52 protein-coding genes and 1 pseudogene (2 of these 53 running past the window's edge) are annotated in these 57,520 nt (G+C 61.9%); 18 read left to right on the forward strand and 35 right to left on the reverse strand.

Annotated features, from left to right (window positions below; genetic code table 11):
- On the forward strand, positions 1-191 hold the 3' end of the coding sequence (gene trpS, locus BT122_RS04445; protein ID WP_032111843.1) for a tryptophan--tRNA ligase. Its footprint begins 859 nt before the window's first position; only the last 191 of its 1,050 coding nucleotides appear in the window; its start codon lies beyond the left edge, outside the window; it ends in the stop codon at positions 189-191.
- A gap of 31 nt (positions 192-222) precedes the next feature.
- On the opposite strand, the gene BT122_RS04450 is transcribed toward trpS, so the two are convergent.
- The 3 genes from BT122_RS04450 to BT122_RS04460 form a co-directional block, all read right to left on the reverse strand.
- Positions 223-786 (reverse strand): hypothetical protein, encoded by a 564-nt coding sequence (locus BT122_RS04450; RefSeq protein WP_072354769.1) that lies wholly within the window; start codon positions 784-786, stop codon positions 223-225.
- Positions 787-966: 180 nt separating this feature from the next.
- Entirely contained in the window at positions 967-1,962 is a 996-nt protein-coding gene (gene argF, locus BT122_RS04455) for an ornithine carbamoyltransferase (RefSeq protein WP_072354770.1), read from the reverse strand.
- 105 nt (positions 1,963-2,067) lie between these two features.
- Positions 2,068-3,318, reverse strand: a complete 1,251-nt coding sequence (locus BT122_RS04460; RefSeq protein WP_072354771.1) for an arginine deiminase — start codon at positions 3,316-3,318, stop codon at positions 2,068-2,070.
- Positions 3,319-3,466: 148 nt separating this feature from the next.
- Here BT122_RS04460 and ppk1 point away from each other — a divergent pair, with 148 nt between their 5' ends.
- The 6 genes from ppk1 (at position 3,467) to BT122_RS04490 (ending at position 10,390) form a co-directional block, all read left to right on the forward strand.
- Positions 3,467-6,220, forward strand: coding sequence for a polyphosphate kinase 1 (ppk1, locus tag BT122_RS04465; RefSeq protein ID WP_083432303.1), 2,754 nt, complete (start codon positions 3,467-3,469; stop codon positions 6,218-6,220).
- 15 nt (positions 6,221-6,235) lie between these two features.
- Complete coding sequence (gene rlmD, locus BT122_RS04470; RefSeq protein ID WP_072354772.1) at positions 6,236-7,558, forward strand: 23S rRNA (uracil(1939)-C(5))-methyltransferase RlmD; 1,323 nt, start codon at positions 6,236-6,238, stop codon at positions 7,556-7,558.
- Positions 7,559-7,634: 76 nt separating this feature from the next.
- Positions 7,635-8,051 carry a GNAT family N-acetyltransferase gene (locus tag BT122_RS04475; RefSeq protein ID WP_072354773.1) on the forward strand — a complete coding sequence of 139 codons (417 nt, stop codon included), beginning with the start codon at positions 7,635-7,637 and terminating at the stop codon, positions 8,049-8,051.
- Between the two features lie 395 nt (positions 8,052-8,446).
- Positions 8,447-8,632, forward strand: a complete 186-nt coding sequence (locus BT122_RS04480; protein ID WP_072354774.1) for a ferredoxin — start codon at positions 8,447-8,449, stop codon at positions 8,630-8,632.
- A gap of 141 nt (positions 8,633-8,773) precedes the next feature.
- The gene (locus BT122_RS04485; protein ID WP_072354775.1) at positions 8,774-9,397 is read left to right on the forward strand and encodes a Maf family protein; all 624 of its coding nucleotides are present in this window, start codon (positions 8,774-8,776) and stop codon (positions 9,395-9,397) included.
- An 18-nt stretch (positions 9,398-9,415) separates the two neighbouring features.
- Positions 9,416-10,390 (forward strand): P1 family peptidase, encoded by a 975-nt coding sequence (locus BT122_RS04490; RefSeq protein ID WP_072354776.1) that lies wholly within the window; start codon positions 9,416-9,418, stop codon positions 10,388-10,390.
- Positions 10,391-10,648: 258 nt separating this feature from the next.
- On the opposite strand, the gene BT122_RS04495 is transcribed toward BT122_RS04490, so the two are convergent.
- The 3 genes from BT122_RS04495 to glf form a co-directional block, all read right to left on the reverse strand.
- Positions 10,649-11,674 (reverse strand): aliphatic amidase, encoded by a 1,026-nt coding sequence (locus tag BT122_RS04495; protein WP_072354777.1) that lies wholly within the window; start codon positions 11,672-11,674, stop codon positions 10,649-10,651.
- 600 nt (positions 11,675-12,274) lie between these two features.
- Positions 12,275-13,309, reverse strand: a complete 1,035-nt coding sequence (locus tag BT122_RS04500) for a glycosyltransferase family 2 protein (RefSeq protein ID WP_072354778.1) — start codon at positions 13,307-13,309, stop codon at positions 12,275-12,277.
- 112 nt (positions 13,310-13,421) lie between these two features.
- A complete protein-coding gene (gene glf / locus BT122_RS04505) occupies positions 13,422-14,624 on the reverse strand; it encodes a UDP-galactopyranose mutase (RefSeq protein ID WP_059054556.1) in 1,203 nt (400 codons plus the stop codon).
- Positions 14,625-14,769: 145 nt separating this feature from the next.
- Between glf and pta the strand changes: the two genes are divergently transcribed.
- Positions 14,770-15,852, forward strand: a complete 1,083-nt coding sequence (pta, locus tag BT122_RS04510) for a phosphate acetyltransferase (protein WP_286130305.1) — start codon at positions 14,770-14,772, stop codon at positions 15,850-15,852.
- Between the two features lie 241 nt (positions 15,853-16,093).
- On the opposite strand, the gene BT122_RS04515 is transcribed toward pta, so the two are convergent.
- From BT122_RS04515 to pckA, 5 genes are all read right to left on the reverse strand, one after another.
- Entirely contained in the window at positions 16,094-17,191 is a 1,098-nt protein-coding gene (locus BT122_RS04515; protein ID WP_201783919.1) for an ABC transporter substrate-binding protein, read from the reverse strand.
- 13 nt (positions 17,192-17,204) lie between these two features.
- Entirely contained in the window at positions 17,205-18,143 is a 939-nt protein-coding gene (locus tag BT122_RS04520; protein WP_070807562.1) for an ABC transporter ATP-binding protein, read from the reverse strand.
- Position 18,144: 1 nt separating this feature from the next.
- The gene (locus tag BT122_RS04525; RefSeq protein WP_059054561.1) at positions 18,145-19,782 is read right to left on the reverse strand and encodes an ABC transporter permease; all 1,638 of its coding nucleotides are present in this window, start codon (positions 19,780-19,782) and stop codon (positions 18,145-18,147) included.
- Positions 19,779-21,002, reverse strand: a complete 1,224-nt coding sequence (locus BT122_RS04530; RefSeq protein ID WP_059054564.1) for a glycosyltransferase — start codon at positions 21,000-21,002, stop codon at positions 19,779-19,781. The genes BT122_RS04525 and BT122_RS04530 overlap by 4 nt, the downstream gene beginning before the upstream one ends.
- Before the next feature lie 666 nt (positions 21,003-21,668).
- Complete coding sequence (pckA, locus tag BT122_RS04535) at positions 21,669-23,270, reverse strand: phosphoenolpyruvate carboxykinase (ATP) (RefSeq protein WP_072354779.1); 1,602 nt, start codon at positions 23,268-23,270, stop codon at positions 21,669-21,671.
- 345 nt (positions 23,271-23,615) lie between these two features.
- Between pckA and BT122_RS04540 the strand changes: the two genes are divergently transcribed.
- Positions 23,616-24,500, forward strand: coding sequence for an aldose 1-epimerase family protein (locus BT122_RS04540; RefSeq protein ID WP_072354780.1), 885 nt, complete (start codon positions 23,616-23,618; stop codon positions 24,498-24,500).
- A gap of 103 nt (positions 24,501-24,603) precedes the next feature.
- On the opposite strand, the gene BT122_RS04545 is transcribed toward BT122_RS04540, so the two are convergent.
- From BT122_RS04545 to rnd, 7 genes are all read right to left on the reverse strand, one after another.
- Positions 24,604-25,785, reverse strand: a complete 1,182-nt coding sequence (locus tag BT122_RS04545; RefSeq protein ID WP_059054570.1) for an acetate/propionate family kinase — start codon at positions 25,783-25,785, stop codon at positions 24,604-24,606.
- A gap of 128 nt (positions 25,786-25,913) precedes the next feature.
- Complete coding sequence (locus BT122_RS04550; protein WP_235810776.1) at positions 25,914-26,333, reverse strand: C-GCAxxG-C-C family protein; 420 nt, start codon at positions 26,331-26,333, stop codon at positions 25,914-25,916.
- A 1-nt stretch (position 26,334) separates the two neighbouring features.
- On the reverse strand, positions 26,335-26,682 hold the full coding sequence (locus BT122_RS04555) for a histidine triad nucleotide-binding protein (protein WP_072354781.1): 348 nt from the start codon (positions 26,680-26,682) through the stop codon (positions 26,335-26,337).
- A 107-nt stretch (positions 26,683-26,789) separates the two neighbouring features.
- Positions 26,790-27,071, reverse strand: a complete 282-nt coding sequence (gene xseB / locus BT122_RS04560) for an exodeoxyribonuclease VII small subunit (RefSeq protein WP_072354782.1) — start codon at positions 27,069-27,071, stop codon at positions 26,790-26,792.
- Between the two features lie 61 nt (positions 27,072-27,132).
- Positions 27,133-28,491, reverse strand: a complete 1,359-nt coding sequence (xseA, locus tag BT122_RS04565) for an exodeoxyribonuclease VII large subunit (protein WP_072354783.1) — start codon at positions 28,489-28,491, stop codon at positions 27,133-27,135.
- A 3-nt stretch (positions 28,492-28,494) separates the two neighbouring features.
- On the reverse strand, positions 28,495-29,190 hold the full coding sequence (locus BT122_RS04570; protein WP_072354784.1) for a zinc metallopeptidase: 696 nt from the start codon (positions 29,188-29,190) through the stop codon (positions 28,495-28,497).
- A 135-nt stretch (positions 29,191-29,325) separates the two neighbouring features.
- Positions 29,326-30,456, reverse strand: a complete 1,131-nt coding sequence (gene rnd, locus BT122_RS04575) for a ribonuclease D (protein ID WP_072354785.1) — start codon at positions 30,454-30,456, stop codon at positions 29,326-29,328.
- Between the two features lie 133 nt (positions 30,457-30,589).
- On the opposite strand from rnd, the gene BT122_RS04580 reads away from it, so the two are divergent.
- Positions 30,590-31,564: a diacylglycerol/lipid kinase family protein gene (locus tag BT122_RS04580; RefSeq protein WP_072354786.1), complete on the forward strand. Its 975-nt coding sequence runs from the start codon at positions 30,590-30,592 to the stop codon at positions 31,562-31,564.
- 9 nt (positions 31,565-31,573) lie between these two features.
- Here BT122_RS04580 and BT122_RS04585 read toward each other — a convergent pair whose 3' ends face one another.
- Together BT122_RS04585 and BT122_RS04590 are read right to left on the reverse strand one after the other, a co-directional pair.
- The gene (locus BT122_RS04585; protein ID WP_072354787.1) at positions 31,574-32,644 is read right to left on the reverse strand and encodes a Gfo/Idh/MocA family protein; all 1,071 of its coding nucleotides are present in this window, start codon (positions 32,642-32,644) and stop codon (positions 31,574-31,576) included.
- A gap of 114 nt (positions 32,645-32,758) precedes the next feature.
- Positions 32,759-33,385: a TetR/AcrR family transcriptional regulator gene (locus tag BT122_RS04590; RefSeq protein ID WP_072354788.1), complete on the reverse strand. Its 627-nt coding sequence runs from the start codon at positions 33,383-33,385 to the stop codon at positions 32,759-32,761.
- Positions 33,386-33,499: 114 nt separating this feature from the next.
- Here BT122_RS04590 and BT122_RS04595 point away from each other — a divergent pair, with 114 nt between their 5' ends.
- The 8 genes from BT122_RS04595 to BT122_RS04625 all read left to right on the forward strand — a co-directional run bounded on the left by BT122_RS04595 (position 33,500) and on the right by BT122_RS04625 (position 38,556).
- Positions 33,500-34,000 carry an HD domain-containing protein gene (locus BT122_RS04595; RefSeq protein WP_201783920.1) on the forward strand — a complete coding sequence of 167 codons (501 nt, stop codon included), beginning with the start codon at positions 33,500-33,502 and terminating at the stop codon, positions 33,998-34,000.
- On the forward strand, positions 33,994-34,593 hold the full coding sequence (locus tag BT122_RS04600; protein WP_059054592.1) for a putative ABC transporter permease: 600 nt from the start codon (positions 33,994-33,996) through the stop codon (positions 34,591-34,593). Before BT122_RS04595 ends, BT122_RS04600 begins: the two co-directional genes overlap by 7 nt.
- 49 nt (positions 34,594-34,642) lie before the next feature.
- Complete coding sequence (locus BT122_RS04605) at positions 34,643-35,227, forward strand: acyl-[acyl-carrier-protein] thioesterase (protein WP_083432304.1); 585 nt, start codon at positions 34,643-34,645, stop codon at positions 35,225-35,227.
- Positions 35,172-35,366, forward strand: a complete 195-nt coding sequence (locus tag BT122_RS10840; RefSeq protein WP_143189973.1) for a hypothetical protein — start codon at positions 35,172-35,174, stop codon at positions 35,364-35,366. The genes BT122_RS04605 and BT122_RS10840 overlap by 56 nt, the downstream gene beginning before the upstream one ends.
- Positions 35,363-35,803 (forward strand): (deoxy)nucleoside triphosphate pyrophosphohydrolase, encoded by a 441-nt coding sequence (locus tag BT122_RS04610; RefSeq protein WP_059054596.1) that lies wholly within the window; start codon positions 35,363-35,365, stop codon positions 35,801-35,803. The genes BT122_RS10840 and BT122_RS04610 overlap by 4 nt, the downstream gene beginning before the upstream one ends.
- Before the next feature lie 41 nt (positions 35,804-35,844).
- Positions 35,845-36,693, forward strand: coding sequence for a thymidylate synthase (gene thyA, locus BT122_RS04615; RefSeq protein ID WP_072354789.1), 849 nt, complete (start codon positions 35,845-35,847; stop codon positions 36,691-36,693).
- A gap of 196 nt (positions 36,694-36,889) precedes the next feature.
- Positions 36,890-37,378, forward strand: coding sequence for a dihydrofolate reductase (locus BT122_RS04620; RefSeq protein WP_072354790.1), 489 nt, complete (start codon positions 36,890-36,892; stop codon positions 37,376-37,378).
- Positions 37,379-37,509: 131 nt separating this feature from the next.
- A complete protein-coding gene (locus BT122_RS04625) occupies positions 37,510-38,556 on the forward strand; it encodes a Fic family protein (protein WP_072354886.1) in 1,047 nt (348 codons plus the stop codon).
- A 29-nt stretch (positions 38,557-38,585) separates the two neighbouring features.
- Here the strand turns inward: BT122_RS04625 and BT122_RS04630 are convergent, their stop codons facing one another.
- The 15 genes and pseudogenes from BT122_RS04630 to BT122_RS04700 all read right to left on the reverse strand — a co-directional run.
- Positions 38,586-39,290: a hypothetical protein gene (locus tag BT122_RS04630; RefSeq protein ID WP_072354791.1), complete on the reverse strand. Its 705-nt coding sequence runs from the start codon at positions 39,288-39,290 to the stop codon at positions 38,586-38,588.
- A gap of 145 nt (positions 39,291-39,435) precedes the next feature.
- On the reverse strand, positions 39,436-40,209 hold the full coding sequence (locus tag BT122_RS04635; RefSeq protein WP_072354792.1) for an aminoglycoside phosphotransferase family protein: 774 nt from the start codon (positions 40,207-40,209) through the stop codon (positions 39,436-39,438).
- A gap of 31 nt (positions 40,210-40,240) precedes the next feature.
- Positions 40,241-42,931 (reverse strand): bifunctional acetaldehyde-CoA/alcohol dehydrogenase, encoded by a 2,691-nt coding sequence (adhE, locus tag BT122_RS04640; RefSeq protein ID WP_083432305.1) that lies wholly within the window; start codon positions 42,929-42,931, stop codon positions 40,241-40,243.
- 455 nt (positions 42,932-43,386) lie between these two features.
- The gene (locus tag BT122_RS04645; RefSeq protein ID WP_072354793.1) at positions 43,387-44,022 is read right to left on the reverse strand and encodes a PLP-dependent transferase; all 636 of its coding nucleotides are present in this window, start codon (positions 44,020-44,022) and stop codon (positions 43,387-43,389) included.
- Between the two features lie 84 nt (positions 44,023-44,106).
- Positions 44,107-45,870: a threonine--tRNA ligase gene (gene thrS, locus BT122_RS04650; protein ID WP_072354794.1), complete on the reverse strand. Its 1,764-nt coding sequence runs from the start codon at positions 45,868-45,870 to the stop codon at positions 44,107-44,109.
- Between the two features lie 487 nt (positions 45,871-46,357).
- On the reverse strand, positions 46,358-49,174 hold the full coding sequence (locus BT122_RS04655; protein WP_072354795.1) for an oxidoreductase: 2,817 nt from the start codon (positions 49,172-49,174) through the stop codon (positions 46,358-46,360).
- A gap of 181 nt (positions 49,175-49,355) precedes the next feature.
- A pseudogene (locus tag BT122_RS04660) lies at positions 49,356-49,715 on the reverse strand (DUF2252 family protein); the annotation flags it as partial.
- Positions 49,716-49,960: 245 nt separating this feature from the next.
- Complete coding sequence (locus tag BT122_RS04665) at positions 49,961-50,392, reverse strand: zinc ribbon domain-containing protein (RefSeq protein ID WP_072354797.1); 432 nt, start codon at positions 50,390-50,392, stop codon at positions 49,961-49,963.
- Positions 50,393-50,615: 223 nt separating this feature from the next.
- Positions 50,616-51,608 (reverse strand): 3-hydroxyacyl-CoA dehydrogenase, encoded by a 993-nt coding sequence (locus BT122_RS04670; RefSeq protein ID WP_072354798.1) that lies wholly within the window; start codon positions 51,606-51,608, stop codon positions 50,616-50,618.
- A 110-nt stretch (positions 51,609-51,718) separates the two neighbouring features.
- A complete protein-coding gene (locus tag BT122_RS04675; RefSeq protein ID WP_072354799.1) occupies positions 51,719-53,158 on the reverse strand; it encodes a bifunctional folylpolyglutamate synthase/dihydrofolate synthase in 1,440 nt (479 codons plus the stop codon).
- A gap of 60 nt (positions 53,159-53,218) precedes the next feature.
- Positions 53,219-54,079, reverse strand: coding sequence for a formate/nitrite transporter family protein (locus tag BT122_RS04680; RefSeq protein ID WP_072354800.1), 861 nt, complete (start codon positions 54,077-54,079; stop codon positions 53,219-53,221).
- An 86-nt stretch (positions 54,080-54,165) separates the two neighbouring features.
- Positions 54,166-54,810: a GTP cyclohydrolase I FolE gene (folE, locus tag BT122_RS04685; protein ID WP_083432306.1), complete on the reverse strand. Its 645-nt coding sequence runs from the start codon at positions 54,808-54,810 to the stop codon at positions 54,166-54,168.
- Positions 54,811-54,812: 2 nt separating this feature from the next.
- Positions 54,813-55,655, reverse strand: coding sequence for a bifunctional 5,10-methylenetetrahydrofolate dehydrogenase/5,10-methenyltetrahydrofolate cyclohydrolase (locus BT122_RS04690; protein WP_072354889.1), 843 nt, complete (start codon positions 55,653-55,655; stop codon positions 54,813-54,815).
- Positions 55,655-56,299: a cyclodeaminase/cyclohydrolase family protein gene (locus BT122_RS04695; protein WP_143189974.1), complete on the reverse strand. Its 645-nt coding sequence runs from the start codon at positions 56,297-56,299 to the stop codon at positions 55,655-55,657. Before BT122_RS04695 ends, BT122_RS04690 begins: the two co-directional genes overlap by 1 nt.
- Before the next feature lie 222 nt (positions 56,300-56,521).
- Positions 56,522-57,520 carry the 3' portion of a formate--tetrahydrofolate ligase gene (locus BT122_RS04700; RefSeq protein ID WP_072354801.1) on the reverse strand. It continues 669 nt past the right edge of the window, so 999 of the gene's 1,668 nt are visible here — the last part of the coding sequence; the start codon falls outside the window, past its right edge; the stop codon is at positions 56,522-56,524.

The following is a 57,520-nucleotide window of genomic DNA, read 5'->3' on the forward strand; positions in this document are numbered from 1 at the left end:
CGGGTCAGCTCAAGCGCTACACCACAGAAGTCGTGAACGAGTACTTTGCTCCCATCCGCGAGCGCCGCGAGAAGCTCGCCGGGGACCTCGACTACGTGAAGGACGTGCTCCACGACGGCAACCGACGCGCGAACGAGATTGCCCACCAGACCCTGAACGAGGTCCGCGAGGCCATGGGCATGGTGTACTAGGATCCAGCACAAAGAATTCTGGCAAGGCAAGCTACCTCGGAGTTCGCTCCGGGGTAGCTTTCATATGCGCAAGCACATAGGCAGGTGCGCACACGTAGAGACGGCCCCGCTCGTCCGCAAGGTTGCAGCAGCGCTTTGGCCGCTCGTTCATGCCCACGAATCGGTAGCGCTTGCCACGAACGAGCAGCTCGGTTCCAACGAGGGGTTCCACATGCGAGCGAGGAACCTCCGACACCTTGCGGACAGGCTCGCGGCGTATGGCGCGAACGTCGGTGCCATACGCCGCATTGACCCTGGCAGCAACCTCGCGGAAACGCCCCCCATGGTCAAAGCAGCCAGGAAGCGTGTGGATGAGCTCGTGGAAGAGGACGTCACGCACCTGAGCGTCAGTCTTGCACGCATCGACGGAGCATGAAATCTGGAAGAGCGGCTTCCGACCGCTGCGCAGCTTCTTGCAGCTGCCAATGCGCGAGTGGTTGTGCGTGAGCCTCACCGAGGGCAGGTACTCGCGCGGAGAGATCCCCATGCGCCGCAGGCAGAGGTCACAATCTGCGAGCAGAGCGTCAAACCTCTCCTGCGTCTCCATGTCCCCCACTAGTTGCCCTCCCGACGGCGTACTTTGCCCTTAAGAAGCGTGGTCCGCTGCATGCCACGATGTTGAAGCAGGCGGACGATAACGGAAGGTAGGGGTTGGGCTTTCCCTCGGAGGGCGTGTCCTTGATGTCCTTCGCCCTCCGAGGGAAAGACCAACCCCCCGCCCAACAGCTACGTCCGCTTACTTGAGCGTCGCGTACATCACGGCCTTTATCGTGTGCATGCGGTTCTCGGCCTCATCGAAGACGCGGGAGCGCGATCCCTCGAAGACCTCGTTGGTGACCTCCATCTCGGGCAGGCCGAACTTCTCGTAAATGTCCTCGCCAATGGTGGTGTGGCGGTCGTGGAAGCTGGGAAGGCAGTGCATGAAAATGGCGTCGGGAGCAGCCTTGGCCATCACGTCAGCGGTGACCTGGTAGGGCTTCAGGAGCTTGATGCGCTCAGCCCAGAGGCTGTCGGGCTCTCCCATGGAGACCCAGATGTCCGTGTAGATGACGGAGGCGTTGCGCGCACCCTCGTCCACGTCCTCGGTGAGGGTGATCGTGGAGCCGTTCTCTGCCGCGATTGCACGGCACTGCTCGACAAGCTCGGGTGCGGGCATCTGCTTCTCAGGACCGCACGCGCAGAAGTCAATGCCAAGCTTGGCACACACAACCATCAGCGAGTTGCCCACGTTGTTGCCCGCATCGCCCATGAAGGTGAGCTTGCGGCCAGAGAGGTCGTTGCCAAACTCCTCGCGCATGGTGAGGATGTCGGCGAGCATCTGCGTGGGGTGGAACTCGGTGGTGAGGCCGTTCCACACGGGAACTCCCGCGTAGTCCGCAAGCGTCTGGACAATGGACTGCGCGTAGCCACGGTACTCGATGCCGTCGAACATGCGGCCAAGCACGCGCGCGGTGTCCTCGATGGACTCCTTCTTGCCCATCTGGCTCGAGCCGGGGTCGAGGTAAGTCACGTTCATGCCCAGGTCGTGGCCGGCAACCTCGAAGCTGCAGCGCGTGCGCGTGGAGGTCTTCTCAAAGAGCAGGACGATGTTCTTGCCCTCGAGGTAGCGGTGCGGCTCGTGCGCGTGCTTCTTGGCCTTGAGGTCGGCGGAGAGGTCGAGGAGGTAGCGGATCTCCTCAGGCGTGAAATCGAGCAGCTTGAGGAAGTTGCGTCCAGAGAGGTTGACGGCCATGGATGGTCCTTTCTTCCCGTACGCGGGATGAGGGTGTGGTGCCCGCTGCGCTGGGCAGCAAGTCAAAGTCTAAACCCTCGTTGGCACGAGAAGTCAACCGCACGCCTACTTCACGGCATCCCTCCAGAACGCCATGCTCATGCAGTGCGGGCCGCCCCGTCCGCGCGAGAGCTCCGCCGAGGGAATCTCCAGAAGGTTTACGCCCGCGTGGTAGAGGATGTCGTTGGTTACGGCATTGCGCTGGTAGACCATCACGGTGCCGGGGCGAACCGCAAGGGTATTGGAGCCGTCGTTCCACTGCTCGCGCGCAGCGGCAATGGGATCGTCTCCCCCACACTTGATGAGGCGTACCGCAGGAAGCCCCAGGGCACCGGCAAGCATCTGGTCGAGCGTGCCTTCCATCTGCGAGATGCGCGTCTCTCCCTCGTGCGCACCGCGCGTGATTGAGAAGACCTTGAGCGTGCCGAGAATACCGGGGTGAACCGTAAAGGTGTCGACGTCCACCTGCGTGAACACGGTGTCGAGGTGCATGAACGAGCGCTTATGCGGAATCGAGAAGGCGTACACGGCACGCACCGGGGATTCCTCGCTCCAGAGGAGGTGCTTAGCGAGCCGGTCAATTGCTGCCGGCTGCGTACGCTCAGATATTCCCACGCCAATCACACTGGCACTCAGCACCAGGATGTCTCCGCCCTCGATGTGGTAGGGACTCGCCGGGTCGTACCAGATGGGTACATGCGAGTACTCGGGGTGATAGGTAAAGAGGTAGCGGCCAAAGAGAGACTCGCGGCGCCTCGTCGCCGAGCGCATGCGGTTGAGGCTCACGCCAGAACCAATGACCGAGAAGGTGTCGCGCGTGAAGTAGACGTTGGGGATAGGGTCCACAAGGATGGGGTTCTCGTCTCCTCCGCCCGCCTCCATCACGTCTGCAAGCGAGGCGTCCTTAACCGAGGCCAGGTCGACCTCATCGGCACGCACGCCGGTGATGGCCTTCTCGACAAGCTCGAGGGGGTCGTCGATGTCCTCCAGGCGCTGGCGCACGGCCTCGCGCACGCCGGGCCCGTCTATGCCGCACTCGGCCACATAGTCGCGAATGAACGACTCACGCGCCATGGGGTTTGCAGCCAGCGCCTCCGCCACGAGCTGATCGAGGTAGAGCACCTCGACACCTTCGTCACGAAGCATCTGGGCAAAGCGGTCGTGCTCTGCCTGGGCGGTCTCCAGAAACGGGATGTCATCAAAGAGGAGGCGGCCGATGTTGTCGGGCGAAAGGTTGAGAAGCTCGTCACCCGGGCGGTGGAGCATGACCTTGCGAAGCTCGCCAATCTCAGAGCAAATGTTGAGACCCGTTGTCATCGCATCCTCCGTAATGCTTTCGTAAGCATCTACCTACCTTCTAAACGATACCCCATGAGAGACGGCTAAGTCATTTTGACCCCTGCTAGAATCAAAGACCAGAACAATCAATCCATTCGCGCGGGAACGCGCACGGGGAGGAATGGTCATGCCAGACCAGCAGATTGCAACGTCAGGAGAGGCGGAACCCCAGAAGGCAAAGACACGTGGGAACGCCCTCGAGAAGGCCGCTGCGGAGTTTGCCGATGACGCAACCGAGAGGGACGAGACGGGCGCCCGCCGCAAGCGAGATTTCTCCTACACCCAGAATCGCGAGCTCAGCTGGCTGCGCTTTGACAGCCGCGTGCTCGACGAGGCGTTCGACGAGACGGTCCCCCTCTTCGAGCGCCTCAAGTTCTGCGCCATCTTTGGCTCCAACCTCGACGAGTGGTTCATGATCCGCATTGGCGGCCTCTCTGATCTTGCCTCCCTCAAGAACCAGCCGCGCGACAACAAGTCCAACAGGACGCCCGCCGAGCAGCTCGATGACATCTTTGCCGCCCTGCCGGCAGACGTGGCGCGCCAGCAAGAGGCGCTTGCGCTGGTCGAGAGCGAGCTTGCCACCCACGGCCTTGCCCGCGTGACGCCCGACGCGTATACGCCAGAGGACCGCACGGCCCTTTCCAAGTACTTTGATTCCCGTCTCGCACCCATCATTTCCCCCATGGTGGTCGACCCGCGCCACCCCTTCCCCAACCTGAGGAACGGCCGTCTCTTTGTGGCATGCACGTTGAACGGCCCCGACGAGACGGGCGTCCTGGGCATCATCGAGGTGCCCGCCTCCGAGTCCCGCGTGGTGGCCCTGCCCTCTGGCGCCAGGACCTTCCGCTACACCCTCATCGAGGATGTCATGCGCACCTTCCTCGACCGCAGCTTTGGCGACTACGTCCCCAAGAAGTCTGCCGTGCTGCGCGTCACACGCAATGCCGACATCGACCCCGATGGCGAGGGAGTCGAGGAGGAAGAGGACTACCGTCAGCATATGAAGAAGATCCTCAAGCTGCGCCAGCGCCTGCAGCCGGTGCGGCTCGAGGTCTCCGGCGAGCTTGGCCGCAAGTGGGAGGCGCTTGTCACGCAGGAGCTTGGCCTAGAGGAACGCCGCGTCTTCCACGTGGGCATGCCGCTTGACCTAGGCTACGTCTATGGCCTCGAGGCAAAGATCCCCGACTGGGCCCACGCCGACGTTGTCTTCCCGCCCTTCGAGCCCCAGCCCTCCCCCATGGTCGACCCAAAGCTCCCCATGCGCGGCCAGGTGGAGGACCACGACGTCCTTCTCACCTACCCGTACGAGAGCATGTCTCCGCTGCTCCGCCTTGTGCGCGAGGCCTCCTCGGACGACCAGTGCATCTCGATCAAGATCACGCTCTATCGTGTGGCAAAGAGCAGCCACCTGTGCGAGAGCCTCATCGCCGCCGCCGAGGCAGGCAAGGACGTCACCGTCCTCATGGAGCTGCGCGCTCGCTTTGACGAGGAGAACAACATTGCCTGGGCCGAGCGACTGGAGGACGCCGGCTGCACCGTGATCTACGGCTCCGAGGGCTTCAAGTGCCACTCGAAGATCTGCCAGATCACCTACCACGACAACGCCGGCATCAGCCGCATCACCTGCCTGGGAACCGGCAACTTCAACGAGAAGACCGCCAAGCTCTACTCGGACTTCATGCTCATGACGGCCAACCCCACCATTGGCGCGGACGGCAACACGTTCTTCCGCAACCTCTCGCTGGGCAACCTCCGCGGCTCCTACCAGCTGCTGGGAGTGGCTCCGGCAAGCCTCAAGCCGCTCGTGATGCGCGGCCTTGACCGCGAGATCGAGCGCGCACGTGCCAACCAGCCCGCGCAGGTCTTCCTCAAGATGAACTCCCTCACCGACCGCGACGTGATCGACAAGATCGCCGAGGCGTGCGAGGCCGGCGTGCGCGTGCTCATGATTGTGCGCGGCATCTGCTGCATCCGCGCCAACGTCCTCGGCAAGACCGACGGCCTTGTCGTGCGCCAGATCGTGGGACGATTCCTCGAGCACGCCCGCGTTTACGCCTTTGGCGCCGAGTCCGACACGATCTATCTCTCCAGCGCCGACATGATGACGAGAAACACCGAGCGCCGCGTTGAGATCGCCTATCCCGTGCTCGACCCCACCTGCCGTGCGCTGGTCACGACCTTCGTGAACCTCCAGCTTGCCGACAACGTGAAGGCGCGCCAGCTCACCACCGATGGCACCTGGGAGAAGGTCCCTCGCGAGAAGGACGAGCCCCCTATCAACAGCCAGGAGGTCCTGCTCGCGCTTGCCCGCGTTCGCGCGCACACCAAGCGCTCCGAGGCCGCCGCCCTCACCCCCTTCTCGCGCATCGAGAAGATCCCGCACGGCCTTGCGCAGGCACTCTCGTCGCTGCCGGCAACGGGCGGCTACAACCACCCGCATGTTGCCGAGAAGCTCGTTGCCTCGATTGACCCTACGTCCGAGGCCACCGCGCGCATCACCGAGCGCGAAGCGAAACGCGAGGAGGAGAAGCAGCGCGAGGAGCAGCACGCTGCGCAGGTAGCCGAGCGCGTGCTCACCGCTGCCGAGGACGCCGAAGTGGAAGAGGAGAGCCGTCCGGACGAGGAGAATGCTGGGGCCGAAGCGCCCGCGCCGCAGGAGGATTTGGAGCCGGAGGCAGCAGCCAAGGCCAAGACGGAAACGGAGGCGGAGCCCGCCACCGAATTGAAGGCGGACCCCGAACCCGCACCGGCACCCGCGCCCAAGCCTACCGCTACGTCCCCAGCGCCTGCACGGAAGAAGCGAAGCCGCATCGCCACAGCTTTCTCACTCATTGGCCGCGGTTTTGGCGTACTCTTTGGCGGACCGATGGACGAGGACTAGCGCAAGGACACATGCATGACGACAACGAGGCTCAAGATCGAGCGTATGGGCTACGGCCCCGAGGCGATTGCGCACGACGGTGACGGCAAAACCGTTTTCGTGACGGGTGGCGTGCCAGGTGACACGGTGGAGGCAGAGACCGATGCCGACGAGGCGCGCTTCTCCCGTGCGCATGTGACCAAGGTGCTCGAGGCCTCGCCAGACCGCGTGACACCGCCGTGCCCCTTTGTGGACGTCTGCGGCGGCTGCCCCTGGGCACATCTCTCCTACGAGGCGCAACTTGCTGCCAAGCGCTCCGGCGTCGTTGATGCTCTCGTGCGCCTGGGGGGCTTCCCGGCCGAGACTGCCGAGGCCCTCGTGGCACCCATCGTCGCCCCCGGCGACCCCTGGGGCTACCGCAACAAGATCGAGCTTGCCGTGGAGACCCAACGCGGGCGCGCCGTAGTAGGGATGCATGCGGCAGGGTCTGCCGGCGTGGTGAAGGTCCCCGCCTGCCCGCTTCTGGACACTAAGTTCAAGGGCGTCGTGAAGGCCGTGCAGGGGGCCATGAACTTCCTGGCGGGCTCTCGTGACCTGGGGCTTGAGCGCGTGGGCATTCGCGCTTCTCGGCGCACAAAGGAGCTCGAGGTGGCCCTCTGGGGCGCCCCTGGGCCCTTCCCGCGCCCGCAGGTGGCCAAGGTGCTGGGCGACGCCACAAAGGTGACATCCGTCGTGCGCGTCATGCAGAAGGGGCCGGCCAAGGCACGTCGCATCGCCGGCGTCGAGCGCCTCTCGGGCAAGGGCTCCTGGGGCGAGCTTGTGGGAAGCGAGTCCATGCGCGTCTCGGCGCCCTCGTTCTTCCAGGTGAACACCAGGGGAGCTGACAAGCTCGTGTCGCTGGTCATGGAGGGGCTCTCCCCTGCCGAGGACGAGGAGGCTATGGACCTCTACTGCGGGGCGGGAACCTTCACGCTGCCGCTTGCGCGCAAGTCCGGCTTTGTCTCGGCTGTCGAGTCCTACGGGCCAGCCGTGCGAGACCTGCGTCACAACCTGGACGCTGCAAACCTCACCAACGTCGACCCCATTGGCGGGGACGCCGGCATCGAGTTCCCCGACGTCGACGCGGACGTTATCGTGGTCGATCCGCCACGCGCGGGCCTTGCTGCCGACGTGGTGGCGCAGCTCTCCGACCAGCCGGCGCGCGCCATCGCCTACGTCTCCTGCGACCCCGCGACGCTTGCCCGCGACCTTGCGCGCTTCCGCGACGAGGGCGTGTTTAGGCCCGTAAGCGTGACGCCCGTGGACCTCTTCCCGCAGACCTTCCACGTGGAGAACGTGACCATCCTCCACAGGCAATGAGACAAAGGGAGTTTCCCTTTGTCTCATTGCAAGAGCACGCAGGTCGCGCAATAGGACCTAGGCAGGAGGATCTAGCTTGGAAATTCGCATGTATCACTCGCTTCCACAGGAGGCGGTTCTCGTCCGCACGAAGGTCTTCGTGGAGGAGCAGGGATTCCATAACGAGTTTGACGATGTCGACGACTCAGCGCTGCACTTTGTTGCCTTCGAGGACGGTGCGCCGATAGGGACCTGCCGCCTGTTCTTTTCGGATGAGCGGGGGTGCCTTGTGCTCGGAAGGCTTGCGGTGCTCAAAGCCGGCAGAGGCAAGGGCACTGGCCAGGCTCTCGTACGCGCGTGCGAGAGGTACGCCGCGGAAGACGACAAGCACCGCATCGAGCTGTTGGCGCAGGCGAGGATTCAGGGCTTCTACGAGAAGCTCGGCTTTCGCGCGCTCGACGAGAGGTGTGACGACGAGGGTTGTCCGCACGTCTGGATGAGAAAAGAGCTCTAGGGGCGCAGGCGCTTGATGAGACGGGCCTCCGGCGTCGATTTGGCGCCTGAAGGCCCGCTTTGGACGTGATTGCTGCACCGAAACGTGCCCTCCGGCGCCGTTTTGGCGCCCGAGCCGCGACGTCGTACGGAATCGCTGCGACAATGTTCCCTCCGGCGCCAGAATCTCGCCTAAGAGGGGATTTCGTTCTCCTCTCGGCGCACCGCCCACTCCAGCGTCAAATCCCCCTTCACAGCTAGGAATAAACCGCAGCTCAACGGCCCAATTCTGTGCCTCGCAGCTCTTTTTAGACCGTAGGCAGAATTACGTTGCGCACCGCTCCGGAAACGTGTAAAAAGATTAGGACCTTGGGTAAGGGGCCCAGGGACGAGAAGTTCAAGTGAGAGGAACGCAACATGAAGGCTTCTGTCAACGAGGATTGCATCGGCTGCGGTCTTTGCGAGGGCACCTGCCCCGACGTCTTCAGCATCGGTGACGACGGCGTCGCACACGCCATCGAGGACGACGTGCCCGAGGATGCCGAGGATAGCGCCCAGGAGGCGGCTGACAACTGCCCCGTCTCCGCCATCACCGTCGAGTAGCCCAGCACGGCTCATACGGCTCTGGCACAGGCGAGGGGGTCGCGCAAGCGGCCCCCTCGCTTTGTCTCTGCCTGGCATTGGCATCAGCGCGCTCAAGAACGACTATGCTACCAACGACCAAACCCTAGTGATTGGAAGCACATGTACCTGGCATCGCAATCCCCCAGACGGCGTCAGCTCCTCGAGGCAGCGGGCTTCTCGCTCACCATTGTGCCCGCAGATATAGACGAGACACGCCAAGCGGGCGAGACGCCCACGCATCTGGTGGAGCGACTTGCCTGTCAGAAGGCAGAGGCTACGCGCGCGTCGCTGGGAGGCAGGACTACCGAGAACGTGCTTCTCGCCGCCGACACCATTGTCTGGACCGAGGACGGCGACGTTCTGGGCAAGCCCACAGACGAGAAAACCGCCCGCGCTATGCTGCGAGAGCTCTCGGGTCGAGCGCATCACGTATCCACGGGCGTCTGCCTCATGCACCTTGACCCCACAGCAAAGGCGCTTGCAACCCGCTCCTTTGTCGAGACCACGCGCGTCTCGTTCTTTAACCTCACAGACGAGGAGATCTGTGCCTACGTTGCCTCTGGCGAGCCCATGGACAAGGCCGGCGCCTACGGCATCCAGGGTCGCGGCAGGCTGCTTGTGAGTGGCATTGAAGGCGACTGGGCAAACGTTGTAGGGCTGCCGGTTGCCCGCGTGGTGAGAGAACTTGAGGCGCTTCTCGGCAGACAGGACTTCGTTGCCCACTGCCTGGGTGCGCAGGACTAGCTGACGAGAGGAACAACCATGCCAAGCATCGAGAGCATTACGCAGATTCCCGGGATCTTTGCCGCACATGCGACCAACGCCGAAGCCGGAACGGGCTGCACGGTCATCGTGTGCCCCAAGGGCGCCACGGGTGGCGTCGACGTTCGTGGTGGGGCCCCGGCAACACGCGAGACTGACCTTCTCCGCCCTGAGGAGACCGTCCAGACCCTCAATGCCGTGGTTCTCTCGGGTGGGTCCGCATACGGCCTTGCAGCGTCCTGTGGCGTCGCAGAGGAGCTCGAGCGCCACGGCATTGGTCTGGACGTGGGAGTTGGCGTAGTGCCCATTGTCTCTGGCGCGTGCGTGTTCGACTTGGCATGTGGAGACCCGCACGTGCGACCCACGGCAGAGGACGGGGCCCAGGCCACACGCCTGGCACTTGCGGGGAACGGAGAGCCGCTTGCTCGCGGCAACGTGGGTGCAGGAACGGGCTGCACCGTTGGCAAGGTTGGAGGTCCCACGCGCGCCATGAAGAGCGGCCTTGGCGAGGACGTAGAGGGCGTGGGTGCCTTGGTCTGCGGCGCCGTGGCCGCCGTGAACGCCTGCGGAGACGTAGTCGACCCCGCAACCGGCGCGGCAATTGCAGGTCTTCGCACCAAGGACGGTGAGGCCCTTGCAAGCACGGAGGACGAGATCCTCTCGCTGGCAGCCCAGATGCCGCTCGAGCGTCGCACCAACACAACCATCTCGTGCGTGGTCACCAACGCGCGCCTCACCAAGCCGCAGGCCACGAAGGTGGCGCAGATGGCGGCAGACGCCTACGCCCACGCCATCAGGCCCACCCACACGACCAACGACGGCGACACCATCTTTGTGATGGCCACGGGCGAGGTCGAGGCACAGGTGGATGTGGTTGGGGTTCTCGCCACACGCGCCCTCGAGCGGGCGATAGCAGACGGGGCGAGAAGCGCCAACGCAGCGTATGGCCTTCCTGCTGCTCGAGACCTGGCGTAACTCCTGCGGCGACTGGCAAGCGCCGGGCAAGGCCCCTCAATGTGTGGGGTTTCCAGAAGTGGGGCAGCGCCTTGTCCCGAGCATGAAAGGACCGCCACCGTGAGCATCCTGTCCGTTCCCTGCCATCAGGGCGATGCACCAAAGCTCGAGGAAAAGCTTGCAGAGATTCTGCCAGCACCGGAGAGCTAGCGCAAAGAGCGGGGCTGCCCAGCTGGACAGTCCCGCTCACCATTTTTTCCTCTGCGCTATTCCTCCGTGCTATTCCTCGTGGGGAATGCCGGGAATCGGTGCCCACTTGACGCCCGGAAGCGTCCTGGTCATGCCCTCGACCTCTTTCTGGGTGCCTTCGGGGTCCTCGACCCACTTGCGGTAGAACTCGAACTGGCACTTCGACTCGCCGAAACGCTCTTCGCCCGAATTGATTGTGCCCGTATAGCCGCGGTGCAAGAGCTTGTAGAGATGGTTCTGAGACTGCCAGTTAGCACGGGCATCGCGAATGGCAGACACCGAGAGCTGTGCATACTGGTAGCTGTAGTCCTCTGCACCGGTCATGCCAAGGATGTGCCCATCAAAGCCGCAGATCGAGCTGTGGCCGAAGTAGGAATAGACCCCATCGAAGCCCGATGCATTGGCAACTGCCGCATAGACATTGTTGCACCATGCCATGACGGGGACGACATTGACCTCTTCCTGATTCGCCGGATACATGTAGCCCTGGCAGCGGATGACAAGCTCGGCACCGCGCATCGCACAGTCTCGCCAAATCTCAGGATAGTTGCCGTCATCACAGATGATGAGGGAAATCTTGAGGCCCTTGGGACCCTCGCTCACATAGGTGGAGTCTCCCGGATACCAGCCCTCGATTGGCGTCCAGGGAATCATCTTGCGGTACTTCTGGACAATCTCCCCCTTGTCATTGATCAGAATCAAGGTGTTGTAGGGGACCTTCTTCGGATGCTCTTCGTGGCGCTCGCCTGTCAGGGAGAAGACGCCCCAGACATGGTTCTCTATGCAGGCTTTCTTGAAAATCGCGACCTCGGGACCATCCACTGTGGTCGCATTCGCCATCATCTCGTCGAAATCGTACATGATCCCATGCGTGGAGTACTCGGGAAAGACCACGAGGTCGAGTCCGGGAAGCCCGGTCTTGAGCCCCTTGATATAAGAAGCGATATGCTCGCAGTTCTCGAGGATACCCGCCTGGTCATGAAGACGCGGCATCTTCCAGTTCACAACCGCAACGCCTACACAGTCCGCGCTTGAAGAGATGTCCCCGTGGTTCATAGCATGCCCCTTTCACATCAGCTTCCAGCTCATCCCTCAACTGGCTGAGCTCATTCTCGGAAGATGCAGTTATAGACAGGAGACACGGTCATTGAATCATGGTTGCGTCTTCTCTTCTGGCAGGTTTCAGAAGGCATTGCGGCTCGACAGCACTGGACCTGCCCACGTCCGGACTAGCCGGGCTGCCCTTTTGAAGTTCGACGGCCAATTGTCATCTATATGCGATGACCAGAAAACAGCAGCCGGCAGCCCGCGCTCTGGTCCACAGCCTCAGTGCCGACTCGTATAGTCTCCCAGATGCCGTCAAGGTAAGCTCGGCCTAAGGCGAGGCCTCAGAGCCCATAGTCAGGTCGTTCTCGCCCCTCGCAGAGAAGAGCTCCATTTCTTAAAAGCAATCCGCATTTGCCCTGTTGGCGTGTAGTCGTTTTAAGAAAAAGAGCTGTTCTCCGAAAAGGAAGGACCCCGAGCCAAGACCCGAAGCCTGACGCGCCAAGGGAATACGCATGCGCGGGACCCTGTTTGCTTCAGGAGTTCTTCGCGAAGCGTAACTCCAGAAGCAAACAGGGCCCCAAGCCCCCGTACGTCTCCCCTTGCGCGTCCCTAGTTGAATTTCACGTGCTTCTGGGCCACGCGATAGCCCCAGAGCGTGATGTCCTTGCCCACGAGGCCAGGCAGGTTGGTCGCGATGCCCACAACGCCATGACGCGCACGACGATACATCTTGGGATCGTAGGCTTTGAGGTCATCCCAGAGCTTCTGCAGCTGCTCCTCGGCATCGGGCCTATCGGACTTCTTCGAGAAGACCGAGCAGATGGCCATGATGATGGTGAAGTAGCTCATCATGTACTCGCGTAGCTTGCGCGGCTGGACGTCGTCGTAGAGGTGATAGGCCTCCCACATCACGCGAGCAACGCGCCAGTAGTGGTCAACGCGACTCGTGAGTACGGCGTCGTTCACGGACTGGTCCTCGCGCCCAATGAAGTAGCGATAGAGGTCCACATCAAGGTAGTAGAGGTTGTGGCACCTGGGGAACGGCACGTAGGCGTAGATGTTGTCCACGTAGAACGTGTGAGCCGGCATCTGGAGGTTGGCCGCGCGCAGCGTCTTGGTGCGGTACGTGAGCGCATGCATGAGCAGGTACTGCGTCTTCTTGAAGTGACCAATGTCGCTCCAGGTAAAGACGCGGCCCACCGGCAACACGTGACGGTAGTCGACCACGTTCTGGGTGCCGTCCTCGACGTGCTCGTAGACGTAGTTGGTGATCACGAGGTCAACGTTGTCGCCAAGCTCATCAAAGCGGCGGAGCGTGGTGAGAAGGCGCTGGAGTGCCTCTGCGTCGAACCAGTCGTCGGAGTCGATGTTCTTGAAGTACGCGCCCTGGGCTGCACCCACAGCAGCCATCACGGCCTTGCCGTGTCCGCCGTTCTCCTGGTGCACCGCGCGGATGATGTTAGGGTAGCGCTTTGCCCAGTCGTCAGCCTTCTGGGGCGTGTCGTCCTTGGTGGAGCCGTCATCCACAATCACGATCTCGACGTCCTCGGCATAGCCGGACCCCTCGAGGATGGAAGTGATGCACTTGTCCATGTAGGCCGCCGCGTTATAGCACGGGATGCCAAAGGTGATGGTCTTCTCCATGTGAGTTTGTCCTTGGTCGAGGGAGCGTGGCTGTGGTTGGCACGACAGACCAAACGGTCTTAAAGCGCGCGAGAAAAATGGGGCGGAGCGCTGTGCCCCGCTCCGAAGCGTGCTACTTGTGCACCTGAATGAGCTCGTCCGACAGGTTGAGCGCCGAGGCAACCACACCATCCATGTCGTAGTAGCGGTACTCCGCAAGGCGGCCAACACAGTGGAAGTTGAGAATGCCGGCAACACGCTCGCGGTAGCGGCGGTAGAGCTCGAGGTTGTCATCCTCCAGGATGGCATAGTACGGCGTCTGGCCGCTCTCGGGCACGTATGCCTTGGAGTACTCGCGCATGATGGTCGTGCGCCCAGGCGCCACCTGGCCGGTCATGTTCTTGAACTCGGTGATGCGCGTGAAGTCCTCGGAGGTGGTGTAGTTGACGGTGCCCACGGGCTGGAACTGGTCGATGGGGAGCGTCTCGAACTGCATGTCGAGCGTGCGGTACGGCAGCGCGCCCAAGTCAAGCCCAAAGAGCTCGTCAAGGGGACCGGAGTAGACAATCTCTCCGCCGTAGGGACGCCCGCAGATGAGGACATTCGAGGTGCTCACCTTAAGGATGTCACGCACGTCTACGCCGAGAAACACGGAAATCAGATCGTGGTTGAGCATGTTCTCAAAGAGCTTCGTGTAACCCTCGGCGGGCATGCCCTGGTACTTTGCCGTGGGGAAGTAGCGGTCGTCGTCACCAACAAAGACGGGCACGCGGCCAGTGATCGACGGGTCAATCTGGTCGGGAGTTTTGCCCCACTGCTTCATGGTGTAGTGGAGAAAGACGTTCTCATAGACGTAGTCGGCGACCTCGGAGAGCTCGGGGTCGTTCTTCTCGCGCAGCTCCATGATGGGGACCTTCTTGTTCTCACCGAAGGTCGCCACGAGCTTCTGGTAGAGCGCCTCTCCCCTCTCGTCACCAAACGCGAGCTTGAGCGAGGTGTGGTTGAAGGGAACCGGCATGAGCGTGCCGTGAATGTTGGCTAGGACCTTGTGCTGGTAGCCCGTCCACTCGGTGAAACGCGAGAGGTACTGGTTCACGCGGTCGTTCATGGTGTGGTAGATGTGCGGGCCGTACTTGTGCACCAGGATGCCGGCATCATCAACGTAGTCGTAGGCGTTTCCGCCAATGTGGTCGCGTCGCTCGATGACGGCGACCTTCATGCCGCACGCCTCTGCAAGGCGGCGGGCGCAGACCGCACCCGCGTAGCCCGCGCCCACGATGATGGCATCATATGCATCTGGGTTGAAGCCGGCAGGCAGTCCGTTTGCGATTCCCATGAAAGTCCTTCCCAAGCGCCCCGTGGGGCCCCGATACCTCGGACCGCGAAGCGCGGCCAAAAAGAATCGAGTGTGTGCGCAGGGCGCAACGCATCTCGATCTGGCTGTTGATTTTAACACTCGCTCCTATAATGGGTAACGACCCATGCGGCTGGCCGGGCACGGTCTCACAATCTACAGGCCAAGGCCCGCGAACGGACCGCACAAGGGGTATAAGCGGCACACCACAAGACAAGAGGGAGCAGCATCGATGAGTGAGTTTCTTGACCGCATGAAGACCGCCGCCAAGGCCGACAGGAAGAAGATCGTCCTTCCCGAGGGCGAGGATCCGCGCACCATTGCGGCCGCCCGCCAGATTGTGGACGAAGGCATCGCCGACCTTGTCATCCTTGGCGACCCTGCCAAGATCGACGTCCCCGGCGTCACCGTGATCGACCCGCGCACTGCTGAGAGGCACGACGAGTACGCTGCCGCCTTCGCCGAGCTGCGCAAGAAGAAGGGCGTCACGCTGCCCGAGGCCATGGAGCAGATGAACGACGCCACCTACTTTGGCACCATGATGGTCAAGATGGGCGACGCTGACGGCCTGGTCTCCGGCGCCTGCCACTCGACCGCCAACACGCTGCGACCCGCGCTCCAGATCCTGAAGACCGCCCCCGGAACCAAGCTCGTCTCGGCGTTCTTTATTATGTGCACCGACAAGGCAGAGTACGGCGAGAACGGCACGCTGCTCTTTGCTGACTGCGGCCTCAACATCAACCCCACGGCCGACGAGCTCTCCGAGATTGCCATCGCCTCCGCGGGCTCTTGGAAGAAGTACATGAGCTCCGAGCCCAAGGTCGCCATGCTCTCCTTCTCCACCATGGGCTCCGCCAAGGGCGACGTGCCCACCAAGGTCCAGGAGGCAACCGCCCTTGCGCACGAGAAGGCCCCCGAGCTCGCCGTCGACGGCGACCTGCAGCTTGACGCCGCCCTGGTGCCGAGCGTGGCCGAGCTCAAGGCTCCCGGTTCCACCGTTGCCGGTCACGCCAACGTGCTCGTGTTCCCCGACCTCGAGGCCGGAAACATCGGCTACAAGCTGGTCCAGCGCTTCGCCGGCGCCGAAGCCTACGGCCCGGTGCTCCAGGGCATCGCGAAGCCTGTCAACGACCTCTCGCGTGGCTGCTCCGCCGAGGACATCGTGGGCGTTGTTGCCATCACCGCCGTCCAGGCGCAGATGGCCGAGTAGGACATGTCTGTCGCTCGCCTAAAGAGCGCATAACCCTGCGGTTTTCTCGCCTAAAACCTCCCCCGCCCCTTCCGACCGTTCACCCTCACAGGTCAGAAGGGGCGGGGGTGCTCTTCATCTTGGTAGCTACACGACCGGTGCGCCATCCACGAGCTTTCGGTGCCCTACGGTCTCGTCGCTCGTTTTATGGGGCGCAAAAGCACACCGCGGGAACTGCCGGGAAGTCTGCCAAGGCAAAGGCCTACTTGCTGGAGACGACCTCCTTGCCGCTTGTGACCTCATCCCACCTGGCGAGCGTCGCATCGCGGTCGGACCCAAACCTGCTCAGATCCTCAGTCATGAGCTGCGATGGGTCAAAGTCAAGCTCGAGGCCGTCGATCGTAGGCAGCGCAAGCAGTATCGTTGACTTCTTGTCGATGTCAGCCAGAGCCCGGAGGTTCTCGTCAGACGAGAAGAACCACTGGATGAAGAGCTTGGCGTCCTCGGTGTCGTCCGCGTTGGCAAAGGCCGCAACCCCATCAGGAATGTAGGGCATGCCCTCCTCGGGGTAGACGATCTCGAGCGTACCGTCGGCCAGAATGTCATCGAGCGTATTGTCGATGTAGGTGATGCCAACAGCCGCCTCGCCTGCAGCCACGCGCGTGGAGGGGTCGCTGCCGCGCTTGGTGTAATATGGGATGTTCTCGTTAAGGGCCGTGAGGTACTCCCAGCCCTTGTCCTCTCCCATGGTCTGGAGGATGGCAGCAACGGCCGCGTAGTTCGTGCCCGAGACCGCAGGCGAGGACATCATGATCTCGCCCTTGTAGTCGGAACTCGCAAGGTCCGCCCAAGACGCTGGCTTCTCGGCGCCAATCTCGTCAAGGATGTCATTGTTCACGATGAAGCCGACGATGGTGGCACCCTTGGAGAACCAGTAGTTGTCCTCAGACTTGAAGCCTTCGGCAAACTCGGAGGCACGGTCGAAATCGACCCTCTCGAGAAGGCCGGAGTCAGCCGCGCTCATGAACGAGTCGATTCCGCCTCCAAACCAGAGGTCCGCCGCTGGCTTGCCCCCCTCGGCCTTGAGCTTGGAGAGAACCTCACCCGAAGACATCGAGATGTACTCGACGGGAGCACCCACCTCGGAGGTGAACTTATCAAAGAGCGCCTTGTAGCTCTCGCTCGTGCAGAGGACCTTGAGCGTCTTCCCCGAGGTGGACGTAAGCCCCTCGGTTGACGTGTCGGCCTTGTCCGGCTCGGCGGACCCTCCCCCGTTGCCCTGAGAACAGCCCGCAAGGCCAAGGAGGCTCGCCGCCCCGGCAATGCGAATGAATCCCCTTCTCGAAACGATGTTACTCACCTTGTCTCCCTCTCTATACGTCGATGGTCTGGTCTATGACAAAAGGCACTGTCGCACCCCTTGCGTAGCGTTGGTTTGCAGGAGCGCGAACGTACACGCGCGATTCCCCCACAAGCAGCTCATAGCGCCAATAGCCGCCAAGGTAGGTGGCATCCCCGACGACGCCCAGGACCCCGCCTTCCTTGCCAAGGGTCACCGCCTCGTCTCGGAAGAATCGCGTTCCGCCTGGCACGTCAAGTTCGTTTACGTGGCCGAGAAACCTTGCGCAGTAAAGGTCGGCGGGATGGTCGTATGCCTCGCGCGGGGTAGCCACTTGGAGGATCTTGCCATTGCGCATGATCGCCAACCTGTCCGCGAAGGACATGGCCTCCTCACGATCGTGTGTGACGAAGACCATCGTCACGCCGAACCGACGCTGGATTTGGCGTACCTCCTCGCGCATTCGGATGCGGAGGTTGGCGTCGAGGTTGCTAAACGGCTCGTCGAGAAGAAGCACCTTGGGCCCCAGAACGAGTGCCCTCGCAAGCGCGACACGCTGTTGTTGGCCACCCGATATGTCCTGGACACGGCTGGACGCGCATTCGGAAAGCCCTACGGCCTCGAGCATCTCCATCGCCCGTTGCTTGGCCTCGGCGCGCGTTGCGCCAGAAAAACGCACGCCATAGCCAACGTTTTCCACCACGCTCATGTGGGGGAAGAGCGCGTAGGACTGAAACACCGTTGCCGTTGGACGAATTTCGGGCGACATTCCGGTCACGTCCTGCCCATCGATGACCACCCTGCCGCCATCCGGAGCGAGAAACCCCCCAACCAGGCGGAGCGTCGTTGTCTTCCCGCAGCCGGATGCCCCGAGAAGGCACATGACTTCGCCCTTCTCGACGCTGAGGCAAAGGTCATCGATGACCTCGTGACTCCCAAAGGACTTGGAGAGGTGGGAAAGCTCAAGAAACATGCTAGCTCCTACGCTTGACGAGAAGGCGTCCGAAGGCCGCGCACACAAGGGACGTGATGGCCACCAGCGCGAGCGAGATCATGGCGGCTTCGCCGTACTTTCCGCCGGAGAGAGCATCGAATAGCTCGAATATCGCCGTCTTGTGGCCAGGGACTATGAGGAAGAGGACGGCTGCATAGGCCATCATTGAGCCCGTGAAGCCGTTGATGAGGCTCACGCCAAAGGCCGAGCGAAGGTTGGGGGCGAGGACGCCCCAAAGAACCGAGGTATCTGGTGCGCCCAGGTCCTTCGCCGCCATGTCAAGCTCGGGGGGCACCTGGGCAAGGGCGGCCGTGAAGGCCCTCGTTGAGATGGCGATCTCCTTGGCGGTAAGGACAGCAACGATGATCGTGGACGTTCCCACAAGCTCAAGCGGCGGACGGTTGAATGCAAGGATGTAGCCCAAGCCAAGGCAGATGCCTGGGATCGTATAGGGAAGCGAAGTCAGGAAGTCGAGCAGAAAGCTTCCGGCAACACGGCGCCTGTGCACGAAGTAGGCGGCGAGAAGCCCGATCAACGTTGATGCGCCAGCGCTAAGCAGGGCATAGAGGATGCTTCGGCCGATTGCGTCGACGTTGTACTCCATGAGGTGAGTGAGGTTGTCCAAGGTGAGCGGCGCAGACCACCCCATGCCCTTGGTGAACGCGGCATGGACTATCGTCGCGTAGACGGCCACGATGGCAGACGAGAATGCCGCCGTCACAACGTGGGCGAAGACCCCGAGCGCGCCCCGAAGTCTGAAGCCCGCCTCGTCGTCGGCCGGCCGGACGGACGCCCCCAAGGACTTAGACGCCACATCGAGGGTCGACCCAAGCCGACGGTATGCGATGAAGGCGACAAAGGAGGCAGCAAAGAGCACGAGGTTCAGCACGGCCGCCGCACCAAGGTCAGAGTAGCCAACGACGCGCACGTAAATCTGGGTAGAGATGGTCTCGAACTTGCCACCGATGACCACGGGCGTGGCGTAGTCGGCAATCGAGCGCACGAACGTGAGCAGCAGGCACACCGCGACGCCCGGCCTCAGGAGCGGAAGGATGATGTCCGCGAACACGCGACGCATGGGCGCGCCAAGGTCAAGCGCAGCGCTCACGGCGCTCTTGTCAACGCGTTCGAGCACGCTGTCAAGCAGGATGACGTTGATGCCGGTGAAGAAGAGCGCCTCCATGAAGACTATGCCCTGCCAGCCATACGGGCTCACGGAAAGGCCAAGGAGCCCGTGTGTCACGAGCCCCCTTCGGCCAAAGAGCTCGATGTAGGCAAGAGACGCCACAAAAGGAGGAGAGGCCAGGCTCAGCGTGACAAGCCCCGTCACCAAGCTCGCCCAGCCTCGCCGGCCAAACGTAACGACAAGGGCGACTGCCAGCGCAATGGCACACGAGAGAAGGCTTACCAGCACGGCAACGAAGACGCTGTTGAGTATGGCCCCAGAGTTCTGGGTAAGAACCTCGAGCATGTTGGGCGCAGAGCCGGAAAAGGGCAGTGCCTGCCAGACAAACGACCCTATGGGCCAGACAACGAACACGGCGCAAAAGGCGGCAAGGACAAAAAGAAGGGCAAAGTCCAGGGCACTTCCGCACCTACGGCGAATAGTGCTTCTCACGCTATGTCTGCCTCCCTCAGGCACATGAGCATGCGCGAGACGACCTTGTCCCATGACGCATGGGTCACGTCAAAGCTTGGCTGCGGCGTCACCAATGAGTGGACGATGGCATCCGCGAGACGCCTCTCGAACGCCGGCAGACTGCCTGGGTCTGGCGTATCCACATCGAGCATGGCAGGAGGCTCAACCCATTGGATGGGGTTTCCGGGGAGAACGTCCCCCATACCCTCCCTCACACCGGGAAGCGCCGTCATGACGACCTTGTCGCCGCAGGCCAAGGCCTCGATGCCCACAAGGGGCAGCCCCTCGTAGAAAGAGGGCAGCACAAATACGTCGCTCGAACGATAGATTCTCACAAGCTCCTCAGTGGGGACGCGACCCGCCATTCTCACCGGCCAGGCAGTGGCAGCCCCAACCTTCGCAGCTATGCGACGGTAGTCCTGGGAGGCGGGGTCATGGCCGCCTACCAGCACGAGCTCCAGGCTCCTCCCGCCGATTGCGGCTGGGGAGATGAGGTCCATCGCAGAGAGGAGCGATTCCACGCCCTTCTTAAAGCTGACCTTGCCCACGAAGCAAATCCTGCCAGCCTGCCGGGGGACGCGCGGACCTTCCTGGTTGAAGACGCAGGAATTGTAGCCCGTTCCTGTCACATGGACTCGCAAGGGATCAATCCCGTAGACGCGCACGACCTCCTCGGCTTGAGCGCGATGGAGGCAGAACACCGCATCCGCGCACCGCATGGCAGAGATGATGCGTGGACGCTCGAGGTCGTGGGTCGCCATCTGCCTAAGGTCGGTCGAATGGCATATCACGGCAACGGGGATTCCCTTGATTTGCTCGCGCACAATTGAGGAAAGCAGATACAGGTGATGGCAGAGCACGACATCGGGGGCAAAATCCGCAAGGGCGCGCTCGAGTGCAGCAAGGAACGCGGCCTCGAACCGTGTTTCCATGGCAGGGGTGAGGTCGCGGTAGCGCGTGGCGGAATAGGGCATCTCATCTGACATGCCGCACACATGGAACGGCAGCTCCGGGGTCATAAACCGCACGGGAAACACGGCCGTCTGCCCCGGTAGCGCAGACGTTTGGTCGCCATCGTCAATGCCGCAGATCACGGCCGTCTCGTAGCCCAGCTCAACCTGCGAGGCCACGGTCTGCGCGAGGAAGGTGCCACTGCCTGTGCCATCCGGCTTCTGAGCGCTGACATTGAGGATTCTCAAGGATGGTACCTTCCAAAACCACGAAATGCCCTGGCCGTGAGGGCATCTAACATACTTACTTTATGTAAGCCTAACAAATTATTAGTCGTTATACAAGCTTGAGGATAACCCCTATTCGAAAGCGCCCAGGCACAAGCGATTGAACAGCAGGTGAGGATTCGTGGCTGCGGACTTCACCCAATAGCGGACAGCGTCCTAATTGCACTCATTCTGGGTAAGAGCATGTCCTGGGGCACCGAAGTGCCACCGCTATCTGCCGAAATGCCCCTCGGACGAGAGCATGACACCGAAAGGTGGGTCCCGACGTCTTTCCCCGCAAGACGCGCCCATCGGCGCAAAAGATGGAGCCGGAGCGAGGTACTTGTCCGCCATTGCCCTTCTCGTCCGATACACATTCGTGAACGAATCTGTGACGCGCCCAGGTCGATACACATTCGGGTGACGAATGTGTATCGACCTCCCAACCCTCCCCTGGGATGGGATTCGTTTACCGGGCAACGGGATTCCATTTCCGGATGGCAATAGCCCGCGCTGTCGTAATTGCGTGCATGAAATGCCCTCCGGCGTCGAACTGGCGCAGGAGGGCACTCTTCGGAGCAATTTTTTCACGAGGAAGGGCAATCAGGCGTCAGTGCAGAGACGTCAGGGCGTAAAGGCGAGACCCCCTTACTTCCCCAGCGGCCGCGGACCGGCGGCACGAACCTCGGAAGTCATCGACTGCAGGCGCTTCTCGGCGTTCTCAACGAACATCTGCGCGAGCTTCTCGGCAGTGGCGTCGTAGGCGTCCTTGTCCGCCCATGTGCTGCGCGGGTTAAGCAACTCGTCGGGCACGCCGGGACAGCTCGTGGGCACGTCGAGGTTGAAGCGCTCGTCGTGCACGAACTCGGAGTCGTCGATGATGCCGGACTGCGCGGCTTCAACCATCTTGCGCGTGTACTTGAGCTTGATGCGGCTGCCGGTGCCGTAAGAGCCGCCGGACCAACCGGTGTTGATGAGGTAGACACGCGTACCGTTGTGCTCGATCTTCTCGCCGAGCATCTTTGCGTAGACCATGGGGTCAAGCGGCATGAACGGCTCGCCAAAAAGCGAGGAGAATGTAGGCGTGGGCTCCTTGATGCCGCGCTCGGTGCCGGCGACCTTGGAGGTGAAGCCGGTCATGAAGTGGTACATGGCGGCATTCTCGTCCAGCTTGGAGATGGGGGGAAGCACGCCAAAGGCGTCTGCCGTGAGGAAAATCACAACGTCGGGCGTACGCTTAGCGCGGCCCTTGACCACGGCGTTGTCAATGAACTCGACCGGGTACGCAACGCGGCCGTTCTCGGTGAGCGAGTCGTCGTCGTAGTCTGCCACGCGACTGTTGGGGTCGAGCACAACGTTCTCGCAAAGCGAGCCAAAGCGGATGGCGTGCCAGATCTGGGGCTCGGTCTCCTCGGAGATGCGGATGGTCTTGGCGTAGCAGCCGCCCTCAATGTTGAAGACGGAATCCTTGGCCCAGCCGTGCTCGTCGTCGCCAATGAGCAGGCGTCCCTCGGCGGCAGATAGCGTGGTCTTGCCGGTGCCGGAGAGGCCAAAGAAGACCGTGGTGCCGTGCGACTGCGGGTTCATGTTGCAGGAGCAGTGCATGGTGAGCACGTTCTCCTCAACGGGAAGCAGGTAATTCATGACCGAGAAGATAGACTTCTTGATCTCGCCAGAGTACTGGGTGCCGGCGATGAGAACCACACGCTCCTTGAAGTTGATGATGACGGCAGCCTCGGAGTGGGTGTGGTGCACTGCCGGGTCGAGCTTGAGGCCAGGGCACGCCATGACCACGAAGTCTGCGCGGCCGTAGTTGGCGAGCTCCTCCTCCGTGGGGCGCACGAGCATCTGGTGCGCAAAGAGCGCCTGGCTGGCAAGCTCAGTCAGGACCAGGATTTTGCGAGAGTAGCGCCTGTCGGCACCAGCGATGCCGTGGACCATGAAGATGCGGCGCTCAGAGAGATACGAGATGACCTCGTCGTGGACAAGCTGGTAGTCCTCCTCGGAGAAGGGCACGTTCACGTTACCCCAAGCGATCTTGTCGTGGACGTCAGGGGTATCCACGATGAAGCGATCCTTAGGCGAGCGGCCCGTGTACTTGCCCGTGGTGACCGCGAGCGCACCCGTGCTGGTGAGAATGCCCTCGCCGCGCGAGACGGCCTTCTCAATCAGGCGAGCAGGCGACGGGTCTATCGCCGTCCTGTCATCGGTGTGGTGAATCCCATACTGCTCAAGTTCCTCAACTACCATGCAGACCTCCTAGGTGCAGCTTACGTGCGCCGAACAAAGACAAGCATGCGAGCGGTGGCGCAAAACGGGCGCTCACCGTGTGGGATTGGCAGGAGCCCAGAAGTTAGCTCCGGGAACCGCGCCCCGAGGGTTGATTCTACCCGTACCTTTGGTGGAGTGACTATTTGTTAACAATCGCGGCACCTTGTCGAATCCTTGATGAACTTCTGCCCCTTCTGGCCGGATATGTCGAAATGATCCCGTCAGGGGGTGGGCACTGTCCAATTTTGGGAATAGACAGAGCAGGCACCTGAGGTGCTCCGGCCAGGCACCCGCCTGGGACGTAAGCGACGTTTGGGGGAAGAGATGTCGATCACGACCACAATACGCAAGGGCGCACTCGAGGCCTCGATAGACTCACAAGGCGCGCAGCTCATGAGCCTCAAGCTCAATGGCAATGAATACCTCTGGCAGGGAGACGAGAAGTTCTGGCCGAGAAGGGCACCCATCCTCTTCCCCATCGTGGGTTGCCTGCGCAACAACTTCGCCAAGAGTGCTGCCGGTGAGGTTCGCCTTGGTCGCCATGGCCTGGCAAGAAACTACGAGCACCGCATCGTCGAGAAGACCGAAGACTCCGTGACTTTCGAACTTGAGAGTACGCCAGAGACCCTGCGCGCCTACCCCTACGCCTTCCGGCTCAACATGACCTATGCGGTCGACGGGGAGCGCATGATCCAGCGCTTTACCGTCACCAACACCGGCGACGAGATCATGCCCTTCACACTTGGTGGCCACCCAGCGTTCAACGTGCCAGCACCAGACACCGACGGTGAGTTGTTCGATGACTACGAGCTGCGCTTCACGCGCCCCTGGACTGCCGTCTCCCCCAGCATCGACACAAACGGCCTCTGCGACTTTGACAAGACCAACACGCTCTTCGAGGATGCAGACGCGCTGCCCCTCTCGCACGAGCTCTTCGACAAGTACCTCACCCTCACGTTCCAGGACGTTCCCGGGCGCACAGTCACGCTCTTGGGCACCAAGAGCGGCCACGGCGTCGAGCTTGACTTCGACGACTTCCCCTACCTTGGCGTGTGGTCGGCGCCCGGCGCGCCCTTTGTTGCCATCGAGCCTTGGCGCGGCGTTGCCACCTGTCACGACGAGTCGGACATCTTCGAGGAGAAGCGCGGCATGGAGTCGCTCGACCTGGGCGAGAAGGTCTCCTACGAGTTCTCGGTGTCGCCGTTCTAGGAGCGCGACGGTTCCGTGCGTCACCGCAAACAGCACCGCAAAAAAGGCCGCCTGGGAACCAGTCCCAGGCGGCCTTCTCGTTGCACCAATACGTTAAGCGGCACTACTTAGAGAGTAGCTCCTCGACATCGAGGGCAATCATGTACTCCTCGTTGGTGGGGACGACAAGGACCTTCACCTTGGAGTCCGGCGTGGAGATGACGCGCGGCTCGTCGGAGCGGACCTCGTTGGCCTTCTCGTCGATCTTGACGCCCAGCCACTCGAGCTCCTTGGCCACACCCAGACGCATCTCGGCGGAGTTCTCGCCAATACCCGCGGAGAAAGCCATGGTGTCAAAGCCGTGCATGGACTGCGCCATCTCGGCGATGAGCTGAGAGGTGCGGTAGTAGAACATGTCGAGCGCCATCTGGCAGTTCTTGTCGCCCTTCTCGGCACCAGCCTCGATGTCGCGGGAGTCGGAGGAAACGCCGGAGAGCGCAAGCAGGCCGGACTGCTTGTTCATCATGGTGTCGACCTCGTCGATGGTGTAGCCGCCCTCGCGCACAAGGTAGCAGACGGTGGCAGGGTCGATGGTGCCACAGCGGGTTCCCATGATGAGGCCGTCGAGCGGCGTGAGGCCCATGGTGGTGTCCATGTCGTGCCCATCCTGGATGGCGGCAAGAGAGGCGCCGGAGCCAAGGTGGCAGGAGACGAGCTTGTGAACGTCACCGTTGAGGAACTGGCTGGTGGTGCGCCAGATGTAGCGGTGAGAAGTGCCATGCGCGCCGTACTTGCGGATATGCAGCTTGTCCACGACGTCGCGCGGGAGGGCGTAGCGCCATGCCTTCTCGGGGATGTTGTAGTGGAACGAGGTGTCGGCCACGATCACGTTGCCGATGGAGGGGAACATCTCGCGGCAGATCTGGATGACGTCCGCCTCGGCGTAGTTGTGCAGCGGCGCAAGCGGCGCGACCTCTCGGACCCAGCCCAGGGTCTCGTCGGTCACGACCTTCGACTCGGGGAAGTACCAGCCGCCCTGAACGACGCGGTGGCCAATGCCCTCGATCTTTGCGGTGTCAAAGCCTGCCTCGTCAAGAATCTGGAAGACGTACTTCACGGCAGTCTTGTGGTCGGGCAGGGCCACCTCGAGCTTCTTCTTCTCGCCGCCGCGCTCCTCGTGGCCAACAAATGACCCATCGATGCCGATGCGCTCGCAGTTGCCCTTTGCGTAGACCTCGCGAGTCTTGGTGTCGAGCAACTGGTACTTAAGAGACGAGCTGCCGGCGTTGATGACAAGAACGTTCATGAATCTCCTCTCGAAGGGTGCGATGCCCCAAATGCACACGCAACAAGGGCCATGATAGCGCCGCGCGGGCTCGTTGCCACCCAAATGGCAGCGAACCCGCGCGGAAGGCGCAGAAAACCCTGTGACGTTTAGGCGACTTTGCCCGAGAAGAGCGTCTTCTCAACCAGGTCGCAGGCTATCTCGATGCAGCGCGGGCAGGGGGTGAGAACAACACCCGTCTCGCGGCCCTTGAGGTCATGGCACGCCGTGGCACCGGCCTCACGCCCGAACTCCGCCACCATCTGGCGGGAGAGCGCGTAGGTCGAACCCTTGCTCGTGGGGTGTGCGAGGTCACCCGTGCTGTTGACAAGGCCAGCCAGCATGCAAGCGCCTGACAGCGCGCCGCAGGTGCCCTCCATGCCTCCCATGCCAAGTCCCAAGCCCTCGCACGCCCTGAAGAGCGTGGTCTCGTCCATGCCTACCAGGTCTGCATAGGTGCAGACGACGGCCTGCGCGCAGTTGTAGCCCCGGGCGTGACGCTCGGCGGCAAGCTCGCTTCTGGGCTCCACGCTACTTCCCCTCCCCTGCGGTGGGATCGAGCTTCCGGCCGCCAAGCACATGGACGTGCAGGTGGTGCACGGACTGGCCGCCGTCGTCGCCGGTATTGGTGATGCAGCGGAAACCGGTCTTGTCAATGCCCGTCTGCTCCGCGACGACCTTCACCGCGTGCGCAATGGCGGCAAGCGTCTCGGCGGGAACGTTGTCGGTGATGTTCTCGTAGTGCTTCTTGGGAACCACGAGCACGTGAGTGGGCGTGAGCGGGTTGATATCGGGGAAGGCGACCACAAGATCATCCTCGTACAGGAAGTTGGTGGGAATCTCGCCGTTCGCGATCTTGCAGAAGAGGCAGTCTGACATTTCTTACTCCTTATCTCGTCCCATGTGTGCGGGATTTTTATACCAGGTAACGGAATCCCACTAGGTAACGGAATCCCACTGCCGGGTAAATCAATCCCGTCGTGAGTCTACTCGTCAAGATAGGCCGTGGAGGGCGCCGCAGTGGTATCGGTAACGGGGGCGTCCTCGTCGGTGGCGTCGAGAAGCACGCGCACCTTCTGCTCTGCGTTGGCAAGGCGCTCGCGCAGGCTCTTCAGGAGCTCCACACCCCTGCTGTAGCGCTCAAGCGACTCCTCGAGCTCAAGGTCGCCCGCCTCGAGCGAGCGCACGATCTGCTCAAGCTCGACGGAGGCCTCCTTGAAGCTGAGATCCTCAACCTTCCTCGTGTCCTTGGTGGCGTCGTCTGCCATCTTTGTCTCCCTTCCTCGCGGCAAAGCCGCGTGTTCGCGTTGAATCGTGTGCCGAGAAGCCCTATGACGCAGTCTCGCCCACGCTGGTCACCGTAGCCCCAAGTTCCCCCTGGCCAAGGAGGATGGAGATGCTCTCACCCACTTCTACCTGGGACGTGCTAGAAAGCACGTGTCCCTCGGCGTCGCGGGCAAGGGCATAGCCACGTCCCAAGACCTTGAGCGGAGAAAGAGCGTCAAGCGTTGCCGCATGGCGTGCCACGGACGTCTGGTACGGGCGCAAAAGACCTCTGCCCGCAACGGACAGCCGGTGCGCATCGCTCTCGACGCGCTCGCAAGACCGCGCAAGCGACTTGGGGATTGCGGCATGCAGTCTCTCCTCGGTGAGGTCAAGCGTACGAGCACGGTCCTCCAACGTGGCCATGGGGTCGGTGAGGCAGCGCCGTGACGCAAGAGAGTCCACATAGACCGAGAGGCGAGAGAGGCTCGCTTCCATGGAACGCGCAGCCCTCTCGCCAAGGGCGTCCACGGCGTTTGTGTCTGCGTGCAGCGTTGCAGCCATGGCGTTGCCCAGGCGAACGCCGCGCTGGTTGATGAGGGTCTCAATCTCGTTCATGGCAGGCGCCACAGACTCCGCCGCCGCCGTGGGCGTGGAACAGCGCCTGTCAGAGACCATGTCGCAGATCGACGTGTCCGGCTCATGGCCAATGCCCGTGATCACGGGAACGGGGCAGGCCGCAACGGCGCGGGCGAGCTGCTCGTCGTTGAAGCACATGAGGTCCTCGAAGGAGCCACCGCCGCGCACCAGCAGGATTGCGTCCGGCCGCGAGGCGGCGGCAACCTCAAGCGCGCGGATGATGGTTGCCGGAGCATGCTTTCCCTGCACGGCACAACCGACGGCATCTATCTGGACCAGCGGATTTCTTCTCCGCAACGTGCGTTTGACGTCCTCAATCACGCTACCGGAAAGCGACGTGACAACGCAGACGCGCGTGCAGAAGGCAGGGATGTGCCGCTTGCGGGCGGGGTCCAAGAGCCCCTCGCGCTCCAGCTTGCGCGCAAGCTCCGCAACCTGCTGGCGGAGAAGCCCCTCCCCCGCCACCGTGATGTGCTTGGCGACAAACGAGAGCTTGCCCGTGTTCTGGTAGACGTCGAAGGCGCCCGACATCTGGATCTGAAGGCCATCGCGAAGCTGCGTGCCCGAGGTCTCGACAAAGTCGCGGTAGACGCCGCGCCAGGCGATGGTAGACATGGATGCAGTGGCATCCTTGACCTCGAAGTAGCAGTGCCCCGAGCGGGCATTGGGCCCACGAAAGCCGCTCACCTCACCCATGACCACCAGCGTGGGAATCTGAGCAACCTGGCCCTTTGCCACCTGAACCGCCTCGGTCACCGAGAGCGGCTCCTCCTTGGTGCCCGCCATGGGCTAATCCCTCCTATCGGTGCGGCCCATGAGGTAGAGCAGCTGCACCACCGAGACGAGCGCCGCGGCAACGTAGGTGAGCGCCGCTGCCGTGAGCACCTCCTTGGCACCCTGGCGGTCTATCCCCTGGCCGTGCGTCTCGAGGAACTGCACGGCGCGCCTCGAGGCGTTAATCTCTACCGGAAGCGTGACCAGCTGGAAGATGACCGAGAAGGCAAAAAGCACGATGGCAATGCGCACGAGGCCCACGGCGTTCATGAAGACGCCGGCGAGAAACACCAGCATCCAGACGTTCTGCGAGAAGTTGACCACCGGCACGAGTGCCGTACGCACGCGCATGGGGGCATAGTCCTTGGCGCGCTGCACGGCATGACCCGCCTCGTGGCAGGCCACGGCAACGGAGGCAACGGAGCCGCCACGCATGTTCTCCTCGGAGAGGTGCAGGTTGTTGTCACGGGGGTCGTAGTAATCCGTGAGGTGCCCGGCAACCGAGGTGATCCCCACGCTCGATGCGCCACCCTCGTTGAGCATCTGGCGCGCAACGTCTGCGCCGGTGCCGTCAAAGGATGCGTCGACCTTGGACCAGCGCTCGTACTTTCGCTTGATGTAGGACTGGGTGATTAGACCCAAGAAGAGAGAGAGAATCACGATGCCGTAGTAGGCAAAATCGATCCCGTACCCATAGTAGTAATAGCCCATATAGGAAGCTCCAATCATTGGGGGCCGTGGGGCATATGTACCCAAGGCCGTCCGGCACCAACGATGATACAGAAGCCGCACGACACAAATAGCATGCGCAAGAAAGGCCTGATGCCGGTTCCTCTCGTCCCCGCCCTAGATGACCTCGATGCGACCATCGCGCACCGTAAGGCCAACGGAGCCCTCGAGCAGGCTCTCGAGCTGCTTGCCGGCCAGCTCGTGTCGCCAGCCGGTCGCAAGACGCGACTTAGAGCGGTCCTGCGCGAACTCCACCAGGTCATCCCTTGTGGCTATGAGCTGCGTGGCGATGCCGGACTTCTCAGAGACAATCCTCACCAGCGCAACCATGAGGTCCACCACGCTCTCCACCTCGGCGGAGGGATGGGCGTGGCGCTCCGGCTGTGGGCAGGCGGAACCGGGAACCTCCTCGCCGGCGTGGACGGCGTCGAGAAGGTCGCGCTCGTCCCTCTCGCTAAGCTGGTCGGTGCCGCGAATCTTGCGCAGCCGGTCGCGGCTGCGCGGCGCCCTCTTGCAGACCTCAACCACCACCTCGTCCGAGAGAACCCACTTGCGGGGCACGTCATGGCTTGCCGCCGTCTGCTCGCGCCACGCGCAGACCTCGCGCGCGATGGCAAGCTGCCGGCGCGTGAGGGAGCTCGAGCGCTTGAGTCTGAGATAGGCCTCTCGAGGGTCCCTGTGCATGTGGGAAGGGTCGGTCACCTCCGCCATCTCGGGCTGGACCCAGGCCAGACGGTCCTTCTCGACGAGCTGCTCCATCATGCGGTCGTAGATGGCAGGCAGATAGCGCACGTCATCCTCGGCGTAGGTGAGCTGCTCTGGGTCGAGCGGGCGGCGCGACCAATCCGTGAGGGACTCTGCCTTGGGAAGCCTCACGCCTGCGTAGGCCTCAACCAGCGAAGCGTAGCTCACCTGCTGGCGCATGCCCAGAAACGCGGCAGCGACCTGCGTGTCGAAGACCGAAGCGCAGGTCACGCCCATGCCGTCGAGAATGACCTCGAGGTCCTGCCCACAGGCGTGGAAGACCTTAGTGACCCGCTCGTCTGAAAAGATGTGCGCCAAGGGCGAGAGGTCCTCGATCAGGATGGGATCGATAGCACCAATCTCTGTGGGCGTACCAACCTGCACGAGGCAGAGCTTGGGATAGTAGGTCCTCTCGCGGAGGAACTCCGTGTCCACGGCAATGACGGGCTCGTTGCCAATTCGCTCGCAGAAGGCACTCAGTTCATCGCTTGTGGATATGTACACTCGACTCTCCCAGCTCAAAGGTGTTAGCCAAAGGCCCCAGCGTTGGGCTACCATGTGCATGTGGCCCGGCGGGGGGCCGGCGCCCGGAACATGATACATGCTATCCCTTGTTGGGGGACCGGGGAGGACCATCATGCGCAGCGTCATCATTCACAACCCCATGTCGGGGTTTGGCTCGGATGCCATATTCGAGTTCGAGCGGGCCCTCGTCCACGCTGGCGACGAGTGCACGTTCCGCGCGCTCGCACCGGACTTCGTTGCCGAGGAGGCTGTGGCAGACGCCGAAGACTTTGACGTCTGCGTGCTCTCCGGTGGTGACGGCTCCGTGACGGGGCTGCTCTACGCCTTGCGCAACCGCAACGTGCCCGTCTGCGTGTTTCCCTCGGGCACGGCGAACCTGCTCTTTGCGAACATTGGCAACGCGCCCGAGCCGGCAGCGCTGGCCCGGGCGTGCCGCGTTGGCCACACTGCCTGCATCGACCTCGGAGAGATCTCCTGGGAAGACGAGCAGGGCACCCAGCACGTGAAGGGCTTTGGGCTCATGTCTGGCACAGGCTTTGACGCCCAGCTCATGGAGGCGGCACTGCCCAACAAGGCCGCCATGGGACAGGCCGCCTACTTCGCCGCGGCATTCGCCAACCCACGGCCTACTGTCGAGGAGTTCACCATCATCGTGGACGGCCAAAAGTACCACCGTCGCGGTATCTCCTGCATGGTGGCAGACAATGCCATGATCCAGGGTGACATTCAGATTGTGCCTGACTGCCGCATGGACGACGGGCTTCTCGACGTTATTGTCATCGAGACGCAGGACGCAGCCCAGGTGCTGCGTCCTCTCTTCTCAGGCATTGTTGACAAGACGGGCAAGTCGATAGGCCGTCCGCACCTTGAAGCCTTCCGCGGCCATGAGATCACGGTGCACACCGAGGAACCCGTACCGCTCGAGGTCGATGGTGATGTAGTGAGCTCCGGCGTCACCGAGTACCACGCCAGGGTCCTTCCCGGGGTGTGCAACCTTGTGGTTGACAGCATGAGCTCGTACCAGCCAAGCTCGGACGCACCCGCCCGCTTTGCAGATGCTGACGAGATTGCGTTCCCCAAGGAGTAGCGCCCGCGCCTAGCCCTCGTCATCTGCCGGGAAGCGGACACCCGCCTGCGCGCGAACCTTGTCCATCACCTCGAGCGACGCCAGCGTGACGTCTGCCCACATATTCGCGTGCTCAATCGCCACGGCATCGCCGCTTGCCGCCTCGCAGAAGTCCGCCAGCTCGCAGACCATGTCGTTCTCGGGGTTCTCAACTCGCACCGTGCGCTCGGTGCCGCCCACGGTCCCCCATGTCATTCCACGGTCAACGTGCTCGACTATGCGGAGGTCATGCGGCTTAGTGATGTCCTGATAAATAAGGGTCCCCCGCTCGCCTTCCACCTGGCAGGGTGCCAGGTCATCCGAGACCTTGCCAAACGAGAGCGTCACGACCTTGTCGCCATAGCCAAGGAGAATGGCACCGGCAAGGTCCACCTTGCGGTACGGGGAATCGGCAGGCTCGCCAGGCACCTCGGTCAGCACCAGCGAAGCATTCACCGAAGTTGGGCGCTCGAAGAGTGCCATAGCGGGTTCCACGCAGTAGACGCCAATGTCCATGAGGCTGCCGCCGGAGAGTCGAGGGTCAAAGACATTGAGGCGCTCGCCCGCCCTTAGGCGCGAAATGCGCGACGTGACCTTAGAGAAGCCCATCTGGGCGAGACGCACGTCACCAAGCTGCGGAAGCGTCTCCACAACGGCCCGAAATCCCGGCGTGTGGATGGATCGCATTGCCTCCATGGCAACAACGCCCTGCTCGGAAGCCGCGTCGAACACGCGCTTGGCCTCGCGAGCATTGGAGGCGAAGGTCTTCTCGACAAGCACGTGCTTGCCGGCACGCACCAAGGCAAGCGCCTGAGGTGCGTGAGCTGCATTAGGGGAGCTGATGTAGACGGCATCGACGTCGGGGCAGGCGCACAGCTCATCGAGAGAATCGAAGGCAAGCTCTCCCCCATGCTCGTGCGCAAATGCACGGGCACGCGAGATGTCGCGCGAGTAGGCCCCCGCGTAGGAGGCACCCTCAAAGCCGGCAAGCGCATCGAGAAAGCGCTGGGCTATCCCGCTTGTGCCAATGGTTGCGATGCGTACCTTCTGCCCCTGGGTCATGGGACGCCCCTTTCGCCTGCCACCGCTCGGCGCGATCGCACCGCACAAGACAGCGCGACACGCATCTGATACAAGAGATTCTAGAGCAGAGAAGGCCGGGCGTTGGCGGAGGAGCTATGCGCAGTTAGTATCTCCGGTTGGAGTCATAGCCATAGAGCGCACGGCACCCAGGCACGAGCGCACCGACTGTATGACAGTCTGCGAAAGCTCATCCTCACTCATAGAACGCTCTCCAAATAGCCAACTTGCCAACAGCGAAACGATGCCACCAGAGGCAAAGTCGACGGCGCATGAAACTCGAGACGAGAGGGATGTGGAGAGCTGCGAGGATACGGCCGAGAGTCCGCCCAGGTGCCCGGAGAGCTCGCGCCTGAGACGCTCGGAGAGAAGCGTGCGGGCAGGCGTACGGGCGAGCGCGCCAAACGCCGTGGCACCGTCGGAAGCCAGGCCCTTGAGCTGGGAAAGCACCTTCGAGAGCCCGGCAGGGGTGCTCACGTCGCCGGACTTGACGATGCCCGAGACCTCGCTCACAGCATCGTTCTCTATCTCCTGAAGAACAGCGCGCACGCTTGGGTAGTGAGCATAGAAGGTCTTCTTGTTGATGAGAGCACGCTCGGCAACGTCCTTTGCGGTGATGTCCTGTGTGGGCTTCTCGGAGAGCAGCGAAACCACGGCGGCTCGTATGGCTGCCTGCGAGCGCTTTACGCGAAGGTCGATGTGTACCGTGGGCTGGGTGCCCATCTCACTCACTCCTCAAGAACGACGTGATGTTTACCATGCCCGTCATTTACTTCCCATAGTATACTTATTTCCAATATTGGAAATAAGTCGATTCTCCGGATTAGGGAGCCACGCGTGAATTCTACCCCAGATGAAATTCGTCAACGCTACGAGGAGCTGGCGGCGCCCACGCTTGCAGCCCCTCGCGTGGCGCTCATGGCAGGCTACGTGCAGCACGGCCAGACCACCACACTCGAGCACGTTGCTGCCGTAGCCTACCTAAGCCTGGCTCTGGTGAGAAAGCTTGACATCCGCTGCAACGAACGCGCGCTGGTGCGCGGGGCGCTACTCCACGACTACTATCTCTACGACTGGCATGACCACAACGCCGCTCCCGACGCGTGGCACGGTTTCACGCACCCACGCCATGCGCTGAGAAACGCCGAGGCAGACTTTCCCGACCTTACCCCGCTCGAACGAGACATCATCGCTCACCACATGTTCCCGCTCGTGCCCTCTCCCCCACGTCACGTGGAAGCCCTTGTGGTCTCGCTTGTCGACAAGGCCTGCTCGACGGTCGAGGTCTTCGCGCAACGCCCCTGGGCCACCACATCTGAGGGAGGTACCGCATGCTAGAACGCATCGTGGCGGTAATTGCCGCGCTCGCAACCATGAACGCGCCGGACCTTACGCCATGGGGCATCTCGATTCTCATGCTCTCGATGACAACGATATCCGTGGGAGGGTGGGTCTGGGAGACCGTGTACTGCTCGATTGTGGAGAGGCGCCCCGTGCGGCGCGGCTTTCTCTTTGGACCCGCATGCCCCATCTACGGCACCGGCGCAGTTGCTGTCTACGTTCTTCTCGGGCACCTGGAGAGCCCGCTGGCCGTGTTTGTTGCGGGTTCCATCCTTGCAACAGCCATCGAGTATGCCACGGGACACGTACTTGAGGAGCGCTTTGGGAGGCGCTGGTGGGACTACACGGGCTGGCCACTCAACTACCGTGGGATTGTTTGCCCCATAGCCTCGGCGGTCTTTGGCATCTTCTCGGTGCTGGTGGTCTTTGTCATCGAGCCACAGCTCATTGCCTTCTTCTCGTCGTGGGGAGAGTTCGCGTGCGAGGCAACCGCCACCACGTGCGCGCTGACCTTTGCAGCTGACACGGCTCTTTCTGTGATGGCACAGGACGCGGGCGCCGGCAGGCGGAGAATAACGCTTCGTCGCTAACCCGGATTGCTGTAAGGTGAGGGGGTTTACCTACCTTACCGGAGGCAGCATGTACTCATTCGACAGCAGGGTACGCTACAGCGAGTGCGACGAGAAGGGCGTGCTCGCCCTCGTCCCCATGATGAACTACCTTCAGGACTGCTCCACCTTCCAGTGCGAGGAGGTGGGTAGGGGCCTCAAAGAGCTCAATCGCGACCACCTTGGCTGGTTTGTGACCTCCTGGCTCATCCAGATCGACTCGCTCCCCCACTTCTGCGACACCATCACGACAAGCACCTGGTGCTATGCCATGAAGCGCCTACAGGCCGAACGCTGCTTCGAGATTCGCGGGGCAGACGGTACCACGCACGTGCGCGCAGACTCTCAGTGGTACATGTACGACTTCTCGCAGGAGCGCGTCATCAGCATCCCGCAGAGCGAGTCGGTCTTCCTTCAGGGAGACGAACGCCCGGCGGACCTGCCGCAGATCTCGCGCCACCTGAAGCCCCAGGGCGAGGGCACCGCAACCTCCCCCATCGTGATAACCGAGCAACACCTGGACACCAACCGTCACGTGAACAACGCGGAGTACGTGCGCTTTGCCCCTTCTCGCAGCCGGCGAGCTGGGGCACGCCATCGACCTTGTGCGCCTTGAGGTGCAGTACCGCACCATGGCACTCCTCGGCGACACCTTGACCCCCGTGGTCTATGGCGACGGCAACGACATCACCGTGAGCATCAACGGCGATGACGGCAAGGCCCGAGCCATCGTGAGGATGGAGGGCCGCGCATGACGGAGGAGACCGAGGTCGCGCTTCCCACGGTCCACGTGGCGGCAGCGATCATCCAGCGAGACGGGCTTATCCTGGCAGCTCGGCGCGCGCACGGCATGGACGGCTGGGAGTTTCCCGGCGGCAAGGTGGAGCCCAGCGAGACGAGCGAGGAGGCCTGCCGTCGAGAGATCACGGAGGAGCTTGGCTGCAAGCTTCAGGTGATGTGGCTTCTCGACACGCTGGCCTATGACTACCCTGAGTTCCACCTGGTCATGGACTGCTTCGTGTGCACGCTGGCACCGGGAGCAGAGCCCGTCGCAAAGCCCGGTGAGCACAAGGAGCTGCGGTGGCTTGGGCGCGACGGGCTTCTCGGCGTGGACTGGCTTCCGGCAGACAAAGGGCTCATCCAGACGCTGGGGACTGCCTGGGACCAGATAATTGAATCGGAGCCCCTGTAGGAAGACGAGCCCACACGCCACCACGCACGGGAGGGAGACCCATGAGCAAGGCAGACGACATCTTTGTCGACATGTGCACCGATATTCTTGAGAACGGCACCACCACCGAGGGCCAGAAGGTTCGTCCGCACTGGGAGGACGGCACGCCGGCCTACACCATCAAGCGCTTTGGCGTGTGCAATCGCTACGACCTGCGAGAGGAGTTCCCGGCCATCACGCTGAGGCGCACGGCGCTCAAGAGCTGCATGGACGAGGCCCTCTGGATCTACCAGCGCAAGTCCAACAACGTCCACGACCTCCACAGCCACATCTGGGACGAGTGGGCAGACGAGACGGGCTCCATTGGCAAGGCGTACGGCTACCAGGTGGGCAAGGTCTCCCACTACGCCGACGGCGACTATGACCAGATGGACCGCGTCCTCAAGGACCTGCGCGAGAACCCCTACTCACGCCGCATCATGACCAACCTCTACACGTTCTCGGACCTCTCCGAGATGCACCTGTATCCCTGTGCCTATAACGCCATCTACAACGTGACGCAGGAGCCTGGCGAGAGCCGACCCACGCTCAACATGCTCCTTGTCCAGCGCAGCCAGGACGTGCTTGCGGCAAACAACTGGAACGTGTGCCAATACGCCATCCTGCTCATGATGGTGGCGCAGGTCTCCAACATGAACGCGGGCGAGCTTGTGCACATGATCGCCGATGCCCACATCTACGACCGCCACGTGCCCATTATCCGCGAGCTTATCTCCCGCCCGCGCCACACGGCGCCCAAGGTAAGCCTCAACCCTGAGGTCACGGACTTCTACCAGTTCACGACCGATGACCTTATCGTCGAGGACTACGAGTGCGGCCCACAGGTCAAGAACATCCCAATCGCCATCTAGCTGCTGCCCCTATCCCGCCGACCCTGCTGGTTCCGCCGCCCCTGCTGGTTCCGCCGGCCCCTCGTTCTTTATCGGAATTTGAGAATTGATCTTCTCGCCAACTGGGCAAATGCAGGGGCGTTTTCTCAGAAACCGATAAAGAACGGGGAAAGGAAGATGGGGCGGGAACAACTGGGATGGGAAATTGGAGGTCTCAATGAACGCAATCGTTGCTGTGTGCCGTGACTGGGGCATTGGCTACCAGGGCTCGCTTCTTGTCCACAGCAAGGTCGACATGCACCGCTTTGTGGAGCTGACCATGGGTGGCACCGTTGTCATGGGGAGAAAGACCCTCGAGAGCTTCCCCGGGGGTCCGCTCAAGGGGAGGAGGAACGTCGTGGTCACGCACGACCCCGCGGCGCTGCCAGAGGGCGTCGTTGGCGTTGACTCCCCCGCCGCGGCGCTGAAGGCTGTTGCGGCAGATGACCCCAACAGGGTGTGGCTGATTGGCGGCGAGTCCATCTACCGGGCGCTTCTCGGCCAGTGCACGCGCATCTACGTGACCAAGTTCGACGTCGAGAAACCTGCCGATGCTTTCTTTCCCAACCTGGACGATGACCCCGCGTGGCGCGTCGAGCACGAGGAGGACGCCGGCGTCACCGCAAAGGGCACGCACTTCTCGTTTTTCACGTATGTGAGGGCATAGCTGTATCTTCGTGGCATGAGCTAGAGAAAAAGTTAAACGAAGCCTCCAATTTTTCTTTACTTATGAACCAAGTTATAATCGTCAAAATTGTCAATATGGCGAAGATACTCTCCTGTGTGACGAGGATACTCATGGCTCAATTCGAATACAAAAGACATCTCGAATCCCTCATGACTCCGGAAGTTATGGCTGCCGTGGGGGACGTGAGGGAGCACCGTGGGAGACAAACGCTCTACGAGAGCACGCATCCAGAAGCTCTTGAGAGTCTCGTAGAAGTTGCGAAAATCCAGAGCACTGCCACCTCAAACAGAATCGAGAACATCTCGACATCGGACAAAAGACTTCGAGAGCTGATGCTTGAGAAGGCGGAGCCTCAAAACAGGAACGAACAGGAGATTGCCGGTTATCGCTACGTATTGGACATCATTCATGAGAGCCATGATGATATCCCTATCACTCCGAACGTCATTCTACAGCTCCACCGAGACCTCTACAGATATGAGGGGGCATCCTTCGCAGGCCATTGGAAGGATGCAGACAATGTCATTGCCGAACAGCTCGAAGATGGTACTTTCGTTACAAGGTTTAAGCCAACGAGTGCTTTAGCTACACCAGATGCTATCTCCAGAATCTGCGAGGAGTACGGAAAACAGATTCAGGAGGGGACTTTCGAACCGCTTCTCGTTTCTCTGCTATTCGTCTTTGACTTTGTGAGCATCCACCCATTCAATGATGGAAATGGTCGCATGAGCAGGCTGCTCACGTTGCTCCTGCTATACAAAAGCGGTTACATGATTGGGAAGTACGTCTCAATTGAGAAAGAAATAGAACGTACCAAAGAAACTTACTATGAGGTACTGGCAGAAAGCTCTGCGGGCTGGCAAGACGGAGAGAATGAGTACAAGCCCTTTGTAACCTACATGCTTGGGGTTCTGACGGCATGCTACAAGGAACTCGATAGGCGCTATGCCGCCATTGCTGGAGGGGGCAGCAATGAAGACACGCTTCGTTCGTACTTCGATCATCTTATGGGGACGGCAACAAAGGCGCAAATCATGGATGCAAATCCGGCAATAAGCAAACGCACAATCGAGCGCATTCTTAGGAAACTCCAAGACGAAGGCGTCGTTGAGAAGATTGGTGCTGCAAGGTCAACCGCCTATCGCAGAGTACGGTAACGCTAAGAGGTATGCCAATTCTGTCTGTCTCATTGAGCTGCTTGAGCTGCAGCCTCCTCGGCGGTGCGGATATCGGTACCGCCATAGAGCGCTGCGTAGAACTCATCCGGAAGCGGGGTGTCGATGGCCCAGGTGCCGTCATCGCCCTTGGTGAGCGTCAGCGTGGCGTCAGTCGTGGCACACGTGGCATCATCGGCATCGAGGCACTGGTAGAGGAAGTCAAAGAGCTTGTCCACAAGTGCGGTGCGCCCGCCGGAGTCAAGCGTGGATTGCATCTCGTCCGTGAGCATCCAAGACTCGAAGTCTGACGCGGCGTTGGTAATGGCGTCCGAGAGCGTTGCGTTGGTAATGCTCACCGTAGCTGTGGCGGTCTTGCCGTCGTCGGCCACACTCACGTCTCCCACCTGGTACGAGAAGTGCGTAAGCAGGTGCTGGTGGTACTCCTCCGACTCAACCCCAAACTCGTCGAGCTTGGTGACGGTCGCGTCGTCGCCAAACTGGGGGTCTGGCACGCCATCGTCCTTGGGCTTCTCGTCGTCTTTCTTGTCGTCCTCGTCCTTAGGGTGGGCGAGGGCATCGTAGCCGCCCATGAACTGTGTCACGGTCTCCGTGACCTTCTCGGTATCGCTCTTGCAGGCAGAAAGTGAGAAGGCAACGACCACGGCAAGGACAAGGACACCCAGGCACGAGAGCGCCTGAGCACGCTGATGGCGACGACGAGACGAGAAACGCATGGATAACTCCTTGCGATGCACGAGCGGGATCTTCCTGAAAGTAACCAAACAAGTTTAGACGAAACAGGCCTCTCCTGCACAGAAAGAGGCACCCGGCTTGCACCGGGTGCCTCGGTCAAACGGAATGGCGAGAAGGTCAAAGGGCCTACTCGTAGTCGCTGGCCATGTCGATCCAGCCCTTGAGGAACTCCTCATTGCCCTTGCGGCCGCGGGAGAGCTCTGCGGCGGCAACGACGGGCAGCCAGTACATGATCTTCTGCTTGGGGACATCGGCAGACTTGGAGTAGACGTCGAGGTATTTGTCGGCAGCCTCGGGGAACTCAAGCTTGAGCAGCATGTAGGTCATGGCTGCGTCCGCCTCGGGCAGGCCCACCGTAACATGGGTCCAGTCGCAGATGAACGGCTCGCCCTCCCCGACCACGATATTCGTGGGGTTGAAGTCCCCGTGGCAGATCGCCGTGCCGCGCTTCATGCGGTCCGCACGCATCTGAAGGTCATAGCGTGCGGAGGGGTCCATACCCTTGACGCGGGAGATCATGCGGACGAGCTTGTCACCCTGCGCCGTGAGAGCCTTGGGCGCGGGAGTGTTCTGAACCTTGATCTGCAGGTCCACGAAGAACTTGAGGAGCTCGTCGAACTTGGGCGTGCCCTTGGCCTCGTCCATCATCTCGTGGAGGGTCTTGCCGGGGACGTACTTCATCGCGAGCGCCCAGGAGCCATCCTCGACCTGCGAGACCTCGAGCACCTGCGGCGTGTTGAGCCCCTCAGCCTGCTCCATGCGGGCAAGGTTCAGGGCCTCGCGGAATACGTCGACGGCGGGCTTCGTGGGGACGAAGACCTTCACCGTGCGGTCTCCGTCGTGATAGACGACCTTGTTGTGCCTGCGGACAATCTCGACCTTATCATCGGAAAGCTTCATGCTTCCTCCTATCAAGCGTGACCTCTGGACGTTACTCTTCTGCGGACTCCGCCTGACCGGCGTGGTCGGTCTTCTCGATCTCGCGGATTTCCAGGCCCTCGTCCTCGTAGGACGTGGCGGGACGGCCGTAGTAGGCGTCCAGGTACAGGCTCCTGATCTCGGCCACGAGCGGGTAACGGGGGTTGGCGCCGGTGCACTGGTCGTTGAAGGCGTTGAGGCTCATCTCGTCCAGGGTGTCGAGGAAGTACTTCTCGTCCACGCCGTACTCGGCGATGGTCTTCTTGACGCCGATGAAGTCCTTGAGCTTCTCGATGCCGTCCATGAAGCGCTCGAACACCACGTCGTCGGAATCGGCGGCAGTGCCAAAGCCGCAGAAGCGGCCCATCTCGGCATAGCGGGCCTTTGCGTGGGGATACTCGTACTGGGAGAACGTGCCCATGCGGGTCGGGCGCTCGGCGGCGTTGTAGCGCGCCACGCGAGTAAGGATGACGGCGTTGGCCCAGCCGTGCGGGATGTGGTGATAGGCACCCAGCTTGTGGGCCATGGAGTGGTTGAGGCCGAGGAAGGCGTTGGCGAACGCCATGCCGGCGAGGCAGGAGGCGTTGGCCATGTGGTCGCGGGCCTCGACGTTCGTGGGCTCGGAGTAGGCCGTGGGCAGCCAGTCAAAGACGAGCTTCGCGGCCTTGAGGGCGATGGCGTCCGTGTAGTCGGATGCCATGATCGAGACGTAGGCCTCCATCGCGTGGGTGAGGACGTCGATGCCGGAGGCGGAGGTGAGGCCCTTGGGCTGCGTCATCATGTTGTCGGTGTCCACGATGGACATGGTGGGCATGAGCTCGTAGTCCGTGATGGGCCACTTGATGCCGGTGTTCGCGTCCGTGATGATGGCGAAGGGGGTGACCTCAGAGCCGGTACCCGAGGACGTGGGGATGGCGACGAACTTTGCCTTCTGGCCCATGGGCTTGAAGCGGTAGACGCGCTTGCGGATGTCCATGAAGTCGACGGCCATGTCGTCGAACTTCTCCTCCGGGTGCTCGTACATGGTCCACATGATCTTGCCGGCGTCCATTGCGGAGCCACCGCCGATGGCAATGATCACGTCGGGGTTGAAGGCGCGGAGAAGCTCCTCGCCCTTCTCGGCATCCTGGAGCTTGGGGTCAGGCGAGATGGACCAGAAGCTGGAGTGGGTGATGCCCATCTCGTCCAGCGGGCCCTCAATCTTCTTGGTGAAGCCGGAGGTGTAGAGGAAGGAGTCCGTGACGATGAAGGCGCGCTTGCAGCCGTAGACCTCCTTGAGCTCGCGGAGAGCGACGGGCATGCAGCCCTTCTTGAAGTAGACCTTCTCGGGAGTCCTGAACCAAAGCATGTTCTCGCGCCTCTCTGCGACCGACTTGATGTTGAGCAGCTGGTGGATGTCGAGGTTGCCGGAGAAGGAATTGCCGCCCCAGGAGCCGCAGCCGAGCGTAAGCGACGGAGCAAGCTCGAAGTTGTAGATGTCGCCAATGCCGCCGAGAGAGGCCGGGGTGTTGATCAGGATACGGCAGGTCTTCATGGCCTCGGAGTGCTTGTCGACCTTCTCGGTCTCACGGGTGTCGATGAAGAGCGAGGAGGTGTGGCCGTAGCCGCCGTCAGCGATGAGACGGGACGCCTTGGCGAGGGCATCATCGAAGTCCGTAGCGCGGTACATACCGAGGATGGTGGTCAGCTTCTCGTGCGCCCAGGGGTTGGAGGGCTCGACGGACTCGGTCTCGCCAATGAGGATCTTGGTCCAGGCGGGAACCTCGATGCCTGCAGCCTCCGCGATTCTGGTGGCAGGCTGGCCAACCATCTTGGCGTTGACGCCACCGTTCACGATAACGGTGTTGCCGACCTTGTCGGCCTCCTCGTCGTTGAGGAAGTAGGCGCCGCGCTTCTGGAACTCAGCCTTGACCGCGTCATACACGCCGTCGAGAACGATTACGTTCTGCTCGGTAGCACAGATCATGCCGTTGTCGAAGGTCTTGGAATGCATGATGGAGTTGACGGCCTCGATGACGTCTGCGGTGTCGTCGATGATGGCGGGGTTGTTGCCCGGGCCAACGCCCAGGGCAGGGGTGCCGGAGCTGTATGCGGCGTTGACCATGCCGGGGCCGCCCGTCGCGAGGATGATGTCGGCCTCCTGCATGAGCGTGTTGGTAAGCTCGATGGAGGGTGTGTCGATCCAGTCGATGATGCCCTTGGGGCAGCCCGCGGCCTCGGCGGCGTCACGGACGACGCGTGCGGCCTCCGCCGTGCACTTCTTGGCACGCGGGTGCGGGGAGATGATGATGGCGTTCCTCGTCTTGAGGCAGATGAGCGTCTTGAAGATGGCCGTCGACGTGGGGTTGGTGGTGGGGATGACAGCAGCCACGACACCGAGGGGCTCGGCAATCTTCTTCATGCCAAAGGCACGGTCGTCCTCGATGACGCCGCAGGTCTTGGTGTCCTTGTACTTGTTGTAGACAAACTCGGCGGCGTAGTGGTTCTTGACGACCTTGTCCTCCATCACGCCGTAGCCGGTCTCCTCGTAGGCCATCTGGGCGAGAGGAATGCGGGCCTTGTTCGCTGCAATGGCGGCAGCATAAAAGATCTTGTCCACCTGCTCCTGCGTGAACTTTGCGAACTCCGCCTGGGCTTCGCGCATCGTCTTCAGATGCGCCTCCAGCGTCTCCACGCTATCGATGACCGAAGCATTCTGTGCCATGTTACCTCCATATCCCCGGTCGGCAGACCTTGAGGGCCAGCCGAACTTAACAGCAGACCGAACAAGAGAGCGAGGCAGTACCGGTGAAGCGCAGCGCCCAGGGGACATGGTTGCCCGCGTGGGCTGCCGGAGACGCCAGGAAACTACCCTGGTGCCATTCGACGGCATAATCATACCGCTTACGGTCAATTGTGCATATAGAAGAACGCTTCGTTTATCGGCATGTTTCTAAACGTGTGTTTGGGGCACGGGAAATCCGGCACTGGAGCTGAGAAAGATTGCCTTGCGGCGAGAAATTGGCGCCGGAGTGGCGACTTTGTGCGAGGTTGCTGCGCAAACGAGCCCTCGGGCGCCAAAACGACGCCGGAGCAGCGGCTTCGTGCGGGGTTGCTTCCAAAACGCCCTTTCGGGCACCAAATTCTCGCCGAAAGTAGCATTCCTGCAGCTAGAAGCGCTTACGACAGGCGCTCGCGAAGCCGCTGCTCCAGCCGGGCCACTTGCGCCATGGGGTCATCTGGGGTGCAGGTGATGCGGCGCCACGAGCCCTCCCCCACCAGCCGCACGTCGACCAGCGGGCCAAAACCGTTCTCAAGTGTGCGAGAAGCAATCTCATACGAGGGGTCCGAGCGCAGCCCTGGGTACGCGACGCGCTCGACGCGCGGATGGCATACGAGGTAGCTCGCCACCACCTGTGCCGCATCGGAAGACGCACGCCACATGCGGGTGCGCTGCTCGAGCAGCTCCAACTCTGGGTCTCCGGCCTCGCGACCCGCCGAGAGGAGCCCGCGTGCCGCATCCGCAATGCCCTGCTCACCTCTCGCTACCCATACCAGCATTTCGCCCTCATCAGCAGCAGGCGCAAAGGCAACGTCTGCACCAAGCCTCACGGCAGCGCAAGCCGCTCCTACAAGCGAGAGGTCACAGGCTACAGCCATGCCCTGCTCGTGTGCAGCGGCAGCAAGGCCCCGTACGTCCGCACATGCTACGGGCACGCCTACCAGCGGCTCGATGGGCGCTGAGAAGCCCTTGGCCAGGGCCCCCTCAAGCTCATCCTTGGACACAACCCGCAGAACGCTGCCTCGCTTGGCCATAACTACTCCCAACAAGAAAGCGGCGGGACAGCCAGCCGAGGCCGCCCCGCCGCACACATGAGACAAAGGGACTGTCCCTTTGTCTCATCGACGCTCGCGAATCTCCTTGGTGACGTCGGCGATGAACTCGTCGAGGTCGCGCTGGACGGTCTCGTTCGAACGATCACGCACAGAGATGTTGCCGGCCTCGGCCTCCTTCTCGCCAAGAATCAGCATGTAGGGCACGCGATCGATAGAGCGGGCCTCGCGGATCTTGTAGCCGATCTTCTCGTCACGCTCGTCAACCTTCACGCGCACGCCGGCGTCGCGAAGCTTCTGCGCAACCTCATCGGCATAGTCGCGGGTCTTCTCCGAGACGGGAAGCACCTTGACCTGGCAGGGCGAGAGCCACGTGGGGAACTTGCCCGCGTACTGCTCGATGAGCATGCCGATGAAGCGCTCGAACGAGCCAAAGCCCGCGCGGTGAATCATGATGGGCTGCTTCTTGGAGCCGTCCTTGTCGGTGTACTCGAGCTGGAAGTTGTGCGGGAGCTGGAAGTCGAGCTGGATGGTGCCGCACTGCCACTCGCGCCCAAGGCAGTCCTGCAGGTGGAAGTCGATCTTGGGGCCGTAGAAGGCACCGTCGCCGGGGTTGAGCTTGTAGTCGACGTGCATGGCCTCAAGGGCGTCCTTCAGGCCCTGCTCGGCGCGCTCCCAGTCCTCGTCAGAACCCATGGAGTTCTCGGGACGTGTAGAAAGCTCGACGCGATACGGGAAGCCAAACTGCGCGTAGTAGGCAGTGATGAGGTGCGCGACGTCCGTGACCTGCTCGGTAATCTGATCCGGACGAATGAAGAGGTGCGCGTCGTCCTGCTGGAACTCGCGGACGCGGAACAGGCCGTGCAGGGCGCCCTTGAGCTCGTGGCGGTGGTCGATGCCGGCCTCGGCAAGCTTCAGGGGCAGGTCACGGTAGCTGCGCGGCTTGCTCTTGTAGATGAGGCAGGCGCCCGGGCAGTTCATCGGCTTGATCGCGTAGTCCTCGTCGTCGATCTTGGTGGTGTACATGTTCTCTTTGTAGTGGTCCCAGTGGCCCGAGGTCTCCCACAGGCTGCGGGACAGAATGATCGGCGTCTGGACCTGGTCGTAGCCGTACTTGTCCTGCATCTCCTGCCAGTACTGCATGAGGGAGTTGCGGATGCGCATGCCGTTGGGCAGCCAGAACGGGAAACCGGGGCCGGCCTCGTTCATCATGAAGATCTCCATCTCCTGGCCGATCTTCCTGTGGTCGCGCTTCTCCGCCTCCTCGCGCATGTGCTCCCACTGGGCAAGCTCGTCCTTGCTGCGGAAGGCGACGCCATTGATGCGGGTGAGCATCTTGTTGTCCTTGTCGCCCTTCCAGTACGCGCCAGAGACACCGGTGAGCTTGAAGGCCTTGAGCGCCTTGGTGTAGAGGATGTGGGGGCCAACGCACATGTCGACGTACTCGCCCTGCTTGTAGAAGGTGATGCGGGCATCCTCGGGAAGGTCGCCGATGTGCTCTACCTTGTACTTCTCGCCACGCTCCTGCATGTGGGCAATGGCCTCGGCGCGGGGCAGCTCGTAGGTCTCAAACTTGAGGTTCTCCTTGCAGATCTTGGCCATCTCAGCCTCAATCTTGGGGAAGTCCTCCTCGGAGATCTTGGTGCCCTCGGGCAGGTCGATGTCGTAGTAGAAGCCGTTCTCGGTTGCGGGGCCAAAGGCGAAGTCCGCCTCGGGGTACAGGCGCTTGATGGCCTGGGCCATGATGTGCGCCGCGGAGTGGCGCACGACGTGCAGCTCCTGGTCCTCGGGGCACTCGTCCACGTGACCGTCGTTGTAGAGAACCTTCATGAGAAACCTCTTCCTTGGGGTAGCTCCCCAAATTCTGACTGCAAGGTGACGTTGCGGGCCAAACCCGGCACCGCGGCGCATAACGGCGACTGTCACATGGCACGAGGCCAGGTGAGGGACAGCCGCCTAGATAGTCACCGTAGTCGTTACACGCGTGGCGAGAAATGCGTGGATGCAGCAAGCATCCGTGGCCTGACGGAACATGTGCACGTCGCTCGTGTGGCGCATACCCTAATGACTCCCCCGCGCATTCACTGGCACTTCTGCGGGCGCACGCGACGCCGCCGCTCGATTGCGAGCAGAGTCACCTACGCTGCCTGCGGTTACGCAGACAGTTGACACTTTACACCAGAGAGGCGTTGCCACAGGGAAGAAATACCACATGCACAAAGGAAGGTGTGGGTGTAAGCCCACATGCATGGCGCCCGCCTTCCCTTTCAGAAGACGGGCGCCGCAGCGCAACCAACGCCAAAATGCAGCACAAAAGCTAGACGCGACTAACTTCACCAAGGGTGGTACGGTCGTACCAGCCGGCAAAGACGTAGGGGAAGAACTCACCCGCATCGACGTCTGCCAGCTTCTTCTCGCCTAGAACCGTCAGGTCAAGCTCGGAGTAAGCGCAGCCGAGCACAGAGAGCACGGGAAGCTCTCCCCATGGGTCATCGGGACTCGACTCCATCTTGATGCTGGTAACGTAGCCAGGCTCCCACTTGTGATAGTCATACTGAACGAGCGCCGCGTTGATGGCACCGCCGGTCAGCTGCGCTCCGCCCTGCGGGAGTGCCGGACGGTCGAAGTGGTAGTAGAACCCACAACCCTTGGTGGTCTTTCCGGCAGCCGGGGACTGGAAAATCAGATGGCAGAGGGGGCTGTTGTACTCGCCAAGGTCTGCCTCCACGTGTACCAGCCGGTAACCGCGGCGCGCAAGGTCAACGCAGAGCGCCGAGCCTTCCTTGCGAATCGAGAACTGGGCGCCAAGCTTCTTGGGCATGGATCCGTTGTCACGCCCAAGCTGCGTTGCCATCTCGGCACCGTTGCCGCCCAAGAGCAGCGACATCGTGTACTGTCCAAGCTGGTCGCCAAGGTAGCAGTACACGCCGAGAATTGCCTCGTAGTAGTCATCGGTAAACGACGGCCGCAGGATGTGATTCACGGAGAGCGTCACCACGGGCATTGAGAAGGGCTTGAGCGGTGCAGGCAGGATGCGCTCGATGGCAGAAGGGTCGGTGGTGTAGGCGAGATACAAGCCACGCTGGTCAGACATTACGGACGGTGCGCCAAACTTTTGGAGGTCTGCGGAGTCCATGCAAAAGCTCGAGCGAGCGGCGCGCGCCGAGAATAGACCGCGGGCAGCCTCGTAACCACCACGTGTAGCAGGCGCGATGTTCCCGTCGCGCACAGCGGAACCAACAAGGCAAACACCGACGCCGCGCTTACGCAGACCCTCGGCAAGCTCCTTTGCAGGCCGGTTCCCCAGCGAAAGCACCACAAGGTCCGCCTCGACCTTGGAGCGCCCTCCATCGGCAACGCTCTCGACAGCAATGCCATCGGACCCAACCTCAACGAGCTTCTCGCCCAGCTTGAGCTCAACCTGCTGTGCGCGCAGGCGTCCCATCAGGTCAACGAGGTTGGTCTGGTTTGTACCCGGAGCCGGCGTGGCCACCATATCGACGACCGTAACGGAAGCCGCACCCTTATCAGCAATGTACTCGGCGGTCTCAAGGCCCGTCATACCGGCACCCACAACCACTACGCGCTTGCCCTCATAGCTCTCGCGTGACAGGGCATCGGGCACGCATATCACGTTCTTGCCACCAATCCCTGGAATCGACCCAGGGACAAGGGGATCTCCACCCGTGGCGCAGATGACTGCGTCTGGGCCAAATGCCATCACTGATTCCACCGTAGCCTCCACGCCAAGGCGCACGTCCACGCCCAGCTTGGGAAGCATTGTCTCGTAGTACTGCGGGACAAAGTCCATCTTCTCCTTGCGTGGCGGGCGCTCGGCGAGAAGAACCTGGCCGCCAAGGCGATCGCCCTTTTCAAGCAGCGTCACCTTGCAGCCGCGTCGCGCCGCGGTCTCCGCCGCCTGGCAGCCACCGGGGCCGCCACCAATCACAACAACGTGATGATGGTCAACGTCGATTGGCAGCTCACCATAGCGCAGCTCATGCGCGCACTCCGGATTGACGGCGCACTCAAGGGGCATGCATTTCTCGGCGTTCTGTTCCAGGGACTCGAAGCAGCGCAGACAGCTGATGCACTTGCGAAGTTCGGGAACTCGGCCCTGTTGAACCTTATTGCCCCACTCGGGATCGGCGAGCCACGCGCGGCCAAGACCGGCGAAGTCGATAGTTCCTTCCTCGAGGAATGCCTCGGGAACGTCGGGGCCACGATATGCGGAGACCGCAATCACGGGAACGCTGACGTGCTCTTTCACCGCTCGGATGATGTCATGGCGCCATCCCTCGGGATAACTTACTGGCTCCACGCACGTAATGCCGGTCTCGTAGAGGCCAACGGACACGTCTATGAAGTCGACGCCTGCCTTTTCGAACGCCATGCAGATCTTGACGCCGTCTGCAGTGTGGATGTAGTCCTCGGTAACCCCGGTCTTGTCGAGGAATTCCTCGACGGAGACGCGGCAGCCAAGCGCAAAGCCTGCGGAACAGCGCTCGCGAATGCCTGCGATGATCTCGGTGACGATGCGCAGGCGGTTCTCAAAGCTGCCACCATACTGGTCTGTTCGCTTGTTGGTGTAGGGAGAGAGGAACTGCTGCAGCAGGTAGCCATGCGCGCAGTGCAGCTCGACACCATCGAAGCCCGCGCGCTCGGCACGAACTGCGCCTTCGATAAACTCCTGGACTATATGCTGGACCTCTTCCGTAGAGAGCGCGCGGGTCTCCGCCTGCGTCTTCTTGCAAGGAATCGCAGACGCCGAGACAACCGGCTTTCCGCCGAGAAGGACATTGGGTGTCTCCCTGCCTGGGTGATGCAGCTGCAGGAATGTCTTGGAACCATGGCGGTGAATTGCCTCAACAAGACGCGCGAGTTGCGGAACATTGCGGTCGCGTGTGACGGAAATCTGGCGCAGCTCACCGACGCCCGTCTCGTCGTCAATCCGGCAGATCTCCGGTATCACTAGGCCGGCACCACCTGCGGCGCGCAGCTCGTAATAACGGATCATCTCTTCAGTGGGTGTCCCGTCAAGATTGGCAAGCCCTACCCCCATGGGCTCCATGACCAGACGGTTCCTGAGCTCGACCGATCCAATACGGCCAGGTTCGAAAAGCTTGTCGTACATGCCCCTCTCCCTTCGCTGCCGCGCCAGCTTTCGTCGGCGCACATTACGGCTCTAGGCACAGAGTAGAGGGATTAGACTTGGACAAATACGTATATTCGGGGAGGGAGCTGCTTGGCTTCGCGAGGCAGCATTATGGCGGGCCAGCTTTACAGAGCCAATACGGGCACGGCGATCCTCTCCCCTATCGCGCGCCGTCGAAGGTCTTGAGGAACAGCTGGTAATCGACCTCATTCTGGTCTGCGTAGGCCTGCGCGAACTCGCAGAGCGCGTTGTCGATGCCCGCGCCTTTCCCCAGGTAGCCGGCAATGGCGTGGCGGTCACCCGTGCGGGCGTGTGCGTGCGCGAGGGTCCAAGCGCACAGTGAACCAAAGCGTGAGAGCTCGTAGGCATCCATGCGCTCCAGGTCGACCGACCCCTTGGCGTCCCACAGTTGGCGCACGTAGTAGTCACGCATGACGCCTTTCTCGTCTGCCGATCGAGCCCAGCCGAGAAGAACGTCGCCGGCCGTCTGCATGGCCCGCTGTCCCTCGACGACCCTCCTGCCATGGTCGAGAAAGCAGCTTGTTGGTCATTCCTCTCGACGAGTATTGCGCTTCCGGCGAGAAATTGACGCCCGAGCAGGGGTTTCAGACGGGATTTCGTACGAGATGCTCGCTCGGGCGCCGTTTTGACGCCCGAGCGAGAGTTTCGTTCCCACCTGCCGCGAGAAGGCGCCACCCGGGCGCCAGCGGCAATAAAAAAGGACCCCACCGAGGCGGGGCCCTTCTCAAAGCAATGTGCACTAACCTACTGGATGCGCGTGCGACAGTACGGGCACACCTTCCAGTCGGCGTTGAGCGGACGGTGGCACGTGGGGCACACGTTCCTCACCTGCGTGTTGCAGATGGGGCACACCACAAAGTCGCGGTCGATGGGAGCGCCGCACTTGGGGCAGATGCCGTAGTGCGAAAGCTGGTGCTCACGCAGGGCAATATCGAGGTCCTGCTCCTCGCGGTCAATGAGGTAGGAGCTGGGACGCAGGATGACATATGCGAGAAGTCCCACGATGGGGATAACCGAGATGATCGCCCACATCCACCAGGGCTCTGCGCCGCGACGCTGGGCGTCGCGAATGACGTAGACGATGGAGAGGACGTAGAGCATGACGACGCACACAACCATGAGGTACAGGACCATCCTGACCTCGGGTGTGAGAATTTGGTCGATAAGGTCTTGCATTCCCTGGACTCCTCTTGTTGGCACATGTGTACGCGGCGTCCGACCGTCTTGCGGCCAATGACGCGCGACCGAGAAACGCGATTGACGATTGTATCAGATGTGGAAGAGAATGCCTGCAACCTCGGCATCAAGCACCATTGAGTCACACGCAATGCGCGATTCTCCACACAATGCGGACGCGCCCTCAACAACACTCCCATATGTTGTTGGGGCGCGTCGTAAGCTACCTGATAATGTCGCCGTTCTCGTCGTACTTGTAGAAGCCCTCGCCGGCTGCCATGCCAAGCTTGCCCTCGTCGATGTACTTCTGCAGCACGGCCTTCATGCCCTTGAAGTTGTAGGGCAGCATCATCTTCCTAAGGAGCGGGGTCACGATGCCGGGCACCTTCTGGTACTGGTCGACGATGTTCATGGCCGTAGTGAGACCCACGGTGTCGAACACCTGGAACGGGCCCTTGGGCGCGCCAGTGCCAGATGTCCATGCCTTGTCGATGCTCTCGGGGTCTGAGATGCCGTTGGCGAGAAGGTCAAGACCGGAGAGCATCCAGGGCACAAGCTGGGAGTTGAGAAGGTAACCTGCCTTCTCCTTCTTTACCGGCAGCGGCTGCATGTGGATGCCACGGGCAAACTCGAGCACCGCCTGGAACGAGGCATCGCTCGTCTCGCTCTGCACCATGACCTCGGTCACGTTGTGCTTCCAGATAGAGTTGGCAAAGTGCAGCGCCAGGTAGCGGTCGGGGCGCCCCGTGTCCTTGGTGAACTGCGAAGGCAGAAGCGACGAGGAGTTGGTGACAATGATGGTCTTCTCGGGCATGAGAGGCGCGACCTTCTTGAAGAAGTCCGCTTTCTGATCCGCCACCTCGGCCATCGACTCGATCACGAGGTCGGCGTCGGCAACGGCCTTGGCAAGGTCGAGTTCGAGCTTCATGCCGTCGTGCGCCTTGCGTGCGCGGGCGGCGCACTCGTCAGCGTCGAACGTGTCGAAATCGGCCAGACCGGCGCACCAGGCGGGGTCATTTGCGCTCTCGGCGCCCTTCATGCCCTCGATGGCCTCGAGGTACTGCTGCTCGAACTTGTCGAGCTTGGGCTGGCAGCGGCCGATGGAACTCTCGGAGCGCAGCCAGATGGTGACGTCGTAGCCCCAGTAGGCCGTCTGCAGCGCAATCTGCGAGCCCAGCACGCCGCCGCCGGCAACCACGATCTTCTTGAATGCCATGGCATGTCCTCTCGTTGGAATTGAACGTGTCAAACCGCGATTCTAACGTAGTTGGCACCTTCGACCAACGACGCACTTCGTAGGTGCGCCGGTACAAGAGGTAGACGGGGCTAGTACACGGTAGCGCCGCGGTTTTGGACACCCGGACGGAAAATTCCCGTCACCTCACCGGCAGTAGTGATGGACCCGCAAGCAACAAACGACTCGTCGCCAAGAGCGGCAACCGCCTCCGCCACCGAGTCAAAGGTCCCGACGGGCGTATTGCCAGCAGCCTCAAACAACTTGGCCAGTTCCTCGGCAGAGAGGGCCCGTGGCGAGGAGGTCTGCGTGCAAAACACGCGTGGGAACTCCGGTGCGAGCAGCCGAACGATGCCCTCGACGTCCTTGTCGGCGAGAACCGCGCAGAGAAGCGCGGGGCGCTTATCTACGCTTGACGCAACTCCACGCACGGCGGTGAGGAAGGTCGCCACGCTTTGCGGGTTGTGGCAGGCGTCCACAAGAGCAACGGGCTCGGCACGCACCACGTCAAAGCGACCAGGCGTGGGGCAGGTGACCACGGAGCCAAAGAGCTTCTCGGCATCAAGCGGCCGGCCTAGATAGTCCTCGGCAAGCTGCACGGCGCAGGCGATGTTCGCCGCCTGGTAGACGGGCTTGAGCGCGCTCACCTCCGCATACGAGGCGCGCGTGGTGCGCACGTCGACCATAAGCGAGCCGCCAATGCGGTTTGGCCTCTCAATCACGCGATATGTGGCGTGCGGGAGGTCCGCATGCTTGCGGGGCACGCCGGGATGCATCTCCCCTGCCGCGTCGGCAAGCACCTCGGGCCGCAGGAGCGTGGGCACCACGTCCTCGCATGCGCACTGGTCGAGAAACACGTCCTCCATCGTGTCCGGCGTGGCTGTGCCCACGCCCAGAACGCAACTGCGGCCGCGCTTGATGATGGCGGCCTTCTCGCCGGCGATCTTCTCCAGCGTGTCACCAAGGATGCGCATGTGATCGAGGCCAATGCCCGTAATGGCAACACTTTTGATGGACTTCACGGCAGATGTGGCATCCCAACGCCCGCCCATGCCGCACTCGAGCACGGCCACGTCCACGCCCGCTTCGGCAAAGACCACGCACGCAGCAACGGTGAGCAGGTCGAACTCGGTGATGTCGTAGGGTCTCTCGCATGCCGCGGAGCGCTTGGCATTCACGCGCCTGCCTGCTTCCTGCGCTGCCACAATGCCACGCGCAAAGGCGTCCTCGGAGACGGGAGAGCCCGCAACCTCCATGCGCTCGGTGTAGCTCACGAGCTCGGGCGAGGTGTAGAGCGCCGTGCGCAGCCCCTCCCCGCGTAGGATCGCAGCGGTAAAGCGTGCGGTTGACGTCTTGCCGTTGGTTCCAGCTATCTGCACGCTCTGGAAGGCAAGGTCAGGGTTGTCAAGCTCTGCGAGCATGTCCTCCACGCTCTCGAGCATGGGACAGATGCCAAAGCGCAGCGCGGAGTGGAGAATCCCCAGCGCCTGGTCGTAGGTTGTGTGGGGAACGTCGAACGGAAGCTGGTACATGTCGTGTCTCGCCCTCTCGGCGCGGCTACCCGCGCGGTATCTCAACAAAGCCACACTAGCTTAGCCATTCACGCTCATATCGGCCACGAAGTCTCTCCGGTACGCAAGCCAGTACCCGCAGCCAACGATGACGGCCCCTCCCACCAGGTTGCCAAGCGTCACGCAGAGGAGGTTGGAGCAGGCTCCCGCAAGCGAGATGGCAGCGGCACCCCCTCCCAGGCCAAGGGCCTGGACGAGAAGCCCATAGGGCAAGAAATACATGTTTGCCACGCAGTGCTCATAGCCTGACGCAACAAAACCCATGACCGGCATCACACAGGCGAGGAACTTATCGGCAACCGAATGGCCAGCGAAGGACATCCAGACAGCCAAACACACCAAGACGTTGCATATGATGCCCCGGCAGAAGGCCGCCATGGGCGAGAGAGACGCCTTTGACGCCGCAACGCCTGCCGCGGCAACGCCGACTGCCCCACCGTTAAGGCCGGTGAAGTTGGCGCCCGCGAGGATGAGGACGAGCAGCAGCGACCCCAAGAGGTTGCCTGCATAGACCGTAAGCCATGAACCCACAAGCCTCCCCGCTCCGTACTTGCCGGAAAGGCAGCCTATGGCCATAAGGTTGTTTCCAGTGAAGAGCTCGGCGCCGGCAACGACCACAAGGAAGAGCCCAACTGAGAAGACGAGGCCGCTCATAATCTGCGAGGAAGCAAACCCCAGGCTGGAGTCGGACTTCACCACCAGCATGAGTGCCGCACCCATGGCAATGAAGAGGCCTGCCATCATGGCAAGAAGAAACGACCGTCCTCGGGGCATATATGCCTTCCCCACCCCAACGTCCACCGCCTTGTGAAGCGTCTGCACAGGCGAGAGACAATCCTGCCCCTTCCCCGCCGGAGAGCCGGCGCTCTTTTGCTCAGCCATTGCACACAACCTCCTAGGGACCCGGGCACGCCGGGTCCAACGCAGTAAAGCGAATGATTGTAGGAATGCCGAGAGAAGCCTCTTGTCTAGAGGCCCAGCAGCCTCAATGCCTCTGAGCGCGTCTTAATGTCGCTCTTGAGACAGCCACGTACAGCCGACGTCACGGTCTTGGCCCCAGGAGTACGAATCCCACGGATGGTCATGCAGGTGTGCTCTGCCTCAACCACGACAAGCACGCCAAGCGGGTCAAGCTCGCGCACCATGGCGTCGGCAATCTGGCTGGTAAGCCGCTCCTGGAGCTGGAGACGATGCGCGTAGCCCGTGACGCAGCGGGCAATCTTTGAAAGACCAGTAATCCGACCGTCTCGAGGTATGTAGCAGACGCTCGCCTTGCCCATGAAAGGCAGGATGTGGTGCTCGCACATGCTGGCAAAGGGGATGTCACGAACGACAACCATCTCCTCATTGCCCGGCTCATGGAATTGCTTGCGTAGGTAGGCGGCAGGGTCCTCCTGCATGCCACCGAAGATCTCCTCGTAGGCACGAGCCACGCGATCCGGCGTGCCGACAAGCCCAGGCCTGTCGGGGTTCTCGCCAATCGCAATGAGAAGCTCCCTTACGGCCGCCTCCACGCGCGGCTTGTCCAGCTTCCCGTACTGCAGCTCCGAGGTCCTACCGGGGCCTTCCGTCTGCTCGGGAAGGTCAAAATCCTCGTCGTCGCGATCGTCCATCGCTAGCCCACCGTCCTCTGAGCCGCCTCGACCACGTGCTTGGCCAGCACCGCCGTGGTGACGGATCCCACGCCCCCGGGAACGGGGGTGATGGCGCGCACCACGGGCTCGACGGCGTCGTAGTCCACGTCGCCCACGAGCATGCCGGCCTTCTCGTCCCAGTTGATGCCAACGTCGATCACGACCTGCTGGGGAGCGGCGCATGCTGCCCCCACCGTGCCGATGTGACCCGCCGCCGCAACCACGATGTCTGCATCCTTGCAAGCCGCAGCAAGGTCGCGCGTGTGCGTGTGGCACATGGTCACGGTGGCGTTTCTCGCCTGCAGCATCATCGAGACAGGCTTGCCGATGACAAGCGAACGGCCCACGACGGTGACCTTGGCTCCGTCGAGGGGAACCTTGTAGTAGTCGAGGAGCTCGACCACGGCCTCGGCGGTGCACGGCGGAAAGCCAAGCGGTCTGCTGGCAAAAACGCCGTAGAGCGAGCCGGTCGTGATGCAGTCCACGTCCTTTGCGGGATCGAGTGCAGCGCATGCAGCGGCCTCGTCAAGCGTCTTGGGAAGCGGGCGAAACATGAGGCAGCCGTGAATCGACGAGTCCTCGTTGACCTCGTTGATCACGTGCATGAGCTGCTCCTGGGAGCAGTCCGCAGGCAGCACGAACTTGCGCAGGCCAAGGCCGACCTTATCCGCGCGCTTTGTGGCACCGCGCTCGTAGGAGAGGTCGTCCTCGCGCTCCCCCACGCGCACGATGGCGAGCGTGGGGCGAACGCCCTTCTCGGCAAGCGACTCAACCTGAGGAACAAGCCGTTCTGTGAGTGCCTTTGCAACGGGTGCGCCCTTCATTACCTGCTCGGCCAACGGATTCCCCTCTCAACTCGCACATAGGCGTCATCCGCCTTCTTGCATCCCTCATCGAGCATCTCCTGCGTATGGGATAGGAGGTCCTCAGCGTACTCTCGATCGGCCATCGACTTGGCGTTGATGAAGATGTTGAGGCTCACGGCCTTGAGCGCGGCCGAGAGAAGCGTGGCACCAGCACCGGCATCGCTTATTGCAATCCTGGTGCCAATGCGGCTTACCTCGTCTACCAGGTCAATCGCCTCACAGGTCTTCTCCATGATCTTGAGGGGCGGCTCGCAGGCAGCACGCAATGCCGCCTCCATGACCTCCGCTTTGTGCACGCGCTCTTCTTCAGTTCCCTTGGGAAGCCCATAGGCGCGTGAGAGCGGCTCGAAAGCCTTGGCATCCTCGTCCGCCAGGACGAGAAGCTCGTCGCGCACCGCCTCGAAGCGAGGGATCAGCTCCTCGATGCGACCTTGGACGTCTGCGTACCTCTTCTTGCCAAGCGTGAGACTAGCGACCATCTGACCAAGCGAGGCACCCACAGCGGCAGCAACCGCAGAGGCCCCGCCCCCACCAGGCACGGGGGCCTTGGAGGAGAGCACGTCCGAGAACTCCCCCACCCGCATATCCGCGACAGTATCCATGAACCCTCCCAAAGAAGGAACCATCCGAAGAAAGAAAAAGAGAGAAGCGCGCCCAAGCGACTCCCCAAGGCGCCCACCGAGGAGCTCGACGTGCCGCCAAGGGAACAAGCGCCGTCGGGCTGCCAGAGGCATCGAGTAGCGACCCCGGAAATCTAAGCGAAGGATTCTGAGCGCAAAGCGCGAAGCACCTTCGCGTGATTTCCGGGGCCGCCCCAGGCGCCCCTAGAACAGCCCGACGATCTTGCCGTCAGGCGTCACGTCGATCTTCTCGGCGGCCGGCACCTTGGGGAGTCCGGGCATCGTCATGATGTCCCCCGTGAGCGCCACGATAAACCCTGCGCCTGCGGAGACCTTGAGGTTGCGCACGGTGATGCGGAAGCCCTCGGGGGCACCGAGCTTGTGCTGGTCGTCGGTGAAGGAGTACTGCGTCTTGGCAACGCAGATGGGAAGCTTGCCAAAGCCCTGCTCCTCCAGCTCCTTGAGCTGCTTGGCCGCCTTGGTGGTGTAGTCCACGCCGTCGGCGTGGTAGATCTTGGTGGCGATGGCGTTGAGCTTGTTGGCAATCGTGTCATCAAGATCGTAGGCAAACTGGAAGTCGTTGGGCTGCTCGCAGAGGCGCACGACCTCCTCGGCAAGCGCCAGGCCACCCTCGCCGCCCTTTGCCCAGACCTCGGAGAGGGCAACGTTCACGCCAAGCTTGTTGCACTCGTCCTCGACGAGCCTGAGTTCGGCAGCGGTGTCCGTGGGGAATGCGTTGATGGCAACGACCACCGGAAGCTTGAAGACGTCCTTGATGTTGGAGACATGACGGAGCAGGTTGGGAAGACCTGCCTTGACGGCGTCGAGGTTCTCTGCGGTGAGCTCGTTCTTGGGGACGCCGCCGTTGTACTTGAGCGCACGGACGGTGGCAACCAGCACGACGGCATCGGGGTGCAGGCCGGCGTAGCGGCTCTTGATGTCAAGGAACTTCTCGGCGCCAAGGTCTGCGCCAAAGCCTGCCTCGGTCACCACGTAGTCGGCGAGCTTGAGGGCTGTGGTTGTTGCCTCGACGGAGTTGCAGCCGTGCGCGATGTTGGCGAACGGGCCGCCGTGCACAAAGGCGGGGTTGTTCTCGAGCGTCTGCACAAGGTTGGGCTTGATGGCATCCTTGAGCAGCGCCGTCATGGCACCCTCGGCGTGAATGTCGTGGACCGTGACGGGTTTACGGTCAAAGGTGTAGGC

The sequence above is a fragment of the Olsenella sp. kh2p3 genome (assembly GCA_900119625.1).
GTDB lineage: Bacteria > Actinomycetota > Coriobacteriia > Coriobacteriales > Atopobiaceae > Tractidigestivibacter.

What these genes read in the sequence shown, in the direction of transcription:
- argF (WP_072354770.1), bottom strand. Translation starts at nt 1,962, where the DNA reads ATGGCCGTCAACCTCTCTGGACGCAACTTCCTCAAGCTGCTCGATTTC.
- BT122_RS04460 (WP_072354771.1), bottom strand. Translation starts at nt 3,318, where the DNA reads ATGACAACGGGTCTCAACATTTGCTCTGAGATTGGCGAGCTTCGCAAG.
- ppk1 (WP_083432303.1), top strand. Translation starts at nt 3,467, where the DNA reads ATGCCAGACCAGCAGATTGCAACGTCAGGAGAGGCGGAACCCCAGAAG.
- rlmD (WP_072354772.1), top strand. Translation starts at nt 6,236, where the DNA reads ATGACGACAACGAGGCTCAAGATCGAGCGTATGGGCTACGGCCCCGAG.
- BT122_RS04480 (WP_072354774.1), top strand. Translation starts at nt 8,447, where the DNA reads ATGAAGGCTTCTGTCAACGAGGATTGCATCGGCTGCGGTCTTTGCGAG.
- BT122_RS04485 (WP_072354775.1), top strand. Translation starts at nt 8,774, where the DNA reads ATGTACCTGGCATCGCAATCCCCCAGACGGCGTCAGCTCCTCGAGGCA.
- BT122_RS04490 (WP_072354776.1), top strand. Translation starts at nt 9,416, where the DNA reads ATGCCAAGCATCGAGAGCATTACGCAGATTCCCGGGATCTTTGCCGCA.
- BT122_RS04495 (WP_072354777.1), bottom strand. Translation starts at nt 11,674, where the DNA reads ATGAACCACGGGGACATCTCTTCAAGCGCGGACTGTGTAGGCGTTGCG.
- BT122_RS04500 (WP_072354778.1), bottom strand. Translation starts at nt 13,309, where the DNA reads ATGGAGAAGACCATCACCTTTGGCATCCCGTGCTATAACGCGGCGGCC.
- glf (WP_059054556.1), bottom strand. Translation starts at nt 14,624, where the DNA reads ATGGGAATCGCAAACGGACTGCCTGCCGGCTTCAACCCAGATGCATAT.
- pta (WP_286130305.1), top strand. Translation starts at nt 14,770, where the DNA reads ATGCGGCTGGCCGGGCACGGTCTCACAATCTACAGGCCAAGGCCCGCG.
- BT122_RS04520 (WP_070807562.1), bottom strand. Translation starts at nt 18,143, where the DNA reads ATGTTTCTTGAGCTTTCCCACCTCTCCAAGTCCTTTGGGAGTCACGAG.
- pckA (WP_072354779.1), bottom strand. Translation starts at nt 23,270, where the DNA reads ATGGTAGTTGAGGAACTTGAGCAGTATGGGATTCACCACACCGATGAC.
- BT122_RS04540 (WP_072354780.1), top strand. Translation starts at nt 23,616, where the DNA reads ATGTCGATCACGACCACAATACGCAAGGGCGCACTCGAGGCCTCGATA.
- BT122_RS04545 (WP_059054570.1), bottom strand. Translation starts at nt 25,785, where the DNA reads ATGAACGTTCTTGTCATCAACGCCGGCAGCTCGTCTCTTAAGTACCAG.
- BT122_RS04555 (WP_072354781.1), bottom strand. Translation starts at nt 26,682, where the DNA reads ATGTCAGACTGCCTCTTCTGCAAGATCGCGAACGGCGAGATTCCCACC.
- xseB (WP_072354782.1), bottom strand. Translation starts at nt 27,071, where the DNA reads ATGGCAGACGACGCCACCAAGGACACGAGGAAGGTTGAGGATCTCAGC.
- xseA (WP_072354783.1), bottom strand. Translation starts at nt 28,491, where the DNA reads ATGGCGGGCACCAAGGAGGAGCCGCTCTCGGTGACCGAGGCGGTTCAG.
- BT122_RS04570 (WP_072354784.1), bottom strand. Translation starts at nt 29,190, where the DNA reads ATGGGCTATTACTACTATGGGTACGGGATCGATTTTGCCTACTACGGC.
- BT122_RS04580 (WP_072354786.1), top strand. Translation starts at nt 30,590, where the DNA reads ATGCGCAGCGTCATCATTCACAACCCCATGTCGGGGTTTGGCTCGGAT.
- BT122_RS04585 (WP_072354787.1), bottom strand. Translation starts at nt 32,644, where the DNA reads ATGACCCAGGGGCAGAAGGTACGCATCGCAACCATTGGCACAAGCGGG.
- BT122_RS04590 (WP_072354788.1), bottom strand. Translation starts at nt 33,385, where the DNA reads ATGGGCACCCAGCCCACGGTACACATCGACCTTCGCGTAAAGCGCTCG.
- BT122_RS04600 (WP_059054592.1), top strand. Translation starts at nt 33,994, where the DNA reads ATGCTAGAACGCATCGTGGCGGTAATTGCCGCGCTCGCAACCATGAAC.
- BT122_RS04605 (WP_083432304.1), top strand. Translation starts at nt 34,643, where the DNA reads ATGTACTCATTCGACAGCAGGGTACGCTACAGCGAGTGCGACGAGAAG.
- BT122_RS04610 (WP_059054596.1), top strand. Translation starts at nt 35,363, where the DNA reads ATGACGGAGGAGACCGAGGTCGCGCTTCCCACGGTCCACGTGGCGGCA.
- thyA (WP_072354789.1), top strand. Translation starts at nt 35,845, where the DNA reads ATGAGCAAGGCAGACGACATCTTTGTCGACATGTGCACCGATATTCTT.
- BT122_RS04620 (WP_072354790.1), top strand. Translation starts at nt 36,890, where the DNA reads ATGAACGCAATCGTTGCTGTGTGCCGTGACTGGGGCATTGGCTACCAG.
- BT122_RS04625 (WP_072354886.1), top strand. Translation starts at nt 37,510, where the DNA reads ATGGCTCAATTCGAATACAAAAGACATCTCGAATCCCTCATGACTCCG.
- BT122_RS04630 (WP_072354791.1), bottom strand. Translation starts at nt 39,290, where the DNA reads ATGCGTTTCTCGTCTCGTCGTCGCCATCAGCGTGCTCAGGCGCTCTCG.
- BT122_RS04635 (WP_072354792.1), bottom strand. Translation starts at nt 40,209, where the DNA reads ATGAAGCTTTCCGATGATAAGGTCGAGATTGTCCGCAGGCACAACAAG.
- adhE (WP_083432305.1), bottom strand. Translation starts at nt 42,931, where the DNA reads ATGGCACAGAATGCTTCGGTCATCGATAGCGTGGAGACGCTGGAGGCG.
- BT122_RS04645 (WP_072354793.1), bottom strand. Translation starts at nt 44,022, where the DNA reads ATGGCCAAGCGAGGCAGCGTTCTGCGGGTTGTGTCCAAGGATGAGCTT.
- thrS (WP_072354794.1), bottom strand. Translation starts at nt 45,870, where the DNA reads ATGAAGGTTCTCTACAACGACGGTCACGTGGACGAGTGCCCCGAGGAC.
- BT122_RS04655 (WP_072354795.1), bottom strand. Translation starts at nt 49,174, where the DNA reads ATGTACGACAAGCTTTTCGAACCTGGCCGTATTGGATCGGTCGAGCTC.
- BT122_RS04665 (WP_072354797.1), bottom strand. Translation starts at nt 50,392, where the DNA reads ATGCAAGACCTTATCGACCAAATTCTCACACCCGAGGTCAGGATGGTC.
- BT122_RS04670 (WP_072354798.1), bottom strand. Translation starts at nt 51,608, where the DNA reads ATGGCATTCAAGAAGATCGTGGTTGCCGGCGGCGGCGTGCTGGGCTCG.
- BT122_RS04675 (WP_072354799.1), bottom strand. Translation starts at nt 53,158, where the DNA reads ATGTACCAGCTTCCGTTCGACGTTCCCCACACAACCTACGACCAGGCG.
- BT122_RS04680 (WP_072354800.1), bottom strand. Translation starts at nt 54,079, where the DNA reads ATGGCTGAGCAAAAGAGCGCCGGCTCTCCGGCGGGGAAGGGGCAGGAT.
- folE (WP_083432306.1), bottom strand. Translation starts at nt 54,810, where the DNA reads ATGGACGATCGCGACGACGAGGATTTTGACCTTCCCGAGCAGACGGAA.
- BT122_RS04690 (WP_072354889.1), bottom strand. Translation starts at nt 55,655, where the DNA reads ATGAAGGGCGCACCCGTTGCAAAGGCACTCACAGAACGGCTTGTTCCT.
- BT122_RS04695 (WP_143189974.1), bottom strand. Translation starts at nt 56,299, where the DNA reads ATGGATACTGTCGCGGATATGCGGGTGGGGGAGTTCTCGGACGTGCTC.